Raw genomic sequence first — 56,182 nt, 5'->3', positions numbered from 1 at the left:
GCATGCTTCCAGTTTATTGGGAGACTGCCAGTCGAATTCGTACACATACGATGCCAGTCCTTTCTGACTGAACCGTTCGGCCAGAAGCAGGGAATCGCGCCGGAACACCTTGTCGGTATACAGATCGCCCAATAGAGCGGCAGGCGTCTGCTTTGCCCGCCTTTGCCGATATGAATTCAAATAATGGGCGGCATTGTCGCCGAATTCCGCGTGGAAAAGATCATCGACAATCCGATTGTCCGCACTCTGTATTTTCGCGTCGAAATGATAGAACGCGGCCATTTCTTCCCGTGTCGTTCCGATGAGCAAATCCACATTCAGGCTGCGGCCCGCATCGAGGCTGTCGAGCAGTTCGCTGGCAATGAACTCTCCGTCTCGAACCAGCCAGAATGGCGGCTTGGTCTGGGCGAGTTTGTGCTCGGCAATGCCCAGCGATTGCTGCGCGGCCAAAAGTTGCGCCACGGGCAACTGTTTCAGCTTATGGGCTTCCTGCGGGTTTATGCCGAGAATTTTCAGGAAAGAATGGGCCGTCTTTTCCGCTGCTTCCGGGGGGCTGAACAGCCTGCCGAGCGAAGCGCTTTGCAGCACGGCTCGTTTGAACAGGCCGTCCAGGCCCGGTTTGGTCAGCAGCGCGGCGATCGATGCGCCGCCGGCCGACTGTCCCACCAATGTAATGTTATCGGGGTCGCCGCCGAAATCCTCGATATTGTCCTTGACCCATTGCAGCGCCAGTAGTTGATCTTTCAAGCCCAGATTGCCATCGCTCAGGCCCGGAAGGTACAGGAAGCCCAGGGCTCCCAGCCGGTAGTTGATGCCCACCGTAATGACATCGCCGTTTCTGGCCAGGTGTTCTCCCGAGTACCATGGTAATGACCCTGCGCCGCTGGTAAAGGCGCCCCCGTGTATCCAGACCATGACCGGATGTTTACCGAATTGTGAATTCGGAGCGCAAATGTTGAGAGTCAGGCAGTCTTCGTCCTGCTCCAATGCAAAGTCGCCCATGGCGGCCGCCAGACGGGATTTGTTTTGAGGCGCAATGGGCCGGTCGCGCGTCGCATCGTATTCCCCTTGCCAGGACTCGATCGGGTCGGGCGGGCTGAAGCGTCGCTCGCCGACCATAGATGTGGCATACGGCACGCCCCGGTAGATGCGGACGTTGTCAATCACGCTGCCTTTAATGGCGCCGAGACGGGTTATGAGGTGGCAATCTGCATTTTGCTGAATCTGATCCATATGCTGGCCTTCAAAGTGGGTTTCAAAAATGGTTGCCGCCTATTTGGTGACCGGAAATTTTTTCTCGAGAGGCGCCAGAATCAAACGGTCGCCCAGCATGAAAATAAAAACGATAGCGAAGCAAACGGCCAGGAAGGTGACCGTTTCGGCGGTCGACTGAGCGCGCAGCATCATGTATCCCAGCCCGTTGGGCGCCCCCAGCAATTCTGAAACCAGGGCGATTTTCCAGGCAATTCCGTACGATATTTTTATGGCGGCCAATATGAACGGCATCAGCAGGCGCAGGTTTATCTTGAGCCAGACTCTGGCGGAGGCTCGCGTGAAGCTTCTTCCCATTTCCAGCAGTTCTTTGTCTATAGAACGGAAACCTTGATCGATATTGATCAGGCAGAAGGGGATCAAGATGGCGACTTGTACGAAAACCACGCCGAAGTTGCCCGCCTTGAACCAGATGGAGGCCAGTATGGCCCAGCCTATGGACGGAAATGAATTCAAAAAAGGCTTGATGCGCTCGCTGATGATGCCCTCGAATGCCGAGGCGGTATTGGCTATCAGGGCCAGTACGCCGCCTATCGCGCAGGCAATGAAAACAGACAGGACAACGCGTACCGTGGACACGAAAGCGTTGTCCAGGAACTCTTTGTCGGTCAGCAGCTGGAACAGTCTTTTTGCGACGGCCTGTGGGCCCGGCAAGACGAAATCGGGCAGGCCTTTGGCGGTTATCCACCAGATTGCCAAAAACAGGACAACCAGCAACTCGCCCAGGCAACGCCCCAGCACATTCCTTTGCCAGCCTTCAGGGCGCTCAGATTTTTGCATAGTCGTCGAAGCGGGCCTGTATGGGTTTAAAGAAGAAACGTTCGGTGCTGTAAACAAATGCGATGATTAAAAAGATGATGACGAAGATAGTGGTGGTGTCGTAGTCCTGGCGCGCCAGATTAATCAGGTACCCCAATCCGGAGTTGCCGCCGAACAGTTCGGCGGCAAGCGTTACCTTCCAGGCCACGCTGAACATCAGCCGCAGCGTGGCGAAAATGTAGGGGTAGAGCAAGGGCAGAATGGTTTTTCGCAGAATTCGCAAGTGGTTGCGTGAAAAACTCCGTCCCATTTCCAGCAGTTCGGCATCCAGATTCTTTAGACCGCTGCTCAGGTTTATTAAAGCAAAGGGAATCAGCACCGCGCTAATGGCAAATATGACGGATATGGAATTGATTCCAAACCACATGCCGGCCAGCAGAGCCCATCCGACCCCCGAGAACGACCCCAGAAACGCGCCGAACCGTTGATGAATGGCAAAGCGGAAAACCGGAAAGTAATAGGGGATCAGGGCCAGCAAGGCGCCGATGAGGAACGACAGGAATATTGCCGCTCCCACGTGATAAAGCGAAAACCCCAGCTGTTCCAGAAGATTCGGGTTGGACAGGAATTTCCAGACGCCTTGCACCACGGCGACGGGGCTGGGCATCTGGTACGAGGGGCTGACCCACGAAACGATGCCCCAGCCCGCAAGGCATAAAAGCGTAAACATGTGGGTCGCGGTTGTTTTTCGGGACATGGTGTTGCGGGCGCTTTGCCGTATGGCCTTGGGTGAATGTGATTCGGGCTGACCGCTACGCCTTGACGGTCAGTTTGTCCCACAGGAAGGATTCCGCCGGGGCCGCTTTCTTTATAACGCCCAGCTCTACCGAAAGCTCATAGAACTTGTCGATGGCCGCGGCGTGCTCTTTGGTGAAATCGCCCGGCACTTCCGAAACATTGCCGAACCACCAGTCGAAGAAGGCCGGGTCCAGGCCGCTTTTTTGTGCAACTGAATCGAATACCTCTTTGCGATGGCTCAAGGCATATTTGATCGATTCATCGAACATCCTGATGAATTCCAGATAGGCTTTGGGATCGGCGCCGAGCTTCTCGGGATACGACACGTTGACGGCGCTGACAAATTGCATTTTGAACATTTCGATGTTGTCCCGGGCCGTTTCCGCTATGGTCCGGTATTCGCCGGAACGGATTGCCTTGTACGCCTGGCTGTGAATCAGGGTGGCCGCGTCCACGCTTCCCCGGGACAAGGCCGCAGGCAGGTTCGAGGCGGGAATCTGCAACTGCTTCAGGTCGCCGCCTTGCAGATCGGTGTTGATCCCGTATTTCTTTTGCAGCGCTATTCGTACTTGCGTATAGCCGGTCGACTTCAGGCTATAGGAACCGAGTATCTTGCCTTTCAATTCTTTCGGGTTTTGCAGGGGACTGTCTTTTTTTACCCAGATGCCTCCGCCCAATCCACCCTTCGATTGGCGCAATGCGGTATTCAGGATGCGCAGCTCCAGACCCCTGGAGGCTGCGGCCGGCAGGCCGATCACGGCTGTCATGATGACGTCGTACTGTTTCGACGACGTCGATTGAAGCAATTGCGGGATCGCCAGACCCTTGGTTTCCACATCGATCAGGTCCGATTTCACTTTGCCGTTATTGATCGCCCATACCACGGCGTCATAGGCCGGGTCGAGCAGGTACGCATAGGTGATTTTTTTGCGTGCCGCCTGGGCGTAGCCCGGCCGGGCTATCGTCATCAGGCTGGGAAACGCGATGGCCGCCATTTTCAATAGATTTCTTCTGTTCATGTGCCGCTCCTTGCTGTGCGATTGATCAGGTTTCGATGCAGGACTCGATGGCCTTGAAAGTCTCAAGCAGCCGGTCGCGATGTACCGCGAGTGTCGATGACGACAAATCCCGCGGCCGGGCTTCTTCCAGAGGAAAATCTTCTTTGACCGAAGTGGGTTTTTTTGTGAGCAGGATGATTCGGTCGGCCAGTTGCAATGCCTCTTCAATATCGTGAGTGACGAAGACGATGGTCTTGCCGGTCTTTTGCCATATTTGCTCTATTTCCGAGCGCATTTTTTTCCGGGTGGTGGGATCCAGGGCGGAGAAGGGCTCGTCCATGAAAATGATTTCCGGATCCACAGCCAGGGCCCTGGCGATGGCGACTCGCTGCCTTTCGCCGCCCGACAATATGGAGGGATATTTGTGTACGTCTTTCGACAGGCCCACCAGGGACAGCAGTTCAAGCGCTTTTTGTTCGCGGGCTTTTTTGTTTTTCGAGCCAAAGCGCAGTTCGGTGCCCAGCAGTACATTTCCCAGTGCGTTGCGCCAGGACACCAGTCGGGGCGATTGGAAAACATACGCGATCCTGGACCAGGCCACGGATGGGCTCAGGCCCATGATCCGGACGGTTCCGGCTGCGATGGGCAGCAGTCCGCCCATGACCCGCAGGCTTGTCGATTTGCCGCAGCCCGATGGCCCCAGCAAGCAGACGAATTCTCCTTTTTTTACCTGGAAGCTCAGGCGATCGTATATTTTTTGTCCGCCAAGCTCTACTACGACGTCTCGGAAATCGATAACTACTTCTTTTGTCTCTATTTTCATGTCGGTTCTTTGTGTGTTCACAAACGCCGCCGGCTATGGGGTTTTATATCATGCTGTCCTATCCGCAGGATATGGCTGTTGCTTATAGTGGAATTTGCTCAATCCTAGGCTAATTGCAGAGCGGTGTCGATGCTTCGGGTATTCCGATTTAGCATGCGAGTATTCATCCGTGTTCTTAAGGCGCGGGGGTGGCGGCCCAGGCAGGGTGGCGCTCGCATCGTCCGATCCAGGCTGCGGCCGCGGCGGACTCAAGCTCGCTCACTCTGCCTGGGTCGCCATCCCCGTTCGTGTTGCGGGCTTTTGGGAGATCGCAGGCCGACGCTTGTGGGCCTGCGTTTTCTTGCGTGGCGACAGGCCCGTACAAGGGGTCTCTGCGGATCGTGACGCCGCGCTGTGGGTCAAAAAAGGCTAAAATCAAACGTTTTTCTGATTATTGGCTGTTTTAACGAGCCTGATCGAGCCGCCGCCCTTGATGCTGCTTTGCAGAGGGCGGTTTCGGCGTTGCCTCAGTCCTTTTGACATCGCCGCGAGCCCTGTTTCGTGCGTATTGCTTTTTGCGCGGGAGGGCGAAGCCAGTTTCCGATCGGGCTTTTCAAGGATTTTTCGTGCCTATTTACGCTTACAAATGCAGCGCCTGCGGACATGAGCAGGATGTGCTGCAAAAAATGTCGGATCCGCTGTTGAAAGTGTGTCCTGAATGTGGTCAAAGCACTTATTCCAAGCAGGTCACAGCGGCGGGCTTTCAATTGAAGGGCTCGGGCTGGTATGTGACCGATTTCCGCGGCAATGGCGCCAAGCCCGCAGCCGACGGCAAGCCCGCTTCCGCCGCGGGCGCGGCAAAAGCGGCCGACGGCGCCGCAGCCGCGGCACCGGCCTCATCTTCCGAGAGCAAGGCGGCTCCCGCGGCGGCACCCGCTTCGTCTTCTCCTCCTTCAACGCCTGCTGCGTCGTCGACGTAGGCAAACTAGGGCATACATGCGTATCTTCAAACGGTACTTTATTACCGGCCTACTGATCTGGATTCCGTTAGTCATTACGGTCTGGGTCATTATGCTTTTGATTCGCACGATCGAAAGTTTCGTGCCCAGTTTCCTTTCGTCGCAATCGCTGTTCGGAATACGGATTCCGGGTTTCCCGGTCGTGCTCGTATTGGTGGTGGTGCTGGTTACCGGCTTGCTGGGAGCCAATTTCATAGGCCGCGCTTTTGTCGACCGCTGGGAAAAGTTACTGGGCCGCATCCCTCTGGTGCGCTCGATTTACAACTCGGTCAAGCAGGTCAGCGACACGGTGCTGGCTCCCAACGGCCAGGCGTTTCGTGAAGCGGTGCTGGTGCAGTATCCGCGTCAGGGCTCCTGGACCATTGCCTTTCTAACCGGTGCTCCCAGCGGCGAGGTGGCCTCGCACCTGCCGGGCCAGCACGTTAGCGTGTATGTACCGACCACACCGAATCCCACATCCGGTTTCTTTTTAATGATGCCGCGTCAAGATGTATATGTTCTGGACATGAGCGTCGATGCAGCGCTCAAATACATCGTTTCCATGGGTGTCGTTGCGCCGGCCGTGAGCAAGGCTCTCGAGAGCAACGATACGGCTTTCGCCGAGCTCGACGCTGTCGACCGTCCCAATCCGCAAGACAAACCCTGATTTCAAGAATTTTCTACACGGAGTAATCCTTCATGCGTACCTGCTACACCGGCGAGGTTTCTCGAAGCCATTTGGATCAAACAGTCTCTTTGTTTGGTTGGGTTCATCGTCGTCGTGACCACGGGGGTGTGATTTTTATCGACTTGCGCGATCGTGCCGGTCTGGCCCAGATCGTGGTCGATCCCGATAACGCTCAGGCCTTTGAAATTGCCGAGAAAATCCGCAATGAGTTTTGTGTGCGCGTAACCGGCCTGGTGCGCTTGCGCCCCGAAGGCACGTCCAATAGCGAACTGGCTTCGGGCGAAATTGAAATCCTGTGCCGCGAGATCGAAATCCTGAATCCGTCGGTCACGCCGCCCTTCCAGCTCGACGATGACAATCTGTCCGAAACCACGCGCCTGACGCATCGGGTGCTGGATCTGCGCCGCCCGCAAATGCAGCGCAACCTGATGCTGCGCTACCGGGTGTCGATCGAAGTGCGCAAGTACCTCGATGCGCTGGGTTTTATCGATATCGAAACCCCCATGCTGACCAAGAGCACGCCCGAAGGCGCGCGCGATTACCTGGTGCCTTCCCGTGTTAACGCGGGCGAGTTTTTTGCCTTGCCGCAATCGCCCCAGCTGTTCAAGCAGATGCTGATGGTGGCGGGCTTCGATCGCTACTATCAAATTACCAAATGCTTTCGCGATGAGGATTTGCGGGCCGATCGCCAGCCTGAGTTCACACAGATCGATTGTGAAACCTCCTTCCTCAACGAAGAGCAGATACGCGAGATTTTCGAGGGCATGATCCGTCACGTGTTCAGCGCGGTGCAAAAGGTCGAGCTGCCGGCGGTCTTCCCCACCATGACGTGGGATGAAGCCATGCGCCGTTATGGTTCCGACAAGCCCGATCTGCGCGTCAAGCTCGAATTCACCGATATCTCCGACCTGATGCAGGATGTGGATTTCAAGGTGTTCTCGGCTCCCGCCAACGATGTCGGCAGCCGTGTGGTGGCCTTGCGCGTGCCTGGCGGCGCCAGCATGCCGCGCAGCGAAATCGATGCCTACACCAAGTTCGTCGGCATCTACGGAGCCAAGGGCCTGGCGTACATCAAGGTCAACGATGCCACTTCGATTCCCGATGGTTTGCAATCGCCTATTGTAAAAAATATCCATGCCACCGCCTTGATCCAGCTCATCGAGCGCACCGGTGCGCAAAGCGGCGATCTTATCTTTTTCGGCGCCGACAAAACCAAGGTGGTCAATGATGCCATTGGCGCCTTGCGCGTCAAGATCGGCCACAGCGAGTTCGGCAAGCAGGCCGGCCTGCTCGAGAAAGGCTGGAAGCCGCTGTGGGTCATCGACTTTCCCATGTTCGAATACGATCAGGAAGAAGGCCGTTACTTTGCCGCGCATCATCCCTTTACCAGCCCCAAGGACGGTCACGAAGACTATCTCGAGAACGATCCCGCCCGTGCCCTGGCCAAAGCCTACGACATGGTCCTGAATGGCTGGGAGATTGGCGGCGGCTCGGTGCGTATCCACCGCGCCGAGGTGCAGAACAAGGTGTTCCGCGCCTTGAATATCGACGACGAAGAGGCCCGCAACAAGTTCGGCTTTCTGCTCGACGCGTTGCAGTACGGTGCGCCCCCGCATGGCGGCGTGGCGTTCGGCCTGGACCGCCTGGTTACCATGATGGCCGGCGCCGAATCGATTCGCGATGTCATCGCCTTCCCCAAGACTCAGCGCGCGCAGGACCTGCTGACGCAGGCTCCTTCCCCGGTGGATGAAAAGCAATTGCGCGAATTGCACATCCGCTTGCGCGGCGTTGAACCCAAGCAGGTATTATCTTCGTAGCCAATGCATGCCGGCGTAGGGGCGGCCCTTGTGGCCGCCCTTTTTCGTCCCTACACCTCAGTGTTTATCCCCTATCGCATTCGACCCGGAAAAGAGTACGATCAAAACAGACAGGCCTGCGCGGTGCGGGATGTCAAAATATTAACGAGATTGTCCGTGTCAGTACTTCGCATAGTCAGCTACAACATTCATAAAGGCCGCTCGGCAACGGGCAGCCGCGAATCCATGGCAGACTTGCGTTTGGGGCTGTACGGCTTGCGCCCCGATTTATGTTTTCTGCAGGAAGTCCAGGGTCGCAACGAGCGCCGCTCCAGCCTCGACGCGCAGCACGAATCGCTGGGGGCGGCGCTGCGCATGAATACGGCCTATGGCTGCAATGCCGTGCGTCACCGCACCGATCACGGCAACGCGCTGCTGTCGCGCTTTCCCATCCTTAGCCAGGAAAACCAGGATATCTCCGACCATCGCCTTGAGCAGCGCGGGCTTCTGCATGTCAAGGTTGAAATCAACAACACGTCGGTGCATTGCCTGGTCGTGCACCTGGGCCTGTTTGCGGGCAGCCGGTCGCGCCAGGTGGAAGCCCTGGTGGAGCGCATCAAACGTCTGGTCCCGGCCGATGAGCCTATCCTGATTGCCGGCGACTTCAACGACTGGAACAATCGTCTGGCCCCTTTGTTCGTGCAGCAACTGGGCTTGTGCGAAGTGTTTGCCGTCGCGCCCGAGCATCCCGTCGCCGAACCGCCCAGCCTGCGTAATTCGGTCAAGCGCCTGAGCAGAAGCCTGCGCAGCCTGCCCAAGCCTTTGCAATTGCCGCGATCCATGCACGAGCTAGGCATGCACGGCGTCTATACGGCGCCCTTGAACGAACTCCCCGTGGGCAAGCTGCACCAGCTAAGCATGAACGGAGCGGCCCGTCTTGCCTTGCCTCCCCGCACCTTTCCAGCCGCATTTCCGTGGCTGCGCCTGGACCGCATCTACCAGCGCGGCTTTGCCGTGCGCAATGCCCGTGTGCTGCAGGGCGCGCCCTGGAAACAACTTTCCGACCACGCCCCCCTGTTCGCCGAACTCGAACTTCCCTGACGCATCGCATTTGGCTTCGATTGTCGTAGGGGCGGCCCTGGAGCCGCCCCTGTATGGAGTTCATCTGGTATAAAAGCGTCATCGTCACAAGAACCCAATGGGCTTGCGGTCTGCCTGCGGCGGTTCCGGACTTGCCTCGACACATCAGGAACCGAAACATGAACACCAGCTTCAACCCTGTCGGTTATTCGCTCGACGAGATCGACCGCCAATACAATGCGCGGGCATCGGTGCCCGACTGCCTGCCATTTTTGAAGGAATATGCCGACTACAGCGAGCTGGCGCGGCAGCAGGTCGCGGGCAGCCTGTCGGTAGCCTATGGCGATCATCCCGATGAAACGCTGGATATTTTCCCTGCCGCCAACGCCGGCGCACCGGTCTATATATTTATTCATGGTGGCTATTGGCGCGCCTTGTCCAAAGACGACTCATCGTTCATGGCGCCCACGTTTCATGCCGCGGGCGCCACCGTGGTGGCCGTCAATTATTCGCTGGCGCCCGGGGTGTCGCTGGACACGATTGTCGAGCAATGCCGCAATGCGCTGGCCTGGGTATACAAGAACATTGGTCAGTATCGGGGCGATCCGCAACGCCTGCATGTCAGCGGCAGTTCGGCCGGCGGCCATCTGACAGGCATGTTGCTGGCCCGCGATTGGCACGATGCCTTCGATGTGCCCTCGAATATAGTGCAAAGCGCCAGCCCCATCAGCGGCCTGTTCGATGTGCGTCCGCTCGTACACACGCATATCAATGCCTGGGCCAGGCTCGACAAGAAATCGGCGCAGCGCCTCAGCCCGGCAATGCATTTGCCGCAACAGGGGTGCCCTATCCTGGTGGCCTGGGGCGAATACGAAACAGCGGAATTCAAGCGTCAAAGCCAGGACTATCTGCACGGCTGGCAGGCCCAGGGGTATGAGGGATCGGCGCTTGAGGTCGCCGGCACCAATCATTTCAATATCCTGATGGATCTGCGCAATCCGCAGTCGGCCCTGACGCGGGCGATTTTCAAGCTGATGGGTTTGTAGAGCTTTCGCATGCAACGCACCGAATCGCGACTGCATTGGTACGAAGGCAATCGCATCGATTTGCTGCAAAACGGCAGCCAATTCTTTCCCGCCTTGTGCCAGGCTATCGACGAGGCGCAAACCGTTGTCCATCTGGAAACGTATATTTTCAATCTGGACCGCAGCGGCTTGGCCATACTCGATCATCTGCAACAGGCCTGCGCACGCGGCGTCAAGGTAAGAGTTGTGGTCGATGGCTTTGGCAGCTACGCGCATGCGCAGGCAATCGGCGAGCGGCTTGCCGCCATGGGCGCGCAGTATCGTGTATACAACCCCGAGCCTCAAGGCGTCGGACGCGTGGTGTTCAGTGCCAGGCGCCTGCGACGCCTGCACCGCAAAGTAACCGTGGTCGATGAGCGGATTGCCTTCGTGGGCGGCATCAATATTCTGGACGATCTGGAAGATGTTCCCAACGATGGCATGGGCCCCAGGCCGCGTTTCGACTTTGCCGTGCGCGTGCAAGGGCCACTTGTGCCGGAAATCACCGCGACCCAGAACAGCCTGTGGCTGCGCGTGGGATGGCGTCATCGCAGTGACTGGGCCAATGTGTCCGCGCGCCTGGCCAATTGGCGCGCTGTGCTCCTGAAGCGCCGCCTGGAAAAATCGACACGCTACGAATCGGGTATGCGGGCCGCTCTGGTATTGCGCGATAACGTCCGCTTCCGCCAGACGATTGAAAATGTGTACCTGTATGCAATCGATCACGCCATCGAAAATGTGGTGATTGCCAACGCGTATTTTTTCCCTGGCCGCCGATTGCGCCACGCGCTTGAACATGCCGCGGCGCGCGGGGTGCGTGTACGCCTGTTGCTGCAGGGCCGGTCCGAATATCCCATGCAGCACCGTGCCACGCGGTTCATGTACGGAAAACTGCTCGATGACGGCATCGAGATCTACGAATACCTGCCCAGCTACCTGCACGCCAAAGTGGCTGTCATCGATGCTCGTGCAACTGTCGGCTCGTCCAACCTGGATCCTTTCAGCCTGCTTCTGGCGCGCGAGGCCAACGTGTTTGTCGACAATGCGGATTTTGCCTCCAGCCTGAATGCGGCGCTGGCGGCGGTCATGCAAAACGATGCAAGGCGCGTGACCGACACTTTTTTGCAAAAGCTCTCGATGCTTGACCGATGGGTGGACGCAGCCTCGTATCTGCTGCTGCGCATCGCCGTCGCCCTGACCGGGAAGTCGTCCATGTATTGATGGGCGGCGTTTGGCGAATGCCTTGGTGCTTCACGGGTGGCCGTCCTCGTGCAAACGTCGCGACGTTCCACAAAGGGTGGCCACGAGCCCACCTCTACACAAATCAGCGGCCTAGCGCGGCAACCACGGCGTCGCCCATTTCCGATGTGCCTACGCGCTTGCATCCGGGCTGGGCGATGTCGCCGGTGCGGTAGCCATCGGCCAGCACCGCCCGCACCGCGCGCTGGACGCGATCGGCGTTGTCGGCCTGGTTGAAGGAGTATCTCAGCATCATGCCCATGGAAAGAATCGACGCAAGCGGGTTGGCCAGATTGCGGCCGGCAATATCGGGCGCCGTGCCGTGCACTGGTTCGTACAGCCCTTTGTGATCGAGCGCCAGCGATGCCGACGGCAGCATGCCGATCGAGCCGGTGAGCATGGCTGCCTCGTCCGAAAGAATATCACCGAAAATATTGCCCGTTACAATTACGTCGAACTGCTTGGGCGCTCGCATCAGCATCATGGCCGCGGCATCCACGAACATGTGTGTAAGCTCCACATCGGGGTATTGCTTGCCGACGTTTGTCACGACCTCGCGCCACAATTGCATGGTTTCCAGAACATTTGCCTTGTCTACAGAACAGACTTTGTGGCGGCGCTGGCGCGCGGTTCGAAACGCAACATGCGCAATCCGTTCGATTTCAGATTCCGAATAGCGCATGGTGTTATAGCCTTCGCGTTCGCCCGAAGCCGTGGTGGAGATGCCCCGAGGCTCGCCGAAATAAACGTCGCCGGTCAGCTCGCGCATGATCAGCAAGTCGAGCCCTTCCACAATCTCCGGCCTCAGTGTTGATGCGCCGATTAGCTCCGGAAACAGGAACGCCGGCCGGAAATTGGCGAACAGGCCCAGCTCTTTGCGCAGGCGCAGCAAGCTGGCACCTGGGCGCATTGCATAAGGGATGACTTCATCGCCAGGCATGCCGGCGGCGCCAAACAGAATAGCGTCGGCTTTGCGCGCGATTTCTGATGTTTTGGCCGGCAGAGGGTCGCCGGCGGCCTCGATGCCGGCGGCGCCGATGGGCGCATCGATAAGCTCCAGTGCCGTGTTCTTGCCCAGCACGGCATACAATACCTTGACGGCTTCGGCCGTGACTTCTTTACCGATGCCATCACCAGGCAAGACTGCGATTTTCATTCAATAATCCTCGACAATAAAAGAGAAGCCAGCCGTATGCGCGATTTCTAGATGTTTGTGGCATGCCGCTGTTCGAAAGCGGTAATGTGATCCGCGTTTTGCAGGGTGTAGTCAATTTCGTTCAAGCCTTCGATCAGGCATTTTTTGGAAAACGCATCGATCTGGAATGCGTGTATCGATCCGTCGGCCGCGGTGACGATCTGCGACGGAAGATCAATAACGACGCGCATGCCCGGCACTGCCTGGGCCTTTTCCAGCAGCATTGCTGTCGCCTCGGCGGGCAGTACGATCGGCAGCAGTCCATTCTTGAGTGCATTGGAAAAGAAGATATCTCCGAAACTGGGCGCGATCACCGCGCGAAAACCGTAATCGTGCAAGGCCCATACCGCATGCTCGCGCGACGAACCGCAACCGAAGTTGCTCTGCGCAACCACGACACGCGCCTGGCGGTAGGGCGGCTGATTCAGGATGAAGCCGGAAATCTCCCGCCCTTGTTTGTCGAAACGCAAATCGCGAAACAGGAACTGGCCGAAATCGTCCGAACGCGGCTTTTGCAAATACCGGGCGGGCACGATCTGGTCTGTATCGACATTCGAGCGCGGGATAGGCAAGGCCACGGCATCCAGATGCAGGAAGGGTTCCATTTTCAGCCTCTTTCCATGAGTTGCCGAACATCGGTCAGGTGGCCGGTGACGGCCGCCGCCGCCGCCATGGCGGGGCTCATCAGGTGGGTGCGTGAACCTGGCCCCTGGCGCCCGACGAAGTTGCGGTTCGAGGTTGATGCGCAGCGTTTTTGCGGCCCGACGTGATCGCCGTTTGTAGCCAGGCACATCGAGCAGCCCGCATAACGCCAGTCGAAGCCAGCATCGATAAATATTTTATCCAGGCCTTCCTGCTCGGCCTGTAGTTTGACTAGATTGGAGCCGGGTACCACCCAGGCCTGGACGCCGTTCGCGATATGGCGTCCCTTTGCAACCACGGCTGCGCTGCGCAAATCTTCGATACGGCCGTTCGTGCACGATCCAATGAACACCTGGTCGACGAAAATATCGGTCAATAGCATGCCGGGCTCCAGGCCCATATAGGCAAGCGTGCTGTTCATTGCGGCCTGGCTGTCGGCATTTGCGGCCAGCGACGGGTCCGGCACGCGCCCGGAAATCGGCAGCGCGTCTTCGGGGCTATTGCCCCAGGTGACCATGGGCACGATCTCGTCGGCCCGCATGCGCACTTCCTGGTCGAACTCCGCTCCAGGGTCGCTTGCCAACCCGCGCCACCGGGCAAGCGATGTGTCCCAGTCGGTGCCCGACGGAGCGAAGGGGCGTCCCGCCAGCCATGTGAAGGTGGTGTCGTCGGGCGCAATCATGCCGGCCCGCGCGCCGGCTTCGATCGACATATTGCAGACGGTCAGCCGCCCTTCCATCGACAGAGCGGTAATGGCCGATCCCGCGTATTCGATAATGTGGCCGGTGGCACCGGCGGCGCCTATGCGACTGATAATGGCGAGAATAATGTCTTTTGCGCTAACGCCTTCTTTGATCCGGCCATCGATCGTGACGCGGATTGTCCCGGGCTTGCGTTGCCAGATCGATTGCGTTGCCAGCACGTGCGCCACTTCGGAAGCGCCAATGCCAAAGGCCAAGGCGCCTAGGGCTCCGTGCGTGGACGTATGGCTGTCGCCGCAGACGATCAGAGAGCCGGGCAGGCTCAGGCCCTGTTCCGGCCCGACAACATGCACTATTCCCTGGCGTGGGTCTTCAAGGCCGAAGAACCGGATCCCCGCCTTTGCGGTGTCGTTCTTCAATGCATTGACCATGGCGCGCTTTTCCGGATCGGCCACGCTATTCAGATCGCGGTTGCCGGTTGGCACATAGTGATCGGGCGTTGCGAACGTGCGCTGCGGAGATCGCGGCGCACGTCGCTGCTGGCGCAGCATCTCGAACGCGGGCGCCGAGCCGTCCTGCACCATATGGCGGTCGACGTACAGCAGGCTCTGGCCGTCTTCGCGACGCAAAATCTGATGGCGCGACCAGATCTTTTCAAAGAGGGTGCGAGGCGCGGATTCGTTGGACATGGCTTCTACATTAAGGTTATGTCGGATCGGATTCAGTCGAGCTTGGCGCCGGACAATTCCACAATGGTCTTGTAGCGTTTCATTTCCGATGCGATGAAGGCGCCGAAATCTTCCGGCGTGCCGCCACCCATTTCGGCACCATAATCGGCCATGCGCGCCCGCAGCTTCTGGTCTGTTTTCAGCATATCGTTGACCTCATGATTGATCCGCTCAATGATGGGCCGGGGCGTTCCGGCCGGTGCCATCAGGCCGTACCACGACGATGCGTATATTGGCAGGCCCAGCTCCTTGAAGGTGGGCACGTTGGGCAGCGCGGGGTTGCGGTCCTTCGAGGCCACCGCCAGCGCGCGCAATTTGCCGCTGGAGATCAAAGGCAGGCAGGTCGTGGTGTCGAGCATGAGCGAGATCTGGCTGGCCATCAGGCCGGCCTCGGCGGGAGAGGTGCCTTTGTAGGGCACATGGACCATCTTTATCTTGGCGGCGGCCATGAACTGCACGGCAGCCAGATGCTGTGACGATCCGACGCCGCCCGAACCGTAGTTCAGCTTATCGGGGTTGGCCTTGGCATAGGCGACGACATCCTGCATGGTCTTGAATGGCGACGATGCCGGCACCACCAGGATATTGGGGACCGAAGATACAAAGACAATGGGGTCGAAATCCTTGATGGGATCGAAGCCCAGGTTTGAATACAGGTACTTGTTGACGGCATTGGGGCTGATTGAACCCATCAATAGGTTGTAGCCGTCCGGCTCGGCGCGGGCAGCCATGGCGGTGCCTATATTGCCGCCTGCGCCGGCCCGGTTGTCCACTATCACAGCCTGCCCCAGGCGCTGGGCCAAGGGGTCGGCGATGAAGCGGCCCATCGTGTCCACGCCGCCGCCCGGAGGCCAGGGCAGGAACATGTGGATGGCGTGATTGGGGTAGGGCTGGGCGGCCTGTGCCATGCCGGCACAGGCAAGCAGCATCCCGGCCAGCCAAATATGCATTTTCTTCATGACGATTGTCTCCTTTATGGATCTAGTTCTGTACGGTCATTCTTGAATAAAAATGAAACGCTGGCAAACACAATTAAGGCATAATAGGTATGATTAAAAGTCATACGGTGTCGTGCTCTATGTCGCGTCGATTGCCCCCCTTGAATGCCTTGCGTGCTTTTGAAGCCTCCGCGCGCAATGCCAGCTTTACACGCGCGGCCCAGGAATTATTTGTGACCCAGGGAGCGGTCAGCCGTCATGTGGCCGCGCTCGAAGATTGGTTGAAGGTCAAATTGTTCGACCGTGGGCGCTACGGCATCGAGCTTACGGCCCAGGGCCATGTTTATTTCCGCACGGTCAAGAATGCGTTGGACCAGATCGAGTACGGTACCCAGCAATTGCGGCAAAGCCCCGACGAGAATCGGCTTCGCATCAAGCTCCCTCCCACGTTCGCGATTCGCTGGCTGATGCCGCGGCTGGCCAGGTTTCACGCGTTGCACTCGGGAATCGATGTACAGATCACGACCTCGCACCAGCGCGCCGATTTCGACCGCGAGGATGTGGATGTCAGCATTCATTCCGAAGCCTCTCCGCCCACGGATGCCAATTCAAAATACCTGTACCTGTTTGGGGAAACCTTGCTGCCTGTCTGCGCACCCGGACTACTGGCGCGTGACCCGCCCTTGTCCAGGCCCGAAGATTTGGCGAACCAGGTGCTGCTGTGCTCCATGAACCGCCCGATGGATTGGCCCACATGGCTGGCCGCCGCGGGGGTCGAGCAGGTGGACGGCAATAGCGGTTTGAAGTTCGAGAATGCCGCGCTGGCGTATCAGGCCGCAACCGACCAGTTGGGCGTGATGGTGGCTCATTTGGCTTTCGTCAACGACGACCTGCTGGCCGGTCGCCTGGTGGCGCCCTTCAGCCTGAGGGTGGAAACATCGGGCGCTTATTTCCTGGCGTATCGTGCGGGAACTCCAACGCCGCCGCGCATCAAAGTATTCGAAGACTGGATTCTTGGCGAAGCTGCCGCCATGAGCAGTCGGCTCGCGCGATAGATTGTGATGTGCGGCGGTGGGTATAGGGCCAGCCCCTACGCGGGATAGGGCATGTCGTCGCGCACGATCCGCTAAATACCGGCGAACAATTTGGCCAGGTCGAGTTTATTGCGTGTGGACCAGATGGCGACCAGGTCGAAGCTGGGCAGGGCGTCGCCCTCTGAAATGGGGCAGAACGTGACCCCGGGGAAATCGATGGTTTGAATCCAGCTTGGCAGCAGGCCGATACCGCAGCCGCCCGCTACGCAGGCCAGTACTGTCATGGTGCGATTGGCGTGCTGGTTGATCTTGACCTCGTGGCCGGCCTGGCGCATGGCCTGAGTGATGCCCGCGTACAAATGCGGCAGTTGGCCTTTGGGGTACAGCACCATGCCTTGCTCGGCAATTTGCCGCAGCGAGATTTTCTTTTTCAGCCGCAACGCCAGATCGCTGGGCACCGCGGCGATCAGCTTGTCTTTACGCAAGACGCGTTCGCTCATGGGGCCGCTCACCGCGACGGGGGAATGCATCAGCCCGACATCCAGCGTGCCGTCCTCCAGGGCAAGCACCTGTTCTTCGTTGCTCATTTCCTTCAAGACCAATTGGAGGTTCGGAGCATGGCGCCGGATTGCGCGTATGGCCTTGGGCAAGACCTCGAACAGGGCGGAAGAAACCAGGCCGATGCGTAAAGTGCCGGCCAGCCCTAGCTGGGCCTGCCGCGCTTTGCCGGCGGCCTCGTCCAGCAGGTACAGGCCGTTGCGGATATCCTGCGCCATGACCAGCGCCGCCGCCGTGGGCTGGGCGCCGCGCCGGGAACGCTCGAACAATACCGTGCCCAGGCTCTTTTCCATTCTGGAAATCGACTGGCTAAGCGCCGGCTGGGCGATATCCAGCTTGTGAGCCGCCTTGCCGATGGCTCCTTCCTCCATGACCGCCAGAAAGCATCGCAATTGGCTGATTTCCATATCATTTTAATATGAATAAATATTGTCTGGATAATAGATGAATATGTGTGGCCTGCCTAGAATAATCACAAATCTTCCGCATGCTGGGCAAGAAAATTCGTAAGGCGGACTTGAACCACGTCTGCCGGCCCTCGCACCTACTATCTGCACGCGTCGCAATGAACACAACCAGCGTTTTCGAATATCCGCCGCCCGGCGCCATCGATGCCCATGCGCATGTATTCGGCCAGGGCCTGCCCATGGCGGCAAAGCGGCGCTATACACCGGACTATTCCGCGGGGCTGGAACGCTACCTATCGCTGTTGCAAGGCCATGGCCTTGCCGGCGGGGTACTAATACAGCCCAGCTTCCTGGGCTATGACAACCGCTATCTGCTCGACAGCCTGGGCCAGGCCCGGGGGCAGTGCAAAGGAGTCGTCGCCCTGGATCCGGCCACGCCGCCCGTCGTGCTGCGGGAAATGGCCGCGGCGGGTGTGGTGGGCGTGCGCCTGAATCTGTTCGGGCAGCTACTTCCCGCATTCCAGGATCCCGTCTGGCATAGCTTTCTGTCGTGCGTGAACCGGCTCGACTGGCACGTGGAAGTGCATTGCCCAAACTCGCAGTTGCCGGACGTGCTGGCCCCTTTGCTGGCGCGCGGCTGCAAGCTTGTCGTCGACCATTTCGGCCGTCCGGATTACCGGCTCGATGTCGATCCGGCGGCGCTTGATTACCTGTGTCGTACGGCAGACACAGGCCGCGTGTGGGTGAAGTTGTCGGCGCCTTACCGTATTTGGTCGGAGCAGACCATTTCCCAATCCGGCCTTGCGGCCCGGCGTCTGCTGGATGCCTTTTCGGCGCGGCGCCTGTTGTGGGGCAGCGACTGGCCGCACACCCAGCATGAAGCACCCAGCGAATTCGATCGCGCTTTGCAGCATCTGTTCGACTGGGTGCCCAACGCACAAGATCGATCCGCCATTTTGGCGGATACCCCCAGGCTGTTATTCAAATATTAAGGAGACCGCATGTTTCAGTTTCAAGTTCAAACACCTTCAAAAACCAGGGAGACACCCATGTTCTCAATGTCGCATGTATTCAAACGAAGCGTCAGCTATCTGCTGGGGCTCTGCCTGGCGGGCGCTGCCACCGTGGCAGCGGCGGCGTATCCGGACAAGCCCATCACTTTGCTGGTGACGTATCCGCCCGGAGGAACCGTGGATGTCGTGGCGCGTTTGATCGGGCCTGAGCTCGGCAAGGCCCTGGGGCAAACCGTCGTGATCGAAAACCGGGGCGGCGCGGGCGGCATGATAGGCGAGGGAGTCGTGTCGCGCAGCGCCCCCGACGGCTATACCTTGATGCTGGATGCGTCCAACTTCGCGCAGAATCCCGCGCTGCGATCCAATATGAGCATTGATGTCCAGAAGGACTTCGCCCCGGTTTCCCTGTTGCTCAAGGTGCCCAATGTGCTGGTCGTGAATCCGAAAAGCCCCATCCACTCGGTGGCCGATCTGATCAAGCTGGGCAAGGATCGCCAGCACCCTATCTATTTCGCCTCGGCTGGGCCGGGCTCGGCCCAGCACCTGGCCGGAGAGCTGTTCAATCTGACGGCGGGCACGCATCTGGAACACGTCCCGTATAAAGGCGGCGGCCCGGCCATGGTCGATGTAATGGGCGGCCAGGTGCCCTTGATGTTCGCCAGCTTGGGGTCGTCGTGGGCCCATATCAAGAGCGGCGCGCTGCGCGCCGTAGCCGTGGGCAGCACCAGCCGGTCGAACCTGATGCCCACTATCCCGACCATTGCGGAATCGGGTGTGCCGGGATATTCCTCGTATGAATGGAATGCCATATTTGCCCCCGCGGGCACGCCCAAGCCAGTGCTGGACAAGGTCTCCGCGGCCGTGACCCAGGTTCTGAAGGAGCCGAAGATCCGCGAACAGTTGCAAGGGCTCGGTGCCGAAGTCGTGGCTTCCAGCCCCGAGCAGCTGAGCGCGTTTGTGAATGAGGAAATCGCCAAGTGGAAGAAGGTGGCCAAGGAGGCCAATCTGAAACTGGATTGAGTGTCGATGGCTTGGCCCGGTGGTTGCTGGAGGCCGCCTTGTGGCCGACCGTCATCTTTCGTTCTTAAGACGCGGGGGTGGCGGCCCAGGCAGGGTGGTGCTCGCCTCGTCCGGTCCTGGCTGCGCCAGGACTGCCCGCGGCCGGCGCCTGGATCGGGCGGTCGCGGAACTCGCGTCGTCCACAGCCCCCCGGGCTGTGGACACCCTTGACGCTCAGACAACCGCTCCCTTGCATCCCGATCCAGGCGCCGGCCGCGGCGGACTCAAGCTCGCTCACCCCGCCTGGGCCGCCACCCCCGCTCGCATTAGTTATGTTTTTGTTGCGAAAACACATCGATATCGTCAATAAGTGTTTGATTGATCAGTGTTTTGTGCGATTTTGATTTCCCCGTACTAGAATTGGGGTTAATCAGCGCATCGCGTAGCGCTAGGTGCCTACGCCCTTAATGACGCGCTGTTTTTTTATGGCTAAGACCAAACCATCATGTGTCAGTTGTTGGGCATGAATTGCGCTACCCCTACCGATATAACCTTTTCCTTTACGGGGTTTGCGGCGCGAGGGGGGCAAACCGATCACCATGCCGACGGGTTTGGCATTGCCTTCTTCGAAAACAAGGCTTGCCGCGTCTTTATCGACAACGAGCCTTGCTGCCGCTCGCCGGTGGCCGACCTGATCAAGAACTACCCGATCAAATCCAAGAACGTGATTGCGCACATACGCAAGGCCACGCAGGGCAATATCCAGTTGGAAAACTGCCATCCCTTCGTGCGCGAGCTATGGGGCAGGCATTGGATTTTTGCGCATAATGGCGACCTGAAAAATTATCATCCCCATCTGGACGGCCAGTATCAGCCAGTGGGCTGCACCGATAGCGAAGCGGCGTTCTGCCAGATCATGCAGGGTTTGCGGCACCGTTTCGGCAACGAAGAGCCGTCGAACCAGCAGTTGTTCCTGGCAATCGAAGAACTGACCCACGAAATTACGCTGCATGGGGTATTCAATTTCCTGATCTCGAACGGCCGCTTCCTGTTTGCGCATTGCTCGACCAATCTGTATTACATCATTCGCGAGTGGCCGTTCAACAAGGCGCATCTCATCGATGCCGACATGACGGTTGATTTTTCGCAGGTCAACCGCGAGGGCGATTGCGTGGCCGTGATTGCCACCAAGCCGCTTACCGACAACGAAATCTGGACCCGCTTCGAGGCCGGCCAGTTGATCATGTTTGAAAAAGGCCAGACCATCGGCCAGGCGATCATTCCGATTCCCTTGGCGGTGCAAGAAAAGAACGCCCGGAACCTGGCCTGCGCGTAGATCTAGAAATCGAACAGTTCGGCCGGATTGTCGGCGAGTATCCGCTGTCTGATCGCGGCATCGGGCACGTATTCGCCCAGCATATTGAATAGATTCACCGAACTGTGCTGCTCGAAGGACAGATGCGGATAATCGCTGCCCCAGACAAGCCGGTCGGGCGCGGCGTCGACCAGCGCATGCACCATGGGTGTGATGTCTTTGAGATCGGGTTCGGTGGAGATACGGTATAGGCCGGTCAGCTTGACCCGGCAATACCCGTTGCCATGGCGCAGCAAGTCCAGCAATTGCTGGAAGCCTGGGGCTTGGGCTCCGTCGCGGGCCAGATTCATGCCGAGGTGCGCGAGTGTGAACGGGACCCGCAGTTCGCGCAGGGTGGGCATGAGTTCGCTGGTAAGCCATGCCGGCAATAGAAAATCCAGTTGCCAGCCGATTTCGGCGCATCGTGCCTCGAGCCGTTTGATGCGAGGTATGAGCGTCTGTGAAAATCCGGGTTCCAGTGGCTTGATGGGGCGGACATTGATGCGCACGCCTCGCACGCCGAGCGCATTCAAGCGGCTCAGTTCAAGGTCGGGGATGTCTTCGTCGATGTCGACGATCCCTTTGCAATTTCCGCCCATAAGGCGCATTGCGTCGAGCATGCAGGTGTTATCGCGACCATAGGCACTGGGCTGGACGAACACGAAACGTTCGATGCCCAAGTGGTGCGCCAGCGATAGGTAATCGTCCAGCGGCGCATGCGGCGGCGTGTACCGCAGCCCGGTGCTGTACGGATATTGCCCGGCGGGGCCGAATACATGGAAATGGGTATCGCATGCGAGAGCGGGAGATTTGAACCGGGGAGTCTCCGAAATATCGTGGTTCGACACTATGCGTTTTCCTTTTGAACTGCTTTGAGAGAATTGAGTTTTTCCGCGTCTTTGCGAGCTGCTTCCATCAGGTAGGTAACGTCGCTGCCGGCGATGATAAAGCGCGCACCCATGGCGATCAGGTCGGTTTGCAACTGGATATCCGCGCGGATGCCGCCCACACCCAGGATTTTCCCGTGGCGCTTGCATGCCTGGGCCGTAGCCTGGTAGGCGGCCCGTAGATCGGGGTGGTGCAATTGGCCCGGGATGCCGAGCTCGGTGCATAAATCGTTCGATCCGATCAACAGCATATCGACGCCGGGCACCGCCGCGATTTGATCGGCGTTGGCTATGCCAAGCGGCGTTTCCAGCATGACCACGAGCAGCGTTTCCTTATTGACCTGGCTGTTGACGTCTGCCAGCGGCATGCTGCGATAGCCGAGGGACGGCCCGCTGCCCATGACGGAACGATGGCCGATTGGAGGGTACTTGGCTGCATTGACCAGCGCCGCAGCCTGTTCCGCCGTTTCCACATGAGGCACGATCACGCCCATGGCGCCGCCGTCCAGAACCCGCGACAGATATTCGCTGCCGTGCCCCGGAATCCGGACCAGCGGAGTTATGCCGAACCCCACGGCGGCGGTGCAGATTGCCGACACCGTTTCCATCGACACGGGGCTGTGCTCCATGTCGACGTACAAGGCATCGAAGCCGCAGGCGGCGACGATGGGGGCGATGTCGATGGTTCTCGCCTGGCGCAAACCCATGCAGACCACCAACTGGCCTGCCAGCATCTTGCGTTTCGCGCCATTTTCGAATGTGCTCATTGTTTACTACTCCATTTTAATGTTGGCGCGGTGGATCACGTCTTTCCACATTGCGCTTTCGTCCCTAACCTGTTTTGCATAGTTCGAAGACGAACTGGAAGTCGGCTGCACACCCGCGGCGCCGAAGACCTTGTTTACCTGAGGGCTTTCCAGGGCGTGGGCGATTTCCTTTTGCATGCGGTCGATAATGGCTGGCGGCGTTTTTGCCGGCGCCATGACGCCGAACCGGTACATCATCTGGTAGTCGGGGAACCCCGCTTCGGCGAAGGTCGGCACCTGTGGGAACATGGGGTGGCGCTTGCTTCCGCTCACGGCCAGGCCCATCAGGCGGCCGTTGACGATGTATTGCGCTGTCGAGCCCACGCTGCCGATGCCGATATCGATGCGTTGCGCAACAATATCGGTGATGGAGGCCGCCACCCCTTTATACGGAATATGCCGGGCCTTGACGTGGGCCTGCAGCAACAGCAATTCCATCGCCAGATGGGCCGAAGACCCGGTGCCGCCCGATCCGAAGGTGAGCGTGTCGGGATGGGCGCGGGCCTCGTCCAGTGTTGCCTTCAATGTCTTGGTGGGCAGGTTGGTGCGTGCCACCAGTACGGCTGGCGCTTCGGCCACCAGGGAAACCTGGGCGAAGTCCTTGAATGGTTTGTATGGCAGCTTTTCATAAAGAGCGGCTGAAACGGCGAATGAGTTGTCGGTCAGCAGGAACGTATAGCCATCGGGCTTTGCATGGGCGACGATTTCGGTGCCGATCGTGCTGCCCGCGCCGCCATGGTTTTCCACGACGACGGGCTGCTTGAGCTGCTTGGACAGCTCGCTGCCGACGACCCGTGCCGCCGTGTCGGTGAAGGAGCCCGGCGCAAAAGGGACAACGATTCGGATCGGCTTGGTCGGCCAGCCGGATTGCGCAGATGCCGCAGCGCAGGTAGCCGAGGCGATCAAGGCAACGGACAGCAGTTTCCAGATCATGATAATGTCTCCGTATATTAGAAGTTTTTTTAAAATTCTTGCCCAGGAATTATATAATTTATCTTACATATTGGGAAGTTTTGATGATTTGTGCCATGCCTTTGGCCCTTCGCTTCATGGATATGGGTGCTGATCGATGAGCAGCCTCGAGAGAATGCTGAGCCTGCTGGATGTATTCACGCCGGCCGCTCCCGTGTGGTCGGCGGAGGACTTGATCCGCTATTCGGGCTCGCCGCCTTCCACCTGCTATCGCTATCTGAAAGTATTGTGCGGGGCAGGTTTCCTGGCGCGAGTGGCCAATGGCTCGTATGTGCTGGGGCCGAGAATTCTTGAGCTGGATCGCACGATACGCCTGTGCGATCCTGTTTATGTGGCGGGAACATCCATTGCCCAGCACCTGACGGATGCGAAGGGCTACAGCACGCTGCTCTGCATTCTGTTCAGCGACTCCGTCATGTGCGTGCAGCAGGCGCTCAGCCGCGAGGCCCCGCCGCAACTGTTCAACCGCGGGCAGCGTCGCCCCTTGATCGCCGGGGCCTCGGCCAAGGCCATACTGGCCCATCTGCCTATGCACCAGCTGCGTTCCATTTATGCGAAGAACCGCAAGGAAATCGCCTCCAGCGGCCTGGGTGCGGACTGGGAATTCTTTAAAAAGGCGCTCAAGCAGATTCGCTCCGACGGCTACTGCATGACGGTGGGTGAATACAACCCCGGTGTCATGTCTATTGCCACTCCTTTGTTCAATCAAGAGGGAGAAGTGTTGGGCAGCCTTGCCATGGTTGCCTGGGCCGAGAATTCGGACATGGCGGATTTCCGCACGCTGATGCCTGATGTGGTTCGTGCCGGCCAGGAAATCTCCGCGCGCATCGCGGCCATGGAAAACATGATGGACTTGCCGGCGCGGGCAATAGGTTAGCCCGCGCCGGCAGGCCTGCTGTATCAGGCCGACGGTCGGCTTGCGGCATGCCGCATTACATACTGGGCGGTGGACTGTATCGAAGACAGGACCGGCTTGCCGAAGGCGCTTTGCAGGGAATCCAGGATGTGAAAAGTCGGCAATTGCGAACAGGCGATGAACAGCGCGTCGCAATCGGCCTCGATCATGGCTCGCGCCCGCTGCTCGACTTCGTCTTCGGTAATGCGTCCCAGCGCCGACACATCGGCCGCGTGAAAACTGTCCAGGTGATCCACGGAGATATCGCCGGACTCCAGGAAGCGTCGAATGCGCATATTCACATCGTCCTGGTACGGAGTAAGGAGCGCAATGCGGCGGGCGCCGATTTCTCGCAGTGCATCGAGCATGGCTCGCGCCGTGGTGACGACCGGTCGACCGGTGATTGCGGCGAGATCCTTCGCGATGGCGGCGTCGCCTTCGGGGCCGAGAATGAATCCCGCCGCGGTGCAGCCGTAGGCGATGACATCGACCGGCGCCTCGGTGAATGCGGCGGCGAGCTCGACCGCTGCTTTTTTATACGCAGGCAACGATTCGGGCGTCAGCAAACCTTCGCCTCGCGGCACCCGCAATGTTTTGCAGAGACTGCCTTCGGGGAGCCAGTCCAGCATTTCAGGCTCCATGGTCGTATTATTGGCCGGCACCATCAGGCCCAGGCGAACAGGGTTTGTCATTGTGCTGTTCCTTTTGCGTCGAGCGGCATCAGTGGCGCAGCGACGCCCGCGGGCAACGGCAAGCGTGCGGTATTGAGCACCATGGCCAGCATGCTGTAATAGCCGCAAAGAGCTATCAGGTCGAGCGCGCCAGGCAAGCCGAATCGGCCCGCAATATCGTTGAACGTGGCATCGTCGGCTTCACCGGACTGATGCAGGCTGCGGCAAAAAAGGTAGACCGCAGCCTGGTCGCCGCTCATGCCGACGGGCGGCTCGCCCCTGGCGATGGCCTCGATGATGGCAGTCGATAGCGTGGTCGTTTCGCGCGCAATACGCGAATGGGCATGCCATTCGTACTGGCAGCTCCAGCGTCGCGCCGCAACCAGCACGGCCAGTTCGATCAGATCGGGAGCCAACTGCGTGCCGAAGCGCAGGTATTCGCCCAGGCTTTGCACCCGGCTTGCCAGTTCAGGCTGGTGTATCAGGGCCAGGAAGGGCCCCCTGATCGAACCTCGCGGGCCAGAGGCGATCTCGGCCGCAACCTTGCGTTGCGGTTCTGTCATGTTTTCGGGTTCGATCTGGGCAAAACGTGGCGAGGTCATGGCATCAGGTCCTTGTGGGCTGGGCCGGTGGGCTGCCGGCAGGCGGGCGTATGGTGATGGAATGGGCCGGGCGGTCGGGGGCGGCGTTGATGGGGCGCCAGCAGAATGATCGCACCTCGCCGAATTCATGCGGCAAGCGCAGCCACGTGTCGCCGCCATCGATGCTGCGATATATCTGCCCCAGGTTGCTTGCGAGGAAAATGATCTCGGGATTGGAGGGATGCGTTGCCACGCACCACGGTGTACTGTTCAGGCCAGGAGGCAAGCCCGCATCTTTCCAGGTTTCGCCATAATCGGTGCTGCGCCACAGGATTCCTGTGGAACCCGGTGGCCCGTCGCCGTTGGTCAGGAATAAAGTGGCGTCGCTATCGGCGCGCGGCACGATGGCTCGCGTGTATTGCCATGGGGAGTCGAGTTCTTGAAAGACCCATGTGCGGCCCTCGTCTTCGCTGCGATGCAGGCCGCGGTTGGTGGTTGCGAACAGGATCGTCGCCCCTGAAGCGTTCCTGATGCAGGCGATGCCGTGCACATCGGCCGAGATCAGGCCGTCGTCGCGCCGAACCCAGCTGCGGCCGCCGTCGTCGCTGCGGTAAATGCCGCCGATCTCGACGGTAGCCCATATGACATGGGCATCTCCTGGTTCGACCAGGATTTGCGTGACGCGGGTTGCTCCCATATTGATTTCGGAAAATTTCGAAATGCCGGGCACGTTCAGTTCATGCCAACTGGCGCCCGCGTCGTTCGAGCGGAAAAAACCGGCGGGACGCGTGCCGGCATAAAGAATGCGGGGATCGTCGGGATCCTGCGCCAAGGCCCATATATCGTGCATGGGCGAGGCCACGGGCGTCCAGCGCACGGTTTTTTCGCTCCACCTGAACAAACCCATGTCTGTACCGGCGTAGAGCTCATCAGGCGTTTTTGGATGGCCGCAGAATGTCCAGACGCGTGCTTCGAGATACATGCCGGAATGACTGTTCGGGTGGACCCAGGTTTCCCCCATATCGTCGCTGAACCATGCGGAGTGCCCCGCCGTACCCGCGTAGACCTCGATTCGCGTACCCATTTTTTTCGATGCCTTGTCTATTGCATGGATTGTTAGAAAGATTAATTTATTCTACTATGTGAGAAATATTACTATTTATAAGATAAGGAGACAACTATGAAAAATTTGAGCGCAGCGCTGGCTGCCGGCATCCTGGCCCTGGCCGCGGCCCCCGCGATGGCGCAGTCCTATCCGTCCCGGCCCATCAGTATTGTGATCGGCTTCCCTCCAGGAGGCGCAATCGACACCATTACGCGCGTCATTGGGCCCAAGATGTCGGAATCCATGGGCCAGCCGATCGTCATTGAAAACAAGCCCGGCGCCGGAGGGGCCATCGGTGCGGCTTATGTGGCGCGGGCCAAGCCGGATGGGTACACGATTTTCATGGGCACCATGGGCAACTTCGCAATTGCGCCAAGCTTGATCAAGAACCTGCCCTACAACGTACAGAAGGATTTTGCCCCGGTAACCCTGGTGGCCGCTTCGGGCTTTGTCCTGTATGTCAATCCCAAGCTGCCTGTCAAGACTGTCAAGGATCTTATCGCCTACGGCAAGGCGCACCCGGGCGGTTTGAACTTCTCGTCCAGCGGCAATGGCGGTTTGCCGCATATGGCGGGGGAAATGTTCAACTCCGCAACTGGCCTGAAAATGACTCACGTCCCTTATAAAGGGAGCAGTCCCAGCATCGCCGGCCTTATTGCCGGCCAGGTCCAGCTGACATTCGAGGCGCCCGCCATCGGCATCCCGTTCGTCCAGTCCGGCCAGCTTGTCGCTCTTGCCACCACCGGCGACAAGCCCTTGGCCGCTCTGCCCAATGTGCCGACGGTGGCGGCATCCATGCCGGGGTTCACCATATCGAACTGGTTCGGCATGGCTGTTCCGGCTGGCACTCCGCCAGAGGTCGTAGACAGAATCCAAAAGGAAGTTGCCAAGGCCTTGCGCCAGCCCGCGGTCAAATCCAAGCTGGAATCCGTGGGCGTGGAGCCGGTGGGCAATACGCCTGGAGAATTCGGCAAATACATAAAGGATGAGACCGGCCGCTGGGCGCATGTGATCAAGGAAGCCGGCATCAAGATGGAGTAGCACGCCGGGCTCACCGTGTTCTTAAGGCGCGAGGGTGGCTACTCTTGGAACCGCATTTCTTTTCAATTGCGGCGCGTACTACACTAAGGCAGTGATTCACTCTCTTTGATCGGGGCCTGATATTCATGGCTCCGGCGCTTTACGGGGATATCCATGCCTACACATCAATCGGCTCGCGAGGCCGTGGCTTCGGCAACAGCGTCCGCGATTTCCTTTATATCTTCCCACACCGCAGGCGGCAAGACCGCTGCCTCCAATGCCGCGGATCGGCCGGGCGCGTCCTTTCATCTTCGCAAAGTGGCGGTGTGCGGCGCGGGTGTGATGGGGGCGCAGATTGCGGCACATTGCGTCAATGCGGGCGTGCCGGTGGTGTTGTTCGATTTGCCGGCCAAAGAGGGCGATAAAAGCGGCATTGCCAAGCGGGCGATTGCCCAGCTTAAAAAGCTGAATCCCGCGCCGTTGGGCACGCCGCAACTGGCCGAGCTGATCACACCCGCCAACTATGCGGACGACCTGAACCTGCTGGCCGATTGCGACCTGATCATCGAGGCCATTGCCGAACGCCTGGACTGGAAGCGCGATCTTTATCATCAACTGGCGCCGGCGATCAAGCCGCAGGCCATTATCGCCAGCAACACGTCAGGCCTGTCGATCACCGCCTTGTCGCAGGCTTTGCCCGAGCAGTTGCGGCATCGTTTCTGCGGGGTGCATTTTTTCAATCCGCCGCGCTATATGCCTCTGGTCGAACTGATTCCCACCGCCGATACCGAGCCGGCGCTGCTCGACGACCTGGAAACCTTTCTGGTGTCGCAGTTGGGCAAGGGCGTGGTGCGCGCCAAAGATACGCCCAATTTCGTGGGTAATCGCATCGGCGTATTCGGGATTTTGTCGGTGTTTGCTCAGGCTGAAAAATTCGGCCTGCCCTACGATCTGGTCGATGAGCTGACAGGCAAGCGCCTGGGGCGCGCCAAGTCGGGTACCTTCCGCACGGCCGATGTGGTGGGCCTGGACACCCTGGCGCACGTGGTGCGCACCATGCAAGACCAACTGCCCGACGATCCGTTTCATGCGCATTTCGGCGTGCCGCCGGTGGTGGCGGCACTTATTGAAAAAGGCGCCCTGGGGCAAAAGACCGGAGCGGGTTTTTATCGCAAGGAAGGCAAGGCCATATTGCGGCTCGACCCAGCCAAGGGGGAGTATGTTCCCGCCGATTCCACGATCGACGAGGGCGTGGCCGCTATATTGGCCGAGCGCGATCCGGCCAAGCGCCTGAAGGCCTTGCGCGAATCGGACCACCCGCAGGCGCAGTTCGTCTGGGCGGTGCTGCGCGACGGCTTCCATTACAGTGCCGTGCATCTGGCCGATATTGCCGATACGGCACGCCAGGTCGATCAGGCCATGACCTGGGGCTTCGGCCATGCCCAGGGTCCGTTCGAGATCTGGCAGTCGGCGGGCTGGTGCGAAGTGGCCGGCTGGATAGCCGAAGACATCAAGGCGGGCAAAGCCCTGTCCAGCGCGCCGCTGCCCGGCTGGGTCACCCGCGGCCCGGTGTGGGATGCGCAAGGCGTGCAGACGGCCGAGGGCTCCTGGAATCCGCGCACGCAGAAATTTCAGCCGCGCAGCGATTTGCCCGTGTATCGCCGCCAGATCGCCGCGCCGCGCCTGGTGGGCGAGCCCGATTCCCTGAACGATACCGTTGTTTTCGAAAACGAGGCCATCAAGTGCTGGACCCTGCCGGCGCCGCACCCGCAAGAGGTGTTGATTCTATCGTTCAAGTCCAAGATGCATACGCTGGGCCCGGATGTGGTGCGCGGCATTGCGCAGGCGGTCGACCTGGCCGAGGCCTCATTCAAGGCCTTGGTGATAGGCCAGTTGAGCGAGCCGTTTTCGGCGGGTGCCGACCTCAAGGCCATGCTGCCGGTTTTCGCCGCGGGCGGTGCGGCGGCGGTGGAACCCATCGAGCGCGAGATGCAGGACATGGTCCTGCGCTTGCGCTACGCCCAGGTGCCGGTGGTGGCCGCTTTGGCGGGCATGGCGCTGGGCGGGGGCTGCGAGCTCTCGGTGCATTGCGCCAGGCGGGTCGCGCATTTTGAAACCTATATTGGCCTGGTCGAGGCCGGCATAGGCCTGGTACCCGGTGCGGGCGGCCTGACGTACTGCGCGCGCCGCGCGGCCGAGTTGCAGGCGGAAGGCGCGCCGGATGCGCCCTTGCTGGTTTTCCTTAAAAAATTCGCCCTGGCGGTGGCCAGCGCCCAGGTGTCCAGGTCGGCGCTCGATGCGCGGCAGATCGGCTATTTGCAAACGTCCGATACGGTCGTCATGAACCGCTACGAACTGCTGTATGTGGCGGTGCGCGAAGCGCAGGCCATGGCCGAGTCCGGCTGGCGCGCCCCGATACCACGCACTTTTCCGGTGGCCGGACGCGACGGCACGGCCACGCTGAAGGCGCAATTGCTGAACATGAAGGTGGGAGGCTATATCTCCGACTACGATTTTGTCGTGGCGGAGAAAGTGGCGTATGTGATGTGCGGAGGCGATGTCGACCCCGGCTCGCTGGTCGACGAGGCCTGGATGCTGGCGCTTGAACGCGAAGCCTTCCTGGGTTTGCTGACCCAGGCCAAAACCCAGGAACGCATCGCCGGCATATTGAAAACCGGCAAGCCGGTACGCAATTGATGGATCAGCTGTAGGAGTGGCCCTTGTGGCCACCCTTCATGCGGGAAATAACAGGACAAGCAGGTACCCGGCTTGTTCCATGCACACGAGGTCAAGGAGTTTGGTATGAGCACTTTGCAGCAAGCCTATATCGTCGCGGCGACTCGCACGCCTATTGGCAAGGCGCCGCGCGGCGTGTTGTCGCATCAACGTCCCGACGATCTGCTGGCGCGGGTGATCCAGGGTGTGTTGGCGCAGGCGCCCAGCCTGGACCCGGCCGCGATTGAAGATGCGATCGTGGGCTGTGCGATTCCCGAGGGCCCTCAGGGCCTGAATGTCGCTCGCATAGGCGCCTTGCTGTCGGGGCTGCCCAGCTCGGTCGGGGGCGTGACCGTGAACCGGTTCTGCGCGTCCGGGCTTACCGCCATCGCCATGGCCGCCGACCGCATTCGCGTGGGCGAAGCCGATGTGCTCATCGCGGGCGGCACCGAATCCATGAGCCAGGTGCCGACCATGGGCGTCAGCACGTCGTTCAGTCCAGCTATTTTTGCGCGCGACGAGAATCTGGGCATCGCGTATGGCATGGGCCTGACGGCCGAGCAGGTCGCAGTGCGCTGGAAGGTATCGCGCGAGGATCAGGATGCGTTTGCGCTGCGTTCGCATCAGCGGGCGATTGCCGCGCAGCAGGCCGGCGAATTCGCCGATGAAATGCTGCCGCTCGATGTGATCAATCGGGTGCCCGATTTGCACACGGGCAAGGTGGCCGAGACCCACAAAATGGTAAGCCTGGACGAGGGCGCACGCGCCGACACCAGCCTGGATGCCCTGGCAAAGTTGCGGCCGGTGTTTGCGGCGCGCGGCAGTGTGACCGCTGGCAATAGTTCGCAGATTTCCGATGGCGCGGGTGCGCTGCTGGTGGTGTCCGAGCGCGCGCTCAAAACCCATGGGCTGACTCCTTTGGCGCGCTTTGTGTCGTTTGCGGTGCGCGGGGTGCCCCCCGAGATCATGGGTATCGGCCCCAAGGAAGCCATCCCCCGGGCCTTGAAACACGCCGGATTAAAGCTGGATCAGATGGGCTGGATCGAGCTGAACGAAGCCTTCGCGGCGCAGTCTCTGGCGGTAATACGCGATCTGGGCTTGAATCCCGAGATCGTGAATCCAATGGGGGGGGCGATTGCCCTGGGGCATCCCTTGGGTGCAACCGGCGCCATCCGCGCCGCCACCGTCATACATGGCATACGCCGCCGCAAATTCGATTACGGCATGTTGACCATGTGCGTAGGCACAGGCATGGGGGCGGCGGGTATTTTCGAAAGGGTGTAGTTTAATCGTCTGGCCCGATTGAACGATCGTCCTTCAGGCCTCGCCGTTTTCCTCGAGTATCGCCATGACATTGCGCCCCGTGCGCCGCAGATGCTGCGTCAGAATCTGTGCGGCGAGTTCCTTGTCGCGAGCCATGGCCGCCTCGAAAATGGCTTTGTGTTCGGCAGGAACGTTCTCGTCGGGGGCATGCCGCGTCAGAAACAGCCGCCGGTAGCGGTCGCTCAGATCGTGCAGTGTGCCGCAAAAGCGCAGCAGCAAAGGCATGCCGCAGGCCGAAAACAGAGTCAAGTGGAAAACGCGATGCGTTTTTTCCCATTCGTCGGATCGCTCCCCTTTTTCTTCCAGGCGGGCCAGGCGGTAATACGCCGCCGTCAAGGCATCCTCCCAGGCTGCATCGCCGTGCAAGATCGATTCGTTCATGGCCATGACCTCCATTTGCGTGCGCAGGGTGGTGACTTCACGCAGGTTTTCCGCCGATACGGGGGCGACGCGGTAGCCGCGATGATCCGCGATCTGCACCAGGCCCTCCGCGGTCAGCCGAGTCAGCGCTTCGCGCAGCGGACTGAGACTGACCGCATAGTGGTGGCGCAGATCGTCCAGCCGCAGCTTGGTGCCGGGCGGGTACGAGCCTTGCAGGATCTCGGCGCGGATCTGAATCGCAAGTGCCGCCGTAAGCGACGCTCCGGCTTCCGGTGCCTGGGGGTCTGAAGAATTTTTCATGCGGACGCCATTATGTTCCATGGCTATTTTAGCTGCATTATAAATAATCGATTAAAAATAAATAATCGATATTTTTATTGACATAGGCAATTTTATAGTCAAACATTGAGGCCTGTCGCAAGCCATGCACCGCGTTTTCGCAGCGACGTGGAAGTAGCGGCGCACCAATTCAAGACCTCAAGGAACCATGTATGTCCATAGCCGGAATCGATACGGAAATTGTCCGCAAATCCATGGGTGAGCCGCAGGGCGGCGCCTCCGCCGTGCAGCATGCGGCCGATACATACCGGGATTTGCTGGGCTTTCTGCCTCCGCGTGTAGAGGCCAGATTGCATGTAACGGGTGCGCTGGATCCTGTCTTGCTCGACCTGCAGGAACAGGTTCGCTCCCACGCCATGAATCCGGCGTGCTTCGACTCCAAGACGGTACAGTTGATGGTCTTCGGCATGCTGGTGGTCGACCTGAGCGATGCGGCCACCATTCACGGCATTGCGGCGCGGCGTGCCGGCGCCAGCTGGGAAGAAATGCAAGCGGTCGTGAGCCTGGCGTACTTGTTCCGGGGTGTTTCCGCCGCCAATCGCGGCGCCGATCTGCTGGCGCGGATCGCTGAACGCGAAGCGCAAAATCCGGGCGGTGCCTAGCCGCGCACGTGCAGTGCCGGTTTTTATCTTCTTCAATTCAGAGGGTATCGCTCATGCAGGACTGTCCCGCTCCCGATCGTCACACCAAACCCCCGCGTTTCCGTATGCCGCCCGACGCATGCGACTGCCATGCCCATGTTTTCGGCCCTCAAGCGCGCTACCCGTTTTCGCCGCAGCGCAGCTATACGCCGGAAGACTGTACCGTGGAAGATTACGAACGACTCCTGGCCACGCTGGGCATTGATCGCGCCGTTATCGTTCATGGCGGTGCGCACGGCACTGACAACGAGGTCACCCTGAACGCCCTTGAGCGCATGGGGGCCAGGGCGCGCGGGATCGCCGTCCTGCCTCCCGGCAGTTCGGACGCCCGGCGCCACCGCATGCATGATCTTGGCATCCGGGGCTATCGCATGTCGACGGTGGTGGGCGGCGGCGTCGGTTTCGATCAATTGGAAGCGCTGTCGGCCGAGGCCAAGGAGATGGGCTGGCACCTGGTACTGCATTTCAAGCATGCGGCCGAACTGCTTGAGCTGGCTCCCCGCATACAGGCGCAGCATGTCGACTATGTGCTGGATCATCTGGCGCGCATACGCGGCGACGAAGGGCTGGATAGCCCTGCGTTCGGCACCTTGGCCCGCCTGCTCGACACCGGGCATGCCTGGGTCAAGCTGGCCAGCCTGTATCGATTGTCGTCCCAAGCCTATCCGCATGCCGACATGCTGCCGATGATTCACCGGGTCGTGCAAAGGTGGCCCGACCGGATCATTTGGGGCAGCAATTGGCCGCATCCCATTTGCCCGGTTTCCATGCCCAACGATGGCGATCTGGTCGACCTGATCCCCTTGTGGGTGCCCGATGCCGCCGCCCGACAGAAGATGCTGGTCGACAACCCCGCCCGGCTATACGGTTTTTGACTTTGATTGCCGCAACACGTGCCGCCGGAAAGAGGGCACCGCAGAAAATAACGGAGACTAATATGAAGAAACAGATATTCCAGGCGTTCGCTTTTGCCGCCGCCTTGCTGGTCATACCCGCGGCACCCTCGCAGGCCGCCGCTTATCCCAGCGAGCCGATCAGCATTGTCGTGCCGTTTCCGCCCGGAGGCACTACGGATCTTGTGGCTCGTGTGCTGGCGGAAAAGCTGGCTTTGCAATTGAAGCAATCGGTCATCGTCAAGAACCGCCAAGGCGCGGGCGGAAATATCGGCGCGGCGGAAGTGGCCCGCGCAAAACCCGATGGCTACACGCTGTTGCTATCGAGTGCGGGGCCGCTCAGTATTAACCAGCAGTTATATGCCAACCCAGGCTATGATCCAGTCAAGGATTTCGCGCCGGTGTCGCTGGTGGCTTCGGTGCCGATCATGTTGGTCAGCAATCCGAAAGCGCCGTTTACCACTCTGGCTGGGCTGATCGCCTATGCCAAGGCGCATCCGGGCCAGCTTTCGTATGGATCTCAGGGTAGCGGCACGACCAGCCACCTGACCATGGAACTGCTGAAGCTGGATGCCGGAATCGATCTGCAGCATATTCCCTATCGCGGCAGCGCGCCTGCCGCGGCGGACCTGATCGGTGGACAGATCCAGGTCATGTTCGACAACTCGCCCACCACTTTGCCCCAAGTCAAGGCGGGTACCATGCGCGCGCTGGGCGTCGCATCCAGCCACCGCATACCCGAAATGAAGAATATCCCGGCCATTGCCGAAATAGTTCCAGGCTTCGAGTCCGAGGCCTGGTTCGGCCTGGTGGCGCCGGCAGGCACGCCGGCCCAAACGCTGGACACACTGAATGCGGCCGTTCGCCGGGTGCTGGCCGATCCGGCCGTCATTTCCCGTTTCAGGGCGGTGGGTGTCAATCTGGTGGGCGACTCCCCCAGCGAGTTTCGCCGGTTTATCCAGGCTGAAGTGGGTAAATGGGGCAAAATCATCAAGGCCACAGGCTTGAAGCTGGGGTAGCTCGCGAATTCGGCAGCCGGGAAAAGGAACTTTTGACCCCAGGGCGGATCTTAAGATTAGCACTCTCGCTACCAGAGTGCTAATATAGAAACCTGCTTATTCCTTATTTCTTGAAGGGTCTGCTGCCTGATGACACAAAACTCGCAATCTTTGGCCTTGTCCAACTCCACTTTGGCCATGGCTATTTCCAACCCAGGTGCTTTAGGCACGATCGAAGCCTATATCAGCGCCGTCAATCGCCTGCCCTTGCTCACTCAAGAGCAGGAAGTGGCTTTGGGTCAGCGTTTGCGTGACGACTCCGACCTCGATGCCGCCCGTCAACTGATTATTTCGCATTTGCGGCTGGTCGTGTCCGTGTCGCGCCAGTATCTGGGCTATGGCCTGGCGCATGCCGATCTTATCCAGGAAGGCAATGTGGGCCTCATGAAGGCCGTCAAGCGCTTCGACCCCGATCGCGGGGTGCGCCTGGTGTCGTTTGCCGTGCACTGGATCAAGGCTGAAATCCACGAATATATCGTGCGCAACTGGCGTCTGGTCAAGGTGGCAACCACCAAGGCTCAGCGCAAGCTGTTTTTCAATTTGCGCAAGATGCGTCCCGATGGACAAACGCTCGATACTGAACAGGTCAGCGCCATTGCCCGTGAACTCAACGTTCGCCCCGAGGACGTCAGCGAGATGGAAGTCCGGCTTTCGGGCCGTGAAATGGCGCTCGATGGCCAAAGCGACGACGAAGATGCGTACGCACCCATTGCCTATCTGTCGGATGACGGGCAGCAAGAACCTTCGCGGGTACTTGAGCGCCGCGCACACGATACCCTGCATGGCGCGGGCCTGACTGGCGCACTCGATGGCCTGGATGCCCGCTCGCGCCGTATCGTCGAAGCGCGCTGGTTGCAGGACGAAGGCGGTGCGACGCTGCACGAACTGGCTGCCGAGTTCGGTGTGTCGGCCGAGCGCGTGCGGCAAATTGAAGCCGCCGCTTTCAAAAAAATGCGTGTGGCCCTGACGGCTTGAGCTCCTTTTACTTGCAGTGGCGCCGTTTGTCTGCAATGTGCCACGGCTTGGGCTGTGATATGACACATTTTGATACAAGGTGGCGGGAGAAACCGAGAACTTATTGCCGAAGAGCCTGACTAATCTTCCATAGACAGCGAACTTGGCACCTGCTGCCGGGTTCATGTTCTTGTCGTCCGTTTCGGCTTCTCCTCTTTCCCCTCCCTTTTGAAACGGATGTTTGCGGGACTCTCCACGAGTCCCGTTTTTTATGCGCGCCGCGCGCAGGCATTGAAAACAGTATTGCCCAATGACAGCCGGCGCTAAAAGCAGAGATATGCATCAATCCCGATATAGAGATCTATGGGGCAGATAGGTGTTTCCATATTTCTTCCATAGGGGTTCTTCGGGCTGTATGACTCGTTTATCCAGTGGGGTCGGCAAATTTGCTTTTCACGTTTGGTTCGAGTTGTTTAGGGCACTCGAGTGTTTACGGCGTTCGATGTTTTGGTCGCTTTGGTATTTACGGTTTGGTATTTAAAGACGCCGTCTATCGGGGCTTGGGGTCAGGCCCGGCACGGCGTGCTGGATCCGGATCTACCTCGTCCAGGCGGGCGTCGGGCGAACTCGCCCAGCCTCACGAGGCTGGGCTCAGACAGCGCCCGCCGAAAGCCCCCGCCTTCCCTACGGTAGCATCCGGCGCACGCCTTACGCCGGTCCTGACCCCAAGCCCCGATAGACGGCTCACGTGATGGCATGCCTGGAATGAATTTGCCGGCCCAAGGTATACCTCGATGCATGACCTCAACGTTTCTCTCGGTGCATGACCCTAACGCTGCTCTCGATGCATTTCCTCAACGCGAGCCGCACCGCCCACCCTGCGGCGTCTTTATAGAACTACCACCGCGCCCACACAGCCCAATAGCCCAATAGCCCAAGCCTAGCTGAGCAGTCCGGTGGGCGGCCTTGCCTCCCAGCCCAGCGCAGTCCAATTATCGAAATTATAAAAAAAACGCTATCCTACTTCGGACGTATGGCGCTTGATCGACTTTCCGCGCCTTGGAGGCGTCGCCCGAATGATGGCACCACATATAAAATCGTCCCTGAATGCTTCCTGATGCTCCGGAAGCACAGGGTTTGAGGGATTGCAGATGCAGGTAGGATTTTGGGTATTCGGATTGGCAGGCCTGCTGGCTCTGGTATGTTTCATGCCACCGCTGGCTGGCCGCTTGCGGCTGCCTTATTCTGTACTGCTGGCCATTGTCGGATTCGCGCTGGGCATCATTATTCATGTGCACAGCTGGGCTCCGGTCATCATGTCGGATTTCCTCGATTCGCTGCAGCATTTCGAGGTATCGTCCGATACATTTCTTTTTGTGTTCTTGCCGGTTTTGCTGTTTGAAACATCGCTGGCGCTAAATGTACGGCGTTTGCTCGACGACATTGGCCTGATCCTGATGATGGCTATTGGGGCCGTGGTTGTGTGTACAGTGGTAGTCGGGTTTTCTATCAATGCCGTATCCAGTTACGGCCTGATAGTATGCCTGATGCTGGGAGCCATCGTTGCCACCACCGACCCGATTGCCGTGGTGGGGGTCTTTCGCGAGGTGGGCGCGCCCAAGCGCCTGACGACCTTGGTCGAAGGTGAGTCGCTGTTCAACGACGCGGCATCGATTGCGCTGTACTCCGTATTGTTGACCACGCTATATACCGGCGGCGATATCTCGGTCGGCACCGTGTTCTGGAGCTTTCTGTTCAGCTTCCTCGGTGGCGGGGTAATCGGCTTTCTAATGGGTCGCCTCGCATGCTGGCTGATCATGTGGTTGCGTGGCTGGCCTACCGCCGAAATTACCCTGACCATTGCCTTCGCCTACCTGACCTTCTTCATTTCAGAACATTATTTCGGTGTGTCCGGCGTGGTGGCGACAGTGATTGCCGGCCTGGTGGTCGGGTCTACGGGCCGCACGCGCATGTCGCCGACGACCTTCGAACAACTCGAAAGCGCCTGGTCGCAGTTCGGTTTCTGGGCCAATTCGCTGATTTTCGTGTTTGCGGCCATGCTGATTCCTCGGATGATGGCCGAGGTCAGCTGGGTGCAGGTGCTGCTGGTGCTGTTGCTGTTCGTGGCGACGCTGGCGTCGCGGGCGGTCATGGTGTTTGGCGTCCTGCCGGTGCTGGGCCTGACCCGTTTCGGCACCAAGGTCAGCCGCTCCTACCGCATCGTCATGTGTTGGGGAGGGCTGCGCGGCGCCGTATCGCTCGCCTTGGCACTGGCCGTTACCGAGCAGCACAATGTGCCGCACGATGCCCGCCAGTTCATTGCCGTGGCCACTACCGGGTTCGTGTTGATGACCCTGTTCATCAACGGCGTCAGCCTGCGGCCCCTGATCCGCCGTTTGCATCTGGACCAGCTGTCGCCCATCGAGCGCACAATACGCAACCAGGCGTTGGTGGTGGCGCTTGAAGACTTGCAACACAAAACTGACGAGATTGCCCAGAAGGAACACATAGGCACAGAAGTGCAGGCCCGCATACGCGCCGTGTTCGACGCGAGCCTGGCCAGTGTGAACGATGCGCAGGTACGCCAGATGTCGCATGACGAAAAGGTGGCGGTAGGCCTGGCCATTGTTGCCGCGCGCGAAGAGGAAATGTTTTTCGACGTGCTCAAGGCGCAGATCGTCGATTGGCGCATGGCGGAATCCCTGATGTCGCGGGCCGAGCGCATGAGCGATGCGGTGCGGGATGGGGGCCTGGCCGGTTTCGAGGCGGCCATAGCAGCCGATCTGCGTTATTCGACCGGGTTTCGCTGGTCTCTGCGGATGCACTATATTTTTGGATTCCAGGGCTGGCTGGCGTTCGAGCTGGCCTATCGTTTCATGAATCTCATGAGCAAGCGCTCGGTGGCGCAACGCCTTATCCTGTTTGCCCAGACAGAAATCCAGCCCCTGCTCGGCGAGGAAGCCACCAAGGCCATTGTCGAGGCGCACAGGCATCGCCTCGCGCTGCTTGAAAGTGCGATTCAGGCGCTCAATCTGCAATATCCCTCATTTGCCATGTGGCTGCAGGAATCGTATCTGGGACGCATGGCGCGCGCCCTCGAGAAGCTGCGCTACCGCGACATGCTGTCGGAGTTCCTGATCAGCGGCGAAGTCTACGCCGATCTGGTCCGGCAAATCGGCAGTCGCTGGGAACACATCGACAAGCGGCCTGCTCTGGACATTGCCATGAGCGCCAGCGACCTGATCAAACGGGTGCCTTTGTTCGAGGGCATTTCACCAGAATCGCTCAAGGCGATCAGCAAGCTGCTCAAGCCGCGGCTGGCGGTGCCCGATCAGCCGGTCAGTGTGCAGATGGGGCGCATGCGCGCTATGTATTTCGTGGCTTCGGGTGCTGTATCGGTCGAGTTGCCCGACCGCACTACCATCGAATTGGGTACGGGCGAGTTTTTCGGTGAAATCGCGTTGATTTCAGGCAATGAATTCGTCTTGAATGTGCAATCGCTGGGCTACAGTCGTCTGTTGATGCTGATGGGGCGGGACTTCGATGCGCTGTTGGCGCGCGATGCGATTTTGCGTGAAAAGATCGAATCGGTCGCCAAGCAGCGCTTGCGGGCATTGGCGGTGTGGCAGGAATTCCAGTCTGGAGAGCGCCAATACGAGCCTTTGCCCGAGATGCATCCTCCGGCGGAGGAGCCCACGGTCAAACCGGCTGGCGACACATCGTAAGTGCTGGCGGGTTGGCGCATTTTTGGTTTGAGCGTTTACGGCGTTGAACGGGTTTCAGTGATTTTTGTTTGAGCTATTTTTAGGCTTATGCGATGGCTTTGGACTGTGTTGTTTGTATAGGCGGACGTAGTTCTAAAAAGACGCCGCAGGGTGGGCGGTGCTGTGTAGTCCGGCACGTCCAGCGGTCGGCTAGCTGCGCTAGCCGACTACCCGGGTCTGCCTCGTCCAGGCGGGCGTCGGGCCAACTCGCAGTGCCTCGCGCGCGAGGCACTGCTCAGACAGGGCCCGCCGAAGGCCCCCGCCTTCCCTTCGTCAGCACCCGGCGCTGGACTACCGCCGGACTACACAGCACCACCCACCCTGCGGCTTGCGTTGAGGGAATGCATAGAGGTATACGTTGGGGAAGCGGCGTTTAGCCAATCACGGGATACATTGAGGCGGCGGGCGTTTAGTCAATCGAGTCGCCAATCCATCAAGAAGTCAATCGAAATGGATACGGCCACGTGATAGAGGCATGAGTGCAGGCACGTTAACGGTTCTATGGGTGCGGGCCCATTAACGGTAGGTGCAAGCGGGTAAATTCCGAGCATCCCGTGATGCAATTCCAGGCATGCCATTACGCGAGCCGTCTATCGGGGCTTGGGGTCAGGACCGGCGTAAGGCGTGCGCCGGATGCTACCGTAGGGAAGGCGGGGGCTTTCGGCGGGCCATGTTTGAGCGTAGCCGCGCCAGCGGCGTAGCGAGTTTGGCCCGACGCCCGCCTGGACGAGGTAGATCCGGATCAAGCACGCCGTGCCGGCCCTGACCCCAAGCCCCGATAGATGGCGTCTTTAAATACCCATCCACCGAATGCCATAAACAAACACTTAAACAAAAAATGCGCTAATGCCGTGTCTGTTGACGGATGCGATCTCTTAAAGCAATTGCCTGATATCGCCGGCAATGACCTTGGCGGGAGCATTGCCGTTGAGCAGCACGCGTGCCTCGCCCTTTTGGTCGAGAATATAAAACGAAGAAGAATGGTTCATGTCGTATTCGCCAGGCGTCTTGCCCGGCGCCTTGGCGTAGTAAGCCTTGAACGACTGCGCGGTTTTATGCAACTGCTCGTCCGAGCCTGTCAGTCCCACGAAGGTGGGATAGAACGCCTTGACGTATGCGCCCATGAGCGCGCCGGTGTCGCGTTCCGGATCGACGCTGATCATGACGACTTGCACTTTTTTCGCATCGTCCTTCAATAGCTGCATGGTTTGAGCCAGCTCGGCCATGGCGGTGGGACAGACATCCGGACAGTGCGTAAAGCCGAAGAACACCACCACCACCTTGCCTTTGTAGTCGGCCAGGGTGCGCACCTGTCCGCTGCTGTCCACCATGGCCATATCGCGTCCGAGATGAGTGCCGCTGATGTCCGTGCCCTGGAATTTGGGCTCGCTTTTACAGCCGGCCAGGGCCAGGGATAATGCGCCGGCGGCGGACAGGGCGATAAAGGTGCGGCGTTGGCTTGAATAGCGGGGCATGAGTAATCCAGGGCCGGTGGAAGTTCGCTGCGGCGTCTTCGCCCAAGGCGCAAGGACGCAGCGCGAGGCCGGCAGTTTAAATCAGGTTGATCCAGTGATCGAGCAAGAGGGCGCCGAACAATAGCGCCAGGTACAGGATCGAAAAACGAAACAGCTTGCGTGCCAGCTCGTCGCTGTACTCCTTGTACAGGCGCCATGCGTAAGAGACAAACAGGCCGCTCAGAATGACAGCCGCGGCCAGATAGACAGGGCCGCTCATGCGGATGACGAAAGGCAGCAGGGTCGTGGCAAACAGCACCAGGCTGTAAAGCAGTATGTGCAGGCGGGTGAACTGCTTGCCGTGGGTGACGGGCAGCATGGGCAGCCCTGATTTGATGTAATCGTTGTTGCGGTACAGGGCCAGCGCCCAGAAGTGCGGGGGTGTCCAGATGAAGATGATCAGCACCAGGATCCAGGCTTCGGCCGGCACGGAATTGGCAACGGCCGCCCAGCCCAGAGCGGGCGGCATGGCGCCGGACAGCCCGCCGATCACGATATTCTGGGGAGTCCGGGGCTTGAGGATGATGGTATAGATGATCGCATAGCCGACAAAGGTGGCGAAGGTCAGCCACATGGTCAGCGGATTGACCCAGTTGTACAGGACCACCATGCCCAGCCCGCCCAGCAGCCCGGAGCCAGCCAGCACCTGTGTATTGGAAATTGTGCCGCGCGCCGTGGCACGCCTGGCGGTACGCAGCATGCGCGCATCGATTTCCTGCTCGATCAGACAATTGATGGCGAAGGCGGCCGCCGCCAGCAGCCAGATACCTATTGTCCCGGCGACCACATTGCGCAGGGCCGGCAGGCCGGGCGTGGCCAGGAACATTCCAATGATGGCGCAAAAGACGGCAAGCTGGGTTACGCGCGGTTTGGTCAGCACCAGATATTGACGCAACAGGCCGGGTTGGGAGGCGGTAGCAGTAATCATAGTGGTATTTTAGACCCTCCAGCGCGCGACAGGCGCACCAGAAGTGTGACGCTGGCCAGCACCAGGCCGGCGGCGCCTCCGTTATGCAGCACGGCAATCAGCAATGGCCACTGGAAAAAGATCGTGGCCAGGCCGGTGCACAACTGGGCCAGAAGCAAGCCCAGCAGCAGATGGGCGGGGCCGCGCAGCCCGGGTTCGCGGCGCATTTTCCAGCCCAGCGTGCCAAGGTAAATAAACACGGCGAAGGCGAAATTGCGGTGCACCCAATGAATGGCGGTGAGGGCGTATTGGGAAATCATTTCGCCCGATGGAAGCAGGCCCAGGCCACGCACCAGGGAATAGCCGTCGCCGAAGTCCATCCGTGGCAGCCACTGGCCATGGCAGGTGGGAAAGTCCATGCAGGCCAGCGCCGCGTAATTGGTGCTGACCCAGCCGCCCAGGGCGATTTGCGTCAGCAGTAGCGCGAAGCCGACCGCCATCCAGGGCCGCCATGCCCGGGCCTGGATGGCAATGGGCAGGTGGCCGCGTTCGCGGGCGGCCAGCCAGGTCATGATGGCAAGCAAGGTCATGCCCAGCAGCAAATGGCTCGTCACGACAATCGGCATGAGCCTGTGAGTAACAGTCCAGGCCCCGAACGCGCCCTGTATGCAGACGGCAAAGAATGCGACAAAGGCCAGGCGCGGCGTGTTGCCCAGGCGTGCCCGGTAGCGCCAGGCCATGTAGACAATGGCAATGATCATCATGCCGAGTATCGAGCCGGCGTAGCGGTGGATCATTTCGATCCAGGCCTTGGAAAAACTGACCGCGCCGTACGGCATGGCCTGCAGGGCCTGTTCGATGTGGCCGCTGGCGCCGATGGGGGTGATTTTTCCGTAGCAGCCTGGCCAATCGGGACAGCCCAGCCCCGAGTCGGTCAGGCGCACGAAAGCGCCGAACATGATCAGGTCCAGCGTCAGAAACCAGGTCATGAAAACGAGTTTTCGATAGCGGGCTTGAATGCGGTCGATCATGGTTGCCTAGCCGATGCGCGAGTTGGCGAGAAGCTTTTTGAGGTCTCCGCGCACCTTGAGGGGATCGGCCTGATCGGGATATTCCATCATCAGATTGCCTATGGGGTCTATGATCCACATCGGCTTTTGCAAGGCGGCGCCGGCATTGGCCGCGTCTGCTTTGGGCGTCAGGTAGGCCGCCAGGCTCTTGGGGTCGGCGCGGACGATGATAGTGCCTTTGTAGGCTTCAAGAATCTTTGCGGGAATGGGGGCGTCGTCGGTAACGAACCAGACGCGTGTCAGGCGTTCCACTTCCTTGCCTTGGCTGGCGTGCGAATTGCGCAGGATGAACAGTTTCCTGACGCAGGATTCGGGGCATGCTCCCTGGTCGGCCGAGAGCAGCACCCATTTGCCGTGCAGGCTGTGCAGGTCGAAGGGCTGGCCGTCCAGCGTACGCAAGGACAGATCGTTTGCGGCCGGCACAGGGCGTTGCGGCTGGATCAGCGTGCCGTAATTGCTTTCGCCATCGGGGCGCAGGCCCAGGCCGGGAACATAATAGGCCAGCAGGGCAAAAATAACCGGGGCCAGACACACCAGGAGCACGCCGATCAGAGGCTTGATCGAGCGCGGCTTGAGCGGTTGGGCTGGCGTAATCGGGTTGGAGCTAGACACGTGGATTCCTTGAGTAATTCAGATTCGATATTCAGGTTTGGGCCGGTGGCGGGCTTTTGGGGGCGGGCGTTTTGCGGCGGCGCAGGGCGCCGACGGCCGTAACCAGCCACGCAATGCCCGCTATGGCGGCAAATGTGAACCATTGCATGGCATAGCCGATGTTCTTGTCGGCATCAAGGGACGGCTGAGGCCATTCTCGACCCAGGCCGTCGCGGTCGTCCGAAGTCTGTTCGACGACCGTCGGCAGCAATTTTAAGCCAGTGGACTGCGCATAGGCATGCAGGTCCAGATTTTGTATCTGTGGCAAGGTGGTGCCCGGGAGCGGCAGTTTCGCTGGAAGCCGGTCCGCCGTGCTGTGATTGAAAGACCACAGCTCGAATAGCCGGGGTACTCGATCGACCAGTTCGCCGCTCAGGGTATGTATGCCTTCAGGAGCGGGTATGGGGGGCAGCGTTTGCCCGGGGCCCAGGGGGCGGGCGAGCCATCCGCGCAATACCAGCACGGCTGTATGGGTACTCGCATCGATCAGCAGGGGCGTGGCGACCCAGTAGCCCGGCATACCCTTGAAATTGCGGTTTTCGAGCAGCACTGTAAATGAGTTCAGCCAGGTGCCGCTGGCCGAGATCTTGCGCCAATTGATGAATTCACTGTCGGGTGTATTGGCGTTAAGATGCAAGGGTATGTGTTGACGCCCCGCGTCGATGGCCTGGCTTATCGCGTGCCGCTCGTCTGCCCGGCGCAGTTGCCAGTTGCCCAAAGAAACAAAAGCGGCAACCAGGACGCCCAGCAAAATAAGGGTGGCAATAGTATGGGTAGTCGTGTGCGTGCGTGCCATGTCTGCAATAATTCCAGTTTTACCGGAGGCTGATATGCGTTTCGTAGTAATCCTGGCTTTTCTGGGGATCTTGGGAAGTCTGGCCTCGGCCCTGTTCTATCTGATGCATGACAAGAGCGGTACGAATCGCACTGTCAATGCCCTGACTGTGCGTATCGGCTTGTCGATAGCCTTATTCCTGTTTGTGCTGTTTGCCCACTACATGGGCTGGATTCAAGCCACCGGAATCCCACAACAGTAAGGGTAGCCGAAAGTCAGAAAAAAGGGCCGGCAGCGCCAGCCCTTTTTGCGGTTCAGGCCGTTAGCCGATCAGAACCAGTATACGAACAAATACAGACCTAGCCATACCACATCGACAAAGTGCCAATACCAGGCTGCGCCTTCAAAACCGAAATGATGATCGGCCGTAAAGTGGCCCTTGATCAGGCGCAGCATGATGATGGTCAGCATGGTGGCGCCGAGAATCACGTGAAAGCCGTGAAAGCCGGTCAACATGTAGAACAGCGAGCCAAAAGCGCCTGAGTTGAAGCGCAGATGCAGTTCGGTGTAGGCATGATGGTATTCGTAGGCCTGGCAAGCCACGAACGAGAAGCCCAGAATCACGGTTACCAGCATCCAGAAGATGGTCTTGCTGCGATGGCTGGCGCGCAGCGCATGGTGGGCAATGGTAAGCGTCAGGCCCGAGGTAAGCAACAGGGCGGTATTGATGGTGGGCAGCCAGAACGGGCCCACCGATTCGAACGGCGTAATGGTTCCCGCCGGCCCGAAATTGGGCCAGGCGCCGGTAAAGTGCGGCCACAGGAAGGTTTGATGATCAAGATTGCTCAACCAGGGCGTGGTGACTTCGCGCACATACCAGAGCGAGCCGAAAAACGCCGCAAAGAACATGACTTCGGAGAAAATGAACCAGGCCATGCTCCAGCGATAGGAGTGATCCACGCGCTGGCTGTTCATGCCCCCTTCGGATTCGCGGATTGCGTCGCCGAACCAGAAAAACAGCACGACGAACAGGCTGAGTATGCCGACAAGGAACAGCCAGAAGCCCGTTTGATAGCTGTTGATCCAGAGGGCGGCGCCGAGCAGGACCATAAATAAACAGAGGGCCGCCCGGATGGGGTGGACCGAATCGGGGGGCACGTAGTAATAAGGTGCCGCCGTGCCTTGGGCCGAGTGGCTTGCACTCATGGTTTTTCTCCTGATGCGAATATATAAAACTGAAAGTGTTAGGTCACGCTCGTTACGACCCACCGGGCGATCAAGACCAATCCCCCGACGAACAATAAGGCCGCAAGCGCGCCCGCAATGATGAGGTGGACCGGATTGAGGTTGGCGATATCCTGGTGATAATCTTTGCCTTTGCGCACGCCGAAAAACGCCCAGGACACCGCTTTGATAGTCTGGAAGAAATTCAGCTTGCGCTGCGAAAGCTCGTGGATATCTTTGCTCATGCCGGTCTGTCAGCTCATCATCATGAGGCCGCCACGCCAGAAGCACCACGCGAAGATCGCAATGACGATCGCGGCGAGTGCCAGTCCGGTGTAGCGGTTGCGGCGGCGTTGTTCAGGAGTCATGACTATGATCTTACTTGACGATAGGGGGCGTTACGAAAGTGTGGTAAGGCGCAGGTGAAGGTATCGTCCATTCCAGGCTGGTAGCGCCTTCCCAAGGTTTGGCCGGTGCAGGCTCGCCGTGTCCGGACCAAGCCTTGAGCGCAACGTACAGAAAGATCAGTTGCGACAGGCCGAACCAGAACGCGCCAATGGTCGCTACCTGGTGGAAGTCGGTGAACTGGGCCGGATAGTCGGCGTAACGACGCGGCATTCCGGCCAGGCCCAGGAAGTGCATGGGGAAGAACGTGACGTTGAACGAAATCATGGTGGACCAGAAATGCCATTTGCCGAGCTTTTCGTCGTACATGCGGCCGGTCCATTTGGGCAGCCAGTAATAGGCGCCGGCAAACATGGCGAACAGCGAGCCCGCCACCAGCACGTAGTGGAAGTGCGCCACCACGTAGTAGGTGTCCTGCACCTGGATATCGATAGGCGCAATGGCCAGGATCAGGCCGGTAAAGCCGCCGATCGTGAACACGAAGATGAAGCCGATCGCAAACAGCATGGGCGTTTCGAAGGTCATGGACCCGCGCCACATGGTGGCTACCCAGTTGAAGACCTTGACGCCCGTGGGAATCGAGATCAGCATCGTTGCGTACATGAAATACAGCTGCGCGGTGACCGGCATGCCGGTCGTGAACATGTGGTGGGCCCAGACCAGGAACGACAGGATGGCGATCGAGGCGGTGGCATACACCATCGACGAGTAGCCGAACAGTTTCTTGCGGGCAAATGCCGGCACGACCTCTGACACGATGCCGAAGGCCGGCAGAATCATGATATAGACCTCGGGATGCCCGAAGAACCAGAATACGTGCTGGTAAAGTACCGGGTCGCCGCCGCCGGCCGCGTTAAAGAAGGTGGTGCCGAAATGGCGATCGGTCAGCAGCATGGTGACGGCTGCAGCCAGCACAGGCATGACGGCGATCAGCAGGTAGGCGGTGATCAGCCAGGTCCAGCAGAACAGCGGCATTTTCATGAGCGTCATGCCAGGCGCACGCATGTTCAGGATGGTGACGATGATGTTGATCGCACCCATGATCGACGAAGCGCCCATGATGTGCACTGCGAAAATCGTGAAGTCCATGCCGGGACCCATTTGCAGCGACAGCGGTGCGTACATGGTCCAGCCGGCGGCATTGGCGCCGCCGGGAGCGAAGAAGGACAGCGTCAGCAAGGTGGCCGCAACCGGCAGCAGCCAGAAGCTGAAGTTGTTCATGCGGGCGAAGGCCATGTCGGACGCGCCGATTTGCAGCGGAACCATCCAGTTGGCAAAGCCCACGAAGGCCGGCATGATCGCACCGAAGATCATGATCAGGCCGTGCATGGTGGTGAACTGGTTGAACAGCTCGGGCTGGAAAAACTGTAGCCCGGGCTCGAACAATTCCGTGCGCAGCAGCAAGGCCAGCGTACCGCCCTCCAGCAGCATGAAGAACGCGAAAATCAGGTACATCGTCCCGATGTCTTTGTGGTTCGTGGCGAACAGCCAGCGCCGCCAGCCGTGAGGCATGGCATGGGCATGGTCTTCATGGCCATGACTGGCTGGAATGTGATCGGCAGTAATACTGCTCATGGTGGACTCCTTCCTACTCAACCGGAGCGCCGAGTCGCGGCTGCTCCGATAATAAACTTACGATTTGTTGTACGTTCGTCCGCTAGCTTAGCGCAAAGCCTTGACGTCTGCAGGCTGAACCACCGGATCCGGGCCTTTGCCTGCATTGCTCCATGCGTTGCGGGTATAGGTGATTGCGGCGGCGATTTCAACATCGCTCAGCTGGTTGCGCCAGGCCGCCATGGCGGTACCGGGGTGGCCGTTGAGCACGGTAAGGATTTGCCCTTTCATGGGGGCGAGCACGAATTTCGCATCGCCGTCCAGTGCCGGGAAAGTACCGGGGATGCCCTTGCCGTTGGCCTGGTGGCACGCAACGCAATTGGCGCCGAATACTTTTTCGCCACGAGCGACAAGTTCTTCTTTGGTCCATTTCTTGTTGGGGTCGTCAGCCGCGCTGGCCATGGCTTTTTTCTGGTCGGCGGCCCACTTGTCGTAGTCTGCCTGCGACACGACTTTGACGACTATAGGCATGAACGCGTGATCTTTGCCACAGAGTTCGGAGCATTGGCCACGGTAGGTGCCGACTTTTTCAGCACGGAACCAGGTATCGCGCAGGAAGCCGGGAATGGCATCCTGCTTGACGCCGAAGTCTGGCACGGCCCAGGAGTGAACCACGTCGGCCGCGGTAAGCACGACACGAACTTTCTTGTTGACGGGGACGACCATGGGCTTGTCGACTTCCATCAGGTAGAACTGGTCGCGAGGCGCCTTGCCCTGTATTTGTTCGCGGGGCGTGGCCAGGTTCGACAGGAACTCGACGCCGGCGGCGGGGCCGTCGGTATATTCGTATCCCCATTTCCACTGGTAGCCCGTTACCTTGACGGTCAGGTCGGCGCTGGAGGTGTCTTTCATGGCGACCACGGTGCGGGTCGCAGGCAAGGCCATGCCGATAACGATGAGGAAAGGGATGATGGTCCAGGCGATTTCGATGGCTGTGTTTTCATGGAATTTGGCGGCTACCACACCACGCGACTTCCGATGCATGATGATGGAATAAAGCATCGTGCCAAACACACCGATGAAAATGATGGTACAGATAATCAGCATCATCCAGTGCAACCACATCACATCGTGAGCGATTTCTGTTACCCCCTGGTGGAGGTTGAGCTGATTGACCTTGGGGCCGCCGGGCATATCTTTAACCTGCGCACTGGCAACGCCCGCTAGCAGCAATGCGCCAGTGCCCAGTAACCCTCTCAACTTCTTCATTCTGACCTCGAAATACGGCGTGTTTTCACCAAAAAAAGACGTGCAGCAATCACAGGCTTTTCCGGAGAACACATAATGATTGGATGGCAGGCATGAAAAAGATGCGCCTCAGACTGCCCGCTCGAATTACTTAGAGACCGCAGAATTATAGCGAACATGCGAGGATCGTGCGTTGCCCGGTCAGCGGATGCCCGTTTCAATTCCATGCAAGTTGTGCCATTGACAACACGCTTACACTACAATTATTACATGAATGACTTACACGTCGGCTCGTTTACTTCGGCGATTAACGAGCGTTATCAACAGCTTGGACATCAGGCTCAGCAATTGCCCCCAAAGGGGTCGCGCCCGCTTACCGTGTCGGGGCGCGTATCGGGCTGGGTTACCGCAAAGGCCACTCATGCGCTGGTGGGCTTACCCGGGGTTCATGTCGAAGACGAAGCGGTTCACATCACCGCGGCCTCATCGCAGCGCATTCCCCTCAAGGCGGTACTGGCGCGGGTTGCCGTCACCTTGCGAGACGCCGGCTGCGCGCGCGGATGGCGTGATGAGCTGCTCGATGTCGTGGGCGAGGGGCGCACCCTCTCTGCGATCGAGCGAGCGGCCATGCGGCCTTTGGGTCTGCTGACGCGAGCGGTGCATTTGAATGCCTGGACACCCAGGGGAAATCTCTGGATTGCGCGTCGTGCGCTTAGCAAAGCCACGAATCCCGGACTGTGGGATACCCTGGTCGGAGGCTTGGTGGGCGCCGGCGAAAGCCTGGATGATTCCTTGTTGCGCGAGAGCAACGAAGAGGCCGGCCTGCTGCCCGCCGAGCTTGAGGGCCGTTCGCCGCTGCGCATGATCATGCGCATGCACAGGCGCTTGCCCGAGGGCTATCAGGTCGAGGACGTGCTGGTCAGTGATTGTGTGCTGGCCGATTCCGTCAAGCCCGAGAACCTGGACGGCGAAGTCAGCGAAATCCGCAACGCTCCGGTCGACGAAATCTGGTCGCTCATCAAAGCCGGTGAATTCACACTGGAAGCCGAGCTGGTCATACTCGAAGGCTTGAAAAAACGGATCGGCAACGCCTGAGTCTGCCAAGGCTCTATCGCATCGGCAGGGGCGTTCCTTGTGGGCTTCGCGGTTGATGCGTCGGCCTGAACGAGTGGCACAAGGCCTCTTTACGAAGCCTGCTGCTCGTGCCAGACGGCCAGGGCATGCTGGGCGGCTGCCCCCAGCGTGTTCGTGTCGACCTCGCGTTGCGCGCTGAAAATCATCAGGGCATAAGGCTCGGCCAGGGCCGATGCTTCCGGGCACAAGGACAGCTCGTCCCCGGCCGAGGGTGAGCGCGTCCGCCAATAATTGATCGCCGATTCCAGTTCAGCCAGAGTATAGGAAGTTTTCATGGAGATTAAGGATTAGACGCTGGGGCAGAGTTCAGTTTAAGCTTACGACACTGCTGTTTGGGAGCATTTGTAGTGACTAGGAGCTGTCATGACCACGCAAAATAGTAACCCTTTTGTTCTACCTGGCTTGGGCCAGAGCGGCGACTTGGGGAAAAACCCCCTGATGGCCAGCCTGGAAATGATGCGGCAGGCATGGCAAGGCATGTCGGGTCCTGGCGGCTTGAGCCAGTCCGCCATGGCGGCTCCGGCGAGTCTTGACGATCTGGATCGCCGTATTGCCGATCTGCAAACCGTTGAAAACTGGCTGCGCATGAATTTGTCCATGCTTTCCAGCACTATACAAGGCATGGAAGTGCAGCGGGCCACCATCGCCACTCTTAAAACCTTTATGAATGCAGGGGGCGTTGGCGTCGCGTCTGCACAGGGGCCTTCACCGCTGGAAGTAGCGTTGGGGCTCAAGCCGGCCGGTGCGTCGGCCGCCCAGGCGCCCGCTGCCGAAAAAGACAAGCCTGCCGCCGCGCCGCAGGCCCAAGCTGACAGTGCAAAGAGTGAACCCGGGGCGCAGGCAGATCAACCGGATCTGGCTGCCATCCAGTCGAGCACTCAGGGTTGGTGGAATATGCTGCAAAAACAGTTCGACAGCCTGGCGGCGGCGACTGCCGCAACCATGCAGGGCGCCGAGGCTGCCGCGGCCCAGGCCGGCGCATCGGCGGCTTCGCCCGATTCAACAGCACATCGGCCTGCGGCCAAAAAGACAGCAGCCAAGCCCGCGGGGTCGTCCCCGCGGGCACCCCGCAAGCGCGCCGCGGCTGCCAGGAAGGCGAATCCTTGATGCGCCGGTAACGCAGCGGCAAGGCCGCATACGCAAAGGCAACATGATGCGGCCTGCGGGCGTACTGCGTCCGCAGGCCCGATCGGTTAATGTTTGTTTTCCACGATTCGTTTTTTATTGATCGACTTATCCAATGCTAAATATAGTTATTCTGGCTGCCGGCCTCGGCAAACGCATGCAGTCCGACCTGCCTAAAGTTTTGCATGCCCTGGCAGGCAAACCCATGCTGGCTCATGTGCTCGACAATGCTCGTCGACTGAACCCCGACCGCATTGTGGTGGTGGTCGGCCATGGCGCCGAGCGGGTGCAGGCCGATTTTTCCGGGCAGGCCGATCTGCAATTCGCGCTGCAGCGCCCGCAACAAGGTACTGGCCACGCCGTGCAGCAAGCCGTGCCGCTGCTGCTTGAACAGCACGATGCGCACGATGCCACCCTGGTGCTGTATGGCGATGTGCCTCTGGTGCAAACCGAAACCTTGCAGCGTCTGCTCCAAGCGCGCGCCGATGGCATGGCCGTGCTGACTGAAACCTTGTCCGACCCCAGCGGCTACGGGCGCATTGTGCGCAATGCGCAGGGACTGGTACAGCGCATTGTCGAGCATAAAGACGCAAACCCTCAGGAACACGCCATTAATGAGGTCAATACCGGGATTCTGGTAGCCCCGACGGCACGCCTGAAAGATTGGCTGTCCCGCATCGACAACAAAAATGCGCAAGGCGAGTATTACCTGACCGACGTGGTCGGCTTGGCCGTGCACGACGGTGTCGCCGTCAATGCCGCGCAGCCCGGCGCTTCCTGGGAAACGCTGGGTGTCAACAGCCGCGTGCAGCAGGCGCAGCTCGAGCGCATCTGGCAGGGCGAGCAGGCGCGCCGCCAGCTTGAACAAGGTGTTACGCTGGCCGACCCGGCGCGTTTCGACTTGCGTGGTTCGCTGATTTGCGGACGCGATGTCTTCATCGATGTGGGTTGCGTGTTCGAAGGGTGCGTCGAGCTGGCCGACGGGGTGCGTGTCGGGCCGCATTGCGTGCTTAAAGATGCGCGCATCGGAGCCGGAACGCATATCGATGCATTCAGCCATATCCAGGAAGCGGTAGTCGCCGACCAGGCGCGTATTGGCCCTTATGCGCGTTTGCGTCCGGGGGCCGATATCGGTTCGCAGGCCCACGTCGGCAATTTTGTGGAAATCAAGAAAAGCCGCCTCGGCCAGGGCTCCAAGGCCAATCATCTGGCTTATATCGGCGATGCGCAAGTGGGTGCGCGGGTCAATATTGGCGCGGGCACCATCACGTGCAATTACGATGGCGTGAACAAGTTTCAGACTATCATCGAAGACGATGCGTTCATCGGCTCCGACTCGCAGCTTGTCGCGCCGGTGCGTGTGGGGCAGGGGGCTACGCTTGGTGCCGGCACCACCCTGACCCGCGATGCCCCCGCGCAGCAGCTTACGATTTCCCGCCCGGCTCAACAAACCATCGCGGGTTGGGCCCGTCCCAGCAAAAAATCCTGATTGTGGCCGACTCTACTGGTTCTCATAAAAAAACGTCGTCGGCCGACGGTCTGGACGCGCCCAGGCGCTACTGGGCCGTATTGACGCTGATGTCGGCCATGTCGGTGGCGACGCTGGACGCGACGGTCGCCAACGTGGCTTTGCCCACGATTGCCCACGAACTGTCCATCGACCCGGCGTCGGTGGTGTGGGTGGTCATCGCCTATAGCCTGATGGTCGTTGTGTCCTTGCTGCCGCTGTCGGCGGTGGCCGAACGCATCGGATTCCGGCGCATGTTCGGGCTGGGCATTACCGTGTTCATGCTGTCTTCACTGGCGTGTGCCTTATCGACATCGCTCGTCGGCCTGGTTTCCGCGCGGATTGCCCAAGGCCTGGGCGCCGCCATGCTGATGTGCCTGTTCGGCGGCCTGGTGCGCAATATTTATCCTTTGCGCAAGCTGGGCTTCGGCATCAGCCTGAATGCCATGTTGGTAGGGGTCATGTCGGTGCTGGGGCCCACGATCGGCGCCTTTATCCTGAGCGTGGCCTCGTGGCCCTGGATCTTTGCGATCAATGTGCCGATCTGTCTGCTGTCTTATCTGGGCATCCGGTTCTTGCCCGATGTGCCGCGCAATCAGGTGCGCTTCGACTGGGTGGCTTGCGCGCTGAGCGTGCTTGCCTTCGGCCTGTCCATTGTTGGCCTGGACGCCCTGGTCAAGGATCCAATACATGCGGCCTGGTGCCTGGCTGTCGCCGGCCTGGCCGGTTGGGTGCTGATGCAGCGCTCGCGCGGCCAGACGGCGCCGCTGGTGCCTGTCGATCTGTTGCGCATCAAGCCTGTGGCCTTTGCCGTGGCGGCGTCGGCCTTTTCGTTTGCCGCGCAAATGGCCTCCTTTGTGTCCCTGCCTTTTTATTTCCAGAAAGTCATGGGGCATAGCTATACCGAAGTGGGGGTGCTGTTGGGGGTCTGGTCCCTGGCCGTGGCTATCATGGCGCCCATAGCGGGCGTGATGTCAGACAGGTTTCCGGTAGCCATTTTGTGCGCCATCGGAGCAGGCTGCATGGCGCTCGGCCTGGCAATCACGATTCTCTTGCCTTTGCATGTGGGTTTTGGCTGGGTCATGGGGGCCATGTTCTTTGGAGGCGTAGGCTTTGGCTTTTTCCAGACTCCGAACAATCGCGCCATGTTGGCCGGGGCTCCCAGGAATCGCAGTGGGGCGGCCGGCGGCATGCAGGCCACCACGCGCGTATTTGGCCAAAGCTCCGGCACGGCGCTGGTCGCCATCGCGTTCACGTCCAGCGCCGCGCATGGCGCCATGCTGGGTGTCGTAGCGGCGATTGTATGTGCCGTGACGGCCTTGTTCATTAATATCGTGCGCCATTTGAACCCTGTTGCGGATCTGGATTTATAAGGCCTATGCGTATCCTGCAACTAAATTTCGAGCGGGGCTGGCGCGGTGGCGAGAGGCAGACTCTGCTGTGCATGCAGGAATTCCGCAGTGCCGGGCACGAGGTTGCGCTGCTTGCACGCCTGAATGGCGAGCTGGCGCGCCATGCGCAGGCCGATGGCTTTGCCGTGCATGCTTATGCCAATGTATGGGGCCTGTGCTGGTTTTTGCTGAGCCGCGGCCGACGCTTCGACATCCTGCATGCGCAAACGGCCAATACCATTACGTGGCTGGCGGTGTTCAAGCTGTGGCTGCGCCGGCCCATAGTCTTTACCCGGCGGACTGCCTTCGACCTGGGCAAGCGGGCTCGCAAGACCGCCTGGAAATGGCGTCGCGCCGATAGGCTGGTTGCGATCAGCGCGGCGGCGGCGGCCGAGCCGCGCCGCCTCGGCCTGGATGTTGTCGTGATCCCCAGCGCCGTTATGGCCAGAACGCTCGATCTGGCCCATGTCCAGGCGTTCTCCGCCCAGTATGGCCTGAAGGGCAAGCGTGTGCTGGCTACCGCGGCCGCCCTGACTCGTGAAAAGGACCCTTGCACGCTGATTCGCGCCGTGCATGATTTGCGTTCGCGGCGCGACGATTTTGTATTTGTGCATTTGGGTGCCGGCGGCGACGCCGAACAGGCCGCTCGCAGCCTGGTGAAGGAGCTGGGTCTGGAAAAGCACTATCTGTTCGCTGGCTTCCAGGAGCGTGTCGAAGACTTGTATCGCATCATGAGTCTGTTTGTGCTGAGTTCGCGGCAGGAGGCCTTGGGTACCAGCGTGCTGGATGCGTTTTTGTATGCGGTGCCGGTGGTGTCGACCAATGCCGGCGGCTTGAAGGAAAGTCTGGCCGGCGGACGCGGCCTGTTGTGCGAAGTAGGCGATTATCGGGCGCTGTCCGCCGCCATGGCCCGTGTGCTGGACGACGCGGCATTGCGCAAGAGCCTTGTCGACAAGGCGCAGGTTTATGTCATGCTGGAGCATGATTCCGCGCGCATGGCGCAACGCTATCTTGCCGAATACAGTCGCTTGCTGGGTACGCGGTTGTAGGTCTCGTGGGGGGCTTTGTGGCCGCCCACAGGGGGGCTGTCTTGTCGCGGCTATTTGTGTTCTTGAGGCGCGGGGGTGGCGGCCCAGGCGGGGTGGAGCTCGCATCGTCCGGTCCTGGCTTTCGCCAGGACTGCCCGCGGCCGCAGCCTGGATCGGGCGGTCGCGGAACTCGCGGGAGCGAACAGCCCCCGGCTGTTCGCAAGCGCCCCGCTCAAACTGTTGTGGTCTAATTTTGGTGGACACTTTTGAAGCGAATCATTATTACTTAATAAGGTGATTCCATGACAAAGAAACAAGAGCCCGGCCATCCTCGCAAGATTGATGCAGCCTTCAAACACGAAGTGGTTCGTTTGGTGCTGGATAAAGATATGTCCCCGCGTGAAGCGGCCATCGCTATGGGAGTAGGTGACACGGCGGTGCGTCGCTGGGTACAACAGCATAAGAGCGCCAATGGGTTACCTCGGCCCAGCGAGCCGTTAACGGTCGAACAACTGCGCATCCGTGAGCTGGAAATCGAGAATCGCCAACTACGCGAGGATAACGATATTCTAAAAAAAGCG

At 59.5% G+C, this 56,182-nt stretch carries 54 protein-coding genes (2 of these 54 only partly in view); 26 read left to right on the top strand and 28 right to left on the bottom strand.

The annotated features are described in order from the left end of the window. The 5 genes from ACYVIS_RS02570 to ACYVIS_RS02550 all read right to left on the bottom strand — a co-directional run. On the bottom strand, window positions 1-1,233 hold the 5' portion of the coding sequence (locus tag ACYVIS_RS02570) for a carboxylesterase/lipase family protein (RefSeq protein WP_460873178.1). Its footprint begins 270 nt before the window's first position; the window shows 1,233 of its 1,503 coding nt (coding positions 1-1,233); the start codon lies at window positions 1,231-1,233; its stop codon lies beyond the left edge, outside the window. Between the two features lie 39 nt (window positions 1,234-1,272). Then, window positions 1,273-2,052: an ABC transporter permease gene (locus tag ACYVIS_RS02565; RefSeq protein ID WP_460873177.1), complete on the bottom strand. Its 780-nt coding sequence runs from the start codon at window positions 2,050-2,052 to the stop codon at window positions 1,273-1,275. Beyond that, on the bottom strand, window positions 2,039-2,761 hold the full coding sequence (locus tag ACYVIS_RS02560) for an ABC transporter permease (RefSeq protein ID WP_460873176.1): 723 nt from the start codon (window positions 2,759-2,761) through the stop codon (window positions 2,039-2,041). Before ACYVIS_RS02560 ends, ACYVIS_RS02565 begins: the two co-directional genes overlap by 14 nt. 82 nt (window positions 2,762-2,843) lie before the next feature. Beyond that, window positions 2,844-3,848: an ABC transporter substrate-binding protein gene (locus ACYVIS_RS02555; protein WP_460873174.1), complete on the bottom strand. Its 1,005-nt coding sequence runs from the start codon at window positions 3,846-3,848 to the stop codon at window positions 2,844-2,846. Between the two features lie 25 nt (window positions 3,849-3,873). Beyond that, window positions 3,874-4,650 (bottom strand): ABC transporter ATP-binding protein, encoded by a 777-nt coding sequence (locus tag ACYVIS_RS02550; RefSeq protein ID WP_460873172.1) that lies wholly within the window; start codon window positions 4,648-4,650, stop codon window positions 3,874-3,876. A gap of 605 nt (window positions 4,651-5,255) precedes the next feature. On the opposite strand from ACYVIS_RS02550, the gene ACYVIS_RS02545 reads away from it, so the two are divergent. From ACYVIS_RS02545 to clsB, 6 genes are all read left to right on the top strand, one after another. Continuing rightward, window positions 5,256-5,609 (top strand): FmdB family zinc ribbon protein, encoded by a 354-nt coding sequence (locus tag ACYVIS_RS02545; protein WP_232742110.1) that lies wholly within the window; start codon window positions 5,256-5,258, stop codon window positions 5,607-5,609. A 16-nt stretch (window positions 5,610-5,625) separates the two neighbouring features. Beyond that, on the top strand, window positions 5,626-6,294 hold the full coding sequence (locus ACYVIS_RS02540) for a DUF502 domain-containing protein (protein ID WP_232742111.1): 669 nt from the start codon (window positions 5,626-5,628) through the stop codon (window positions 6,292-6,294). Between the two features lie 32 nt (window positions 6,295-6,326). Beyond that, the gene (gene aspS / locus ACYVIS_RS02535) at window positions 6,327-8,132 is read left to right on the top strand and encodes an aspartate--tRNA ligase (RefSeq protein ID WP_460873171.1); all 1,806 of its coding nucleotides are present in this window, start codon (window positions 6,327-6,329) and stop codon (window positions 8,130-8,132) included. A 156-nt stretch (window positions 8,133-8,288) separates the two neighbouring features. Next, on the top strand, window positions 8,289-9,212 hold the full coding sequence (locus tag ACYVIS_RS02530) for an endonuclease/exonuclease/phosphatase family protein (protein ID WP_232742113.1): 924 nt from the start codon (window positions 8,289-8,291) through the stop codon (window positions 9,210-9,212). 158 nt (window positions 9,213-9,370) lie between these two features. Then, a complete protein-coding gene (locus ACYVIS_RS02525; protein ID WP_460873170.1) occupies window positions 9,371-10,237 on the top strand; it encodes an alpha/beta hydrolase in 867 nt (288 codons plus the stop codon). Between the two features lie 9 nt (window positions 10,238-10,246). After that, window positions 10,247-11,476 carry a cardiolipin synthase ClsB gene (clsB, locus tag ACYVIS_RS02520; protein WP_232742115.1) on the top strand — a complete coding sequence of 410 codons (1,230 nt, stop codon included), beginning with the start codon at window positions 10,247-10,249 and terminating at the stop codon, window positions 11,474-11,476. A 103-nt stretch (window positions 11,477-11,579) separates the two neighbouring features. On the opposite strand, the gene leuB is transcribed toward clsB, so the two are convergent. From leuB to ACYVIS_RS02500, 4 genes are read right to left on the bottom strand one after another with little or no spacing between them, the layout of a single operon-like run. Further along, window positions 11,580-12,650: a 3-isopropylmalate dehydrogenase gene (leuB, locus tag ACYVIS_RS02515; protein WP_460873169.1), complete on the bottom strand. Its 1,071-nt coding sequence runs from the start codon at window positions 12,648-12,650 to the stop codon at window positions 11,580-11,582. A 47-nt stretch (window positions 12,651-12,697) separates the two neighbouring features. Then, complete coding sequence (leuD, locus tag ACYVIS_RS02510; protein WP_460873168.1) at window positions 12,698-13,294, bottom strand: 3-isopropylmalate dehydratase small subunit; 597 nt, start codon at window positions 13,292-13,294, stop codon at window positions 12,698-12,700. Between the two features lie 2 nt (window positions 13,295-13,296). Then, window positions 13,297-14,721 (bottom strand): 3-isopropylmalate dehydratase large subunit, encoded by a 1,425-nt coding sequence (gene leuC / locus ACYVIS_RS02505; RefSeq protein ID WP_460873167.1) that lies wholly within the window; start codon window positions 14,719-14,721, stop codon window positions 13,297-13,299. A 32-nt stretch (window positions 14,722-14,753) separates the two neighbouring features. Continuing rightward, the gene (locus ACYVIS_RS02500; RefSeq protein WP_232742119.1) at window positions 14,754-15,719 is read right to left on the bottom strand and encodes a Bug family tripartite tricarboxylate transporter substrate binding protein; all 966 of its coding nucleotides are present in this window, start codon (window positions 15,717-15,719) and stop codon (window positions 14,754-14,756) included. Between the two features lie 89 nt (window positions 15,720-15,808). On the opposite strand from ACYVIS_RS02500, the gene gcvA reads away from it, so the two are divergent. After that, the gene (gene gcvA, locus ACYVIS_RS02495) at window positions 15,809-16,753 is read left to right on the top strand and encodes a transcriptional regulator GcvA (RefSeq protein WP_232742120.1); all 945 of its coding nucleotides are present in this window, start codon (window positions 15,809-15,811) and stop codon (window positions 16,751-16,753) included. A gap of 71 nt (window positions 16,754-16,824) precedes the next feature. On the opposite strand, the gene ACYVIS_RS02490 is transcribed toward gcvA, so the two are convergent. Next, window positions 16,825-17,697: a LysR family transcriptional regulator gene (locus ACYVIS_RS02490; RefSeq protein ID WP_460873166.1), complete on the bottom strand. Its 873-nt coding sequence runs from the start codon at window positions 17,695-17,697 to the stop codon at window positions 16,825-16,827. Window positions 17,698-17,855: 158 nt separating this feature from the next. Between ACYVIS_RS02490 and ACYVIS_RS02485 the strand changes: the two genes are divergently transcribed. The 3 genes from ACYVIS_RS02485 to ACYVIS_RS02475 all read left to right on the top strand — a co-directional run bounded on the left by ACYVIS_RS02485 (window position 17,856) and on the right by ACYVIS_RS02475 (window position 21,045). Continuing rightward, window positions 17,856-18,689: an amidohydrolase family protein gene (locus ACYVIS_RS02485; protein ID WP_460873165.1), complete on the top strand. Its 834-nt coding sequence runs from the start codon at window positions 17,856-17,858 to the stop codon at window positions 18,687-18,689. A gap of 66 nt (window positions 18,690-18,755) precedes the next feature. Next, window positions 18,756-19,730 carry a tripartite tricarboxylate transporter substrate binding protein gene (locus ACYVIS_RS02480; protein ID WP_232744744.1) on the top strand — a complete coding sequence of 325 codons (975 nt, stop codon included), beginning with the start codon at window positions 18,756-18,758 and terminating at the stop codon, window positions 19,728-19,730. Between the two features lie 484 nt (window positions 19,731-20,214). Further along, entirely contained in the window at window positions 20,215-21,045 is an 831-nt protein-coding gene (locus ACYVIS_RS02475; protein ID WP_460873164.1) for a class II glutamine amidotransferase, read from the top strand. Between the two features lie 2 nt (window positions 21,046-21,047). Here ACYVIS_RS02475 and ACYVIS_RS02470 read toward each other — a convergent pair whose 3' ends face one another. Genes ACYVIS_RS02470 through ACYVIS_RS02460 form a run of 3 tightly spaced genes read right to left on the bottom strand, consistent with a single transcriptional unit; the run spans window position 21,048 to window position 23,689 of the window. Continuing rightward, on the bottom strand, window positions 21,048-21,911 hold the full coding sequence (locus ACYVIS_RS02470) for an amidohydrolase family protein (protein ID WP_460873163.1): 864 nt from the start codon (window positions 21,909-21,911) through the stop codon (window positions 21,048-21,050). Continuing rightward, complete coding sequence (locus tag ACYVIS_RS02465) at window positions 21,911-22,717, bottom strand: HpcH/HpaI aldolase family protein (protein ID WP_232742125.1); 807 nt, start codon at window positions 22,715-22,717, stop codon at window positions 21,911-21,913. The genes ACYVIS_RS02470 and ACYVIS_RS02465 overlap by 1 nt, the downstream gene beginning before the upstream one ends. A 6-nt stretch (window positions 22,718-22,723) precedes the next feature. After that, window positions 22,724-23,689: a tripartite tricarboxylate transporter substrate binding protein gene (locus ACYVIS_RS02460; RefSeq protein WP_460873162.1), complete on the bottom strand. Its 966-nt coding sequence runs from the start codon at window positions 23,687-23,689 to the stop codon at window positions 22,724-22,726. Between the two features lie 136 nt (window positions 23,690-23,825). Here ACYVIS_RS02460 and ACYVIS_RS02455 point away from each other — a divergent pair, with 136 nt between their 5' ends. Beyond that, window positions 23,826-24,605, top strand: a complete 780-nt coding sequence (locus ACYVIS_RS02455; RefSeq protein ID WP_232742127.1) for an IclR family transcriptional regulator — start codon at window positions 23,826-23,828, stop codon at window positions 24,603-24,605. 23 nt (window positions 24,606-24,628) lie between these two features. On the opposite strand, the gene ACYVIS_RS02450 is transcribed toward ACYVIS_RS02455, so the two are convergent. The 3 genes from ACYVIS_RS02450 to ACYVIS_RS02440 are packed head-to-tail and all read right to left on the bottom strand — an operon-like array spanning window position 24,629 to window position 26,959. Then, window positions 24,629-25,315 carry a maleate cis-trans isomerase family protein gene (locus ACYVIS_RS02450; RefSeq protein ID WP_232742128.1) on the bottom strand — a complete coding sequence of 229 codons (687 nt, stop codon included), beginning with the start codon at window positions 25,313-25,315 and terminating at the stop codon, window positions 24,629-24,631. After that, window positions 25,312-25,896 (bottom strand): carboxymuconolactone decarboxylase family protein, encoded by a 585-nt coding sequence (locus ACYVIS_RS02445; RefSeq protein ID WP_232742129.1) that lies wholly within the window; start codon window positions 25,894-25,896, stop codon window positions 25,312-25,314. Before ACYVIS_RS02445 ends, ACYVIS_RS02450 begins: the two co-directional genes overlap by 4 nt. A 4-nt stretch (window positions 25,897-25,900) precedes the next feature. After that, window positions 25,901-26,959 (bottom strand): WD40/YVTN/BNR-like repeat-containing protein, encoded by a 1,059-nt coding sequence (locus tag ACYVIS_RS02440; RefSeq protein WP_460873161.1) that lies wholly within the window; start codon window positions 26,957-26,959, stop codon window positions 25,901-25,903. A 96-nt stretch (window positions 26,960-27,055) separates the two neighbouring features. Between ACYVIS_RS02440 and ACYVIS_RS02435 the strand changes: the two genes are divergently transcribed. The 3 genes from ACYVIS_RS02435 (at window position 27,056) to ACYVIS_RS02425 (ending at window position 31,999) form a co-directional block, all read left to right on the top strand. Further along, window positions 27,056-28,021: a Bug family tripartite tricarboxylate transporter substrate binding protein gene (locus tag ACYVIS_RS02435; protein ID WP_460873160.1), complete on the top strand. Its 966-nt coding sequence runs from the start codon at window positions 27,056-27,058 to the stop codon at window positions 28,019-28,021. 153 nt (window positions 28,022-28,174) lie between these two features. Beyond that, the gene (locus tag ACYVIS_RS02430) at window positions 28,175-30,697 is read left to right on the top strand and encodes a 3-hydroxyacyl-CoA dehydrogenase NAD-binding domain-containing protein (protein ID WP_460873159.1); all 2,523 of its coding nucleotides are present in this window, start codon (window positions 28,175-28,177) and stop codon (window positions 30,695-30,697) included. Between the two features lie 105 nt (window positions 30,698-30,802). Then, complete coding sequence (locus ACYVIS_RS02425; protein WP_460873158.1) at window positions 30,803-31,999, top strand: acetyl-CoA C-acyltransferase; 1,197 nt, start codon at window positions 30,803-30,805, stop codon at window positions 31,997-31,999. A 33-nt stretch (window positions 32,000-32,032) separates the two neighbouring features. On the opposite strand, the gene ACYVIS_RS02420 is transcribed toward ACYVIS_RS02425, so the two are convergent. Beyond that, window positions 32,033-32,719, bottom strand: a complete 687-nt coding sequence (locus tag ACYVIS_RS02420; protein ID WP_460873157.1) for a GntR family transcriptional regulator — start codon at window positions 32,717-32,719, stop codon at window positions 32,033-32,035. A 191-nt stretch (window positions 32,720-32,910) separates the two neighbouring features. Between ACYVIS_RS02420 and ACYVIS_RS02415 the strand changes: the two genes are divergently transcribed. The 5 genes from ACYVIS_RS02415 to ACYVIS_RS02395 all read left to right on the top strand — a co-directional run bounded on the left by ACYVIS_RS02415 (window position 32,911) and on the right by ACYVIS_RS02395 (window position 40,029). Next, on the top strand, window positions 32,911-33,360 hold the full coding sequence (locus tag ACYVIS_RS02415; protein WP_460873156.1) for a carboxymuconolactone decarboxylase family protein: 450 nt from the start codon (window positions 32,911-32,913) through the stop codon (window positions 33,358-33,360). Between the two features lie 53 nt (window positions 33,361-33,413). Then, a complete protein-coding gene (locus ACYVIS_RS02410) occupies window positions 33,414-34,274 on the top strand; it encodes an amidohydrolase family protein (protein ID WP_460873155.1) in 861 nt (286 codons plus the stop codon). Between the two features lie 62 nt (window positions 34,275-34,336). Beyond that, window positions 34,337-35,311 carry a Bug family tripartite tricarboxylate transporter substrate binding protein gene (locus ACYVIS_RS02405; RefSeq protein ID WP_460873154.1) on the top strand — a complete coding sequence of 325 codons (975 nt, stop codon included), beginning with the start codon at window positions 34,337-34,339 and terminating at the stop codon, window positions 35,309-35,311. A 129-nt stretch (window positions 35,312-35,440) separates the two neighbouring features. Beyond that, window positions 35,441-36,325: an RNA polymerase sigma factor RpoH gene (gene rpoH, locus ACYVIS_RS02400; protein WP_232742137.1), complete on the top strand. Its 885-nt coding sequence runs from the start codon at window positions 35,441-35,443 to the stop codon at window positions 36,323-36,325. A 1,130-nt stretch (window positions 36,326-37,455) separates the two neighbouring features. Beyond that, a complete protein-coding gene (locus tag ACYVIS_RS02395; RefSeq protein ID WP_460873153.1) occupies window positions 37,456-40,029 on the top strand; it encodes a cation:proton antiporter in 2,574 nt (857 codons plus the stop codon). A 914-nt stretch (window positions 40,030-40,943) separates the two neighbouring features. Here the strand turns inward: ACYVIS_RS02395 and ACYVIS_RS02390 are convergent. The 5 genes from ACYVIS_RS02390 to ACYVIS_RS02370 all read right to left on the bottom strand — a co-directional run bounded on the left by ACYVIS_RS02390 (window position 40,944) and on the right by ACYVIS_RS02370 (window position 45,006). Then, a complete protein-coding gene (locus ACYVIS_RS02390; protein ID WP_232742139.1) occupies window positions 40,944-41,543 on the bottom strand; it encodes an SCO family protein in 600 nt (199 codons plus the stop codon). A gap of 76 nt (window positions 41,544-41,619) precedes the next feature. Then, the gene (gene cyoE / locus ACYVIS_RS02385) at window positions 41,620-42,510 is read right to left on the bottom strand and encodes a heme o synthase (RefSeq protein WP_232742140.1); all 891 of its coding nucleotides are present in this window, start codon (window positions 42,508-42,510) and stop codon (window positions 41,620-41,622) included. Continuing rightward, window positions 42,507-43,517, bottom strand: coding sequence for a COX15/CtaA family protein (locus tag ACYVIS_RS02380; RefSeq protein WP_460873192.1), 1,011 nt, complete (start codon window positions 43,515-43,517; stop codon window positions 42,507-42,509). The genes cyoE and ACYVIS_RS02380 overlap by 4 nt, the downstream gene beginning before the upstream one ends. Window positions 43,518-43,526: 9 nt before the next feature. Then, a complete protein-coding gene (locus tag ACYVIS_RS02375) occupies window positions 43,527-44,171 on the bottom strand; it encodes an SCO family protein (protein WP_460873152.1) in 645 nt (214 codons plus the stop codon). 31 nt (window positions 44,172-44,202) lie between these two features. Then, window positions 44,203-45,006, bottom strand: a complete 804-nt coding sequence (locus tag ACYVIS_RS02370) for an SURF1 family protein (RefSeq protein ID WP_460873151.1) — start codon at window positions 45,004-45,006, stop codon at window positions 44,203-44,205. 34 nt (window positions 45,007-45,040) lie between these two features. On the opposite strand from ACYVIS_RS02370, the gene ACYVIS_RS02365 reads away from it, so the two are divergent. Continuing rightward, complete coding sequence (locus ACYVIS_RS02365; protein ID WP_232742143.1) at window positions 45,041-45,247, top strand: twin transmembrane helix small protein; 207 nt, start codon at window positions 45,041-45,043, stop codon at window positions 45,245-45,247. 68 nt (window positions 45,248-45,315) lie between these two features. Here ACYVIS_RS02365 and ACYVIS_RS02360 read toward each other — a convergent pair whose 3' ends face one another. From ACYVIS_RS02360 to coxB, 5 genes are all read right to left on the bottom strand, one after another. Next, window positions 45,316-46,191 carry a cytochrome c oxidase subunit 3 gene (locus tag ACYVIS_RS02360; RefSeq protein WP_232742144.1) on the bottom strand — a complete coding sequence of 292 codons (876 nt, stop codon included), beginning with the start codon at window positions 46,189-46,191 and terminating at the stop codon, window positions 45,316-45,318. Window positions 46,192-46,229: 38 nt separating this feature from the next. Next, the gene (locus ACYVIS_RS02355) at window positions 46,230-46,454 is read right to left on the bottom strand and encodes a DUF2970 domain-containing protein (RefSeq protein WP_232742145.1); all 225 of its coding nucleotides are present in this window, start codon (window positions 46,452-46,454) and stop codon (window positions 46,230-46,232) included. Between the two features lie 9 nt (window positions 46,455-46,463). Next, complete coding sequence (locus tag ACYVIS_RS02350) at window positions 46,464-46,577, bottom strand: cytochrome oxidase small assembly protein (protein ID WP_232742146.1); 114 nt, start codon at window positions 46,575-46,577, stop codon at window positions 46,464-46,466. Between the two features lie 10 nt (window positions 46,578-46,587). Beyond that, entirely contained in the window at window positions 46,588-48,189 is a 1,602-nt protein-coding gene (ctaD, locus tag ACYVIS_RS02345; protein ID WP_232742147.1) for a cytochrome c oxidase subunit I, read from the bottom strand. A gap of 87 nt (window positions 48,190-48,276) precedes the next feature. Continuing rightward, complete coding sequence (gene coxB, locus ACYVIS_RS02340; RefSeq protein WP_370635904.1) at window positions 48,277-49,362, bottom strand: cytochrome c oxidase subunit II; 1,086 nt, start codon at window positions 49,360-49,362, stop codon at window positions 48,277-48,279. A gap of 324 nt (window positions 49,363-49,686) precedes the next feature. Between coxB and ACYVIS_RS02335 the strand changes: the two genes are divergently transcribed. Beyond that, window positions 49,687-50,511: an NUDIX hydrolase gene (locus ACYVIS_RS02335; protein WP_460873150.1), complete on the top strand. Its 825-nt coding sequence runs from the start codon at window positions 49,687-49,689 to the stop codon at window positions 50,509-50,511. An 89-nt stretch (window positions 50,512-50,600) separates the two neighbouring features. Here the strand turns inward: ACYVIS_RS02335 and ACYVIS_RS02330 are convergent, their stop codons facing one another. Continuing rightward, complete coding sequence (locus ACYVIS_RS02330; RefSeq protein ID WP_460873149.1) at window positions 50,601-50,825, bottom strand: DUF3717 domain-containing protein; 225 nt, start codon at window positions 50,823-50,825, stop codon at window positions 50,601-50,603. 88 nt (window positions 50,826-50,913) lie between these two features. On the opposite strand from ACYVIS_RS02330, the gene ACYVIS_RS02325 reads away from it, so the two are divergent. The 5 genes from ACYVIS_RS02325 to ACYVIS_RS02305 all read left to right on the top strand — a co-directional run. Continuing rightward, window positions 50,914-51,657 (top strand): PhaM family polyhydroxyalkanoate granule multifunctional regulatory protein, encoded by a 744-nt coding sequence (locus ACYVIS_RS02325; protein WP_232742151.1) that lies wholly within the window; start codon window positions 50,914-50,916, stop codon window positions 51,655-51,657. A gap of 133 nt (window positions 51,658-51,790) precedes the next feature. After that, complete coding sequence (gene glmU, locus ACYVIS_RS02320) at window positions 51,791-53,164, top strand: bifunctional UDP-N-acetylglucosamine diphosphorylase/glucosamine-1-phosphate N-acetyltransferase GlmU (protein ID WP_460873148.1); 1,374 nt, start codon at window positions 51,791-51,793, stop codon at window positions 53,162-53,164. Next, entirely contained in the window at window positions 53,161-54,555 is a 1,395-nt protein-coding gene (locus ACYVIS_RS02315; RefSeq protein WP_370636017.1) for an MFS transporter, read from the top strand. The genes glmU and ACYVIS_RS02315 overlap by 4 nt, the downstream gene beginning before the upstream one ends. 5 nt (window positions 54,556-54,560) lie before the next feature. Further along, window positions 54,561-55,622, top strand: coding sequence for a glycosyltransferase family 4 protein (locus ACYVIS_RS02310; RefSeq protein ID WP_460873146.1), 1,062 nt, complete (start codon window positions 54,561-54,563; stop codon window positions 55,620-55,622). A 281-nt stretch (window positions 55,623-55,903) separates the two neighbouring features. Beyond that, window positions 55,904-56,182 (top strand): IS3 family transposase gene (locus ACYVIS_RS02305; protein WP_460873145.1) (it continues 914 nt past the right edge of the window). Within the gene, window positions 55,904-56,182 belong to an annotated coding region that runs on past the window's edge; the region does not span the whole gene.

Source organism: Paralcaligenes ginsengisoli, from assembly GCF_054781135.1.
The sequence above is the reverse complement of the archived record's forward strand: the minus strand, read 5'-3'. Positions and strand labels throughout refer to the sequence as shown.

Bases quoted from the DNA above. Each gene is read 5' to 3' on its own strand.
- ACYVIS_RS02565 (WP_460873177.1), bottom strand. From the start codon at position 2,052: ATGCAAAAATCTGAGCGCCCTGAAGGCTGGCAAAGGAATGTGCTGGGG.
- ACYVIS_RS02560 (WP_460873176.1), bottom strand. From the start codon at position 2,761: ATGTTTACGCTTTTATGCCTTGCGGGCTGGGGCATCGTTTCGTGGGTC.
- ACYVIS_RS02555 (WP_460873174.1), bottom strand. From the start codon at position 3,848: ATGAACAGAAGAAATCTATTGAAAATGGCGGCCATCGCGTTTCCCAGC.
- ACYVIS_RS02550 (WP_460873172.1), bottom strand. From the start codon at position 4,650: ATGAAAATAGAGACAAAAGAAGTAGTTATCGATTTCCGAGACGTCGTA.
- ACYVIS_RS02540 (WP_232742111.1), top strand. From the start codon at position 5,626: ATGCGTATCTTCAAACGGTACTTTATTACCGGCCTACTGATCTGGATT.
- aspS (WP_460873171.1), top strand. From the start codon at position 6,327: ATGCGTACCTGCTACACCGGCGAGGTTTCTCGAAGCCATTTGGATCAA.
- ACYVIS_RS02525 (WP_460873170.1), top strand. From the start codon at position 9,371: ATGAACACCAGCTTCAACCCTGTCGGTTATTCGCTCGACGAGATCGAC.
- clsB (WP_232742115.1), top strand. From the start codon at position 10,247: ATGCAACGCACCGAATCGCGACTGCATTGGTACGAAGGCAATCGCATC.
- leuB (WP_460873169.1), bottom strand. From the start codon at position 12,650: ATGAAAATCGCAGTCTTGCCTGGTGATGGCATCGGTAAAGAAGTCACG.
- leuD (WP_460873168.1), bottom strand. From the start codon at position 13,294: ATGGAACCCTTCCTGCATCTGGATGCCGTGGCCTTGCCTATCCCGCGC.
- leuC (WP_460873167.1), bottom strand. From the start codon at position 14,721: ATGTCCAACGAATCCGCGCCTCGCACCCTCTTTGAAAAGATCTGGTCG.
- ACYVIS_RS02500 (WP_232742119.1), bottom strand. From the start codon at position 15,719: ATGAAGAAAATGCATATTTGGCTGGCCGGGATGCTGCTTGCCTGTGCC.
- gcvA (WP_232742120.1), top strand. From the start codon at position 15,809: ATGATTAAAAGTCATACGGTGTCGTGCTCTATGTCGCGTCGATTGCCC.
- ACYVIS_RS02490 (WP_460873166.1), bottom strand. From the start codon at position 17,697: ATGGAAATCAGCCAATTGCGATGCTTTCTGGCGGTCATGGAGGAAGGA.
- ACYVIS_RS02485 (WP_460873165.1), top strand. From the start codon at position 17,856: ATGAACACAACCAGCGTTTTCGAATATCCGCCGCCCGGCGCCATCGAT.
- ACYVIS_RS02480 (WP_232744744.1), top strand. From the start codon at position 18,756: ATGTCGCATGTATTCAAACGAAGCGTCAGCTATCTGCTGGGGCTCTGC.
- ACYVIS_RS02475 (WP_460873164.1), top strand. From the start codon at position 20,215: ATGTGTCAGTTGTTGGGCATGAATTGCGCTACCCCTACCGATATAACC.
- ACYVIS_RS02465 (WP_232742125.1), bottom strand. From the start codon at position 22,717: ATGAGCACATTCGAAAATGGCGCGAAACGCAAGATGCTGGCAGGCCAG.
- ACYVIS_RS02460 (WP_460873162.1), bottom strand. From the start codon at position 23,689: ATGATCTGGAAACTGCTGTCCGTTGCCTTGATCGCCTCGGCTACCTGC.
- ACYVIS_RS02455 (WP_232742127.1), top strand. From the start codon at position 23,826: ATGAGCAGCCTCGAGAGAATGCTGAGCCTGCTGGATGTATTCACGCCG.
- ACYVIS_RS02450 (WP_232742128.1), bottom strand. From the start codon at position 25,315: ATGACAAACCCTGTTCGCCTGGGCCTGATGGTGCCGGCCAATAATACG.
- ACYVIS_RS02445 (WP_232742129.1), bottom strand. From the start codon at position 25,896: ATGACCTCGCCACGTTTTGCCCAGATCGAACCCGAAAACATGACAGAA.
- ACYVIS_RS02440 (WP_460873161.1), bottom strand. From the start codon at position 26,959: ATGGGTACGCGAATCGAGGTCTACGCGGGTACGGCGGGGCACTCCGCA.
- ACYVIS_RS02435 (WP_460873160.1), top strand. From the start codon at position 27,056: ATGAAAAATTTGAGCGCAGCGCTGGCTGCCGGCATCCTGGCCCTGGCC.
- ACYVIS_RS02430 (WP_460873159.1), top strand. From the start codon at position 28,175: ATGCCTACACATCAATCGGCTCGCGAGGCCGTGGCTTCGGCAACAGCG.
- ACYVIS_RS02425 (WP_460873158.1), top strand. From the start codon at position 30,803: ATGAGCACTTTGCAGCAAGCCTATATCGTCGCGGCGACTCGCACGCCT.
- ACYVIS_RS02420 (WP_460873157.1), bottom strand. From the start codon at position 32,719: ATGAAAAATTCTTCAGACCCCCAGGCACCGGAAGCCGGAGCGTCGCTT.
- ACYVIS_RS02415 (WP_460873156.1), top strand. From the start codon at position 32,911: ATGTCCATAGCCGGAATCGATACGGAAATTGTCCGCAAATCCATGGGT.
- ACYVIS_RS02410 (WP_460873155.1), top strand. From the start codon at position 33,414: ATGCAGGACTGTCCCGCTCCCGATCGTCACACCAAACCCCCGCGTTTC.
- ACYVIS_RS02405 (WP_460873154.1), top strand. From the start codon at position 34,337: ATGAAGAAACAGATATTCCAGGCGTTCGCTTTTGCCGCCGCCTTGCTG.
- rpoH (WP_232742137.1), top strand. From the start codon at position 35,441: ATGACACAAAACTCGCAATCTTTGGCCTTGTCCAACTCCACTTTGGCC.
- ACYVIS_RS02395 (WP_460873153.1), top strand. From the start codon at position 37,456: ATGCAGGTAGGATTTTGGGTATTCGGATTGGCAGGCCTGCTGGCTCTG.
- ACYVIS_RS02390 (WP_232742139.1), bottom strand. From the start codon at position 41,543: ATGCCCCGCTATTCAAGCCAACGCCGCACCTTTATCGCCCTGTCCGCC.
- cyoE (WP_232742140.1), bottom strand. From the start codon at position 42,510: ATGATTACTGCTACCGCCTCCCAACCCGGCCTGTTGCGTCAATATCTG.
- ACYVIS_RS02370 (WP_460873151.1), bottom strand. From the start codon at position 45,006: ATGGCACGCACGCACACGACTACCCATACTATTGCCACCCTTATTTTG.
- ACYVIS_RS02365 (WP_232742143.1), top strand. From the start codon at position 45,041: ATGCGTTTCGTAGTAATCCTGGCTTTTCTGGGGATCTTGGGAAGTCTG.
- ACYVIS_RS02360 (WP_232742144.1), bottom strand. From the start codon at position 46,191: ATGAGTGCAAGCCACTCGGCCCAAGGCACGGCGGCACCTTATTACTAC.
- ACYVIS_RS02355 (WP_232742145.1), bottom strand. From the start codon at position 46,454: ATGAGCAAAGATATCCACGAGCTTTCGCAGCGCAAGCTGAATTTCTTC.
- ACYVIS_RS02350 (WP_232742146.1), bottom strand. From the start codon at position 46,577: ATGACTCCTGAACAACGCCGCCGCAACCGCTACACCGGACTGGCACTC.
- ctaD (WP_232742147.1), bottom strand. From the start codon at position 48,189: ATGAGCAGTATTACTGCCGATCACATTCCAGCCAGTCATGGCCATGAA.
- coxB (WP_370635904.1), bottom strand. From the start codon at position 49,362: ATGCCCGGCGGCCCCAAGGTCAATCAGCTCAACCTCCACCAGGGGGTA.
- ACYVIS_RS02335 (WP_460873150.1), top strand. From the start codon at position 49,687: ATGAATGACTTACACGTCGGCTCGTTTACTTCGGCGATTAACGAGCGT.
- ACYVIS_RS02330 (WP_460873149.1), bottom strand. From the start codon at position 50,825: ATGAAAACTTCCTATACTCTGGCTGAACTGGAATCGGCGATCAATTAT.
- ACYVIS_RS02325 (WP_232742151.1), top strand. From the start codon at position 50,914: ATGACCACGCAAAATAGTAACCCTTTTGTTCTACCTGGCTTGGGCCAG.
- glmU (WP_460873148.1), top strand. From the start codon at position 51,791: ATGCTAAATATAGTTATTCTGGCTGCCGGCCTCGGCAAACGCATGCAG.
- ACYVIS_RS02310 (WP_460873146.1), top strand. From the start codon at position 54,561: ATGCGTATCCTGCAACTAAATTTCGAGCGGGGCTGGCGCGGTGGCGAG.